The organism is Allobosea sp. GW823-FHT01F03, assembly GCF_058798075.1.
Genome location: NZ_CM179505.1, coordinates 3096113 through 3150619 on the forward strand (window position 1 = coordinate 3096113; position 54507 = coordinate 3150619).

Below are 54507 nucleotides of genomic sequence, written 5' to 3' on the forward strand. Positions count from 1 at the left end.
TCGCCGCGACTTCCTCGGGGGTGATCAGCCGGCCCTGCGGATTGTCCTTCACCAGCTGCGCCAGGGCATCCTGCGCCGTCGCGCCAGTCTTGCCGGTGATCGCGGCGATGCTGCCGGCGACCATGTCCGTATCGGTATAGCCGGGGCAGACCGCATTGACGGTGATGCCGCTGCGGGCGGTCTCCAAAGCGAGCGAGCGGACCAACCCGATCACGGCATGCTTCGCCGCGACATAGGCGGAGACATAAGGGTAGCCGCGATGGCCGGCGGTCGAGGCGATCGCGATCAGCCGGCCGGAGCCGCGCTCCAGCATCGCGGGCAGGGCCGGGCGGAAGCTGTTGACCGTGCCGACGAGGTTGATCTCGACCATGCGCCGGAACAGGGCGGCGTCGCTCTTACGGAAGGGCGCGGTCTCGACTGCGCCGGCATTGGCCACGACGATGTCGAAAGGCTGCTCGGCCGAGAGCTCCGCCAGGGTCCGGGCCATGGCGGCCTCGTCGGTGACGTCGACGCTCGCGGCTCGGTCGGCCTCGCCAGCGTCCAGAACCTGCTGCAGCATGGTCCCGTTGCGACCGATGATCGAGACCCGGGCGCCGGCAAGGCGAAGGGCCGAGGCGATCGCGCGGCCGATACCGCGTCCACCGCCGCTCACCAGGGCATGCTGTCCAGCCAGAGCTGATGCCATGAAGCTGCCACTCCCGTCTTGCGGATCAATATATTTTAGGTCTGAAGCATTTTGCAAGGGACCGTTCCGATGCCGGTGCGGCTGCGGTCAAAAATGAGAAATTATGCTGTTTGTCAGTATCTTATGTCATTATAGGAGCGGCTTGACGTGCTGGAGGTCTTGACCTTCCGTATCTCTGTTGAAAGAAAATTATTTCAGACCTAAAATATCTGCGTCAGCTTGCGGAGAGACGTCATGCGCATTGCGGTGGTGGGCGGCGGACCGGCGGGGCTCTATTATGCGCTTCTGATGAAGCGCGACTGGCCGGCGCTCGACGTCACCGTGTTCGAACGCAACCACCATGACGACACGTTCGGCTTCGGCGTCGTCTTCTCCGACCAGACGCTCGACCTGTTCAAGGCGGCCGACCTGCCGAGCTATGAGGCGATCGTCTCGCGCTTCGCCTATTGGGACGACATCTCGATCCATTTCAAAGGCACGCAGCAGCGGATCTCCGGCAACGGCTTCTGCGGCTGCTCGCGCCGCACCCTGCTGATGCTGCTGCAGGAGCGGGCCCGTGAGGTCGGCGTCGCGCTGCGCTTCACCGAGGAGATCGTCGACATTGCCGCGCTGAAGCGCGACTATGACCTCGTCGTCGGTGCGGACGGCATCAACAGCCGCATCCGGGAAGGCGACCGGGACCGCTTCGCGCCCGAGGTCGATCTGCGGCCGAACCGCTTCGTCTGGATGGGCTCGACCCGGCCCTTCGACGCCTTCACCTTCTTCTTCAAGGAGACGCAGCACGGCGTCTTCATCGCCCATTGCTATCAGTACGAGGCGGGGCAATCGACCTGGGTGCTGGAGACCGATCCGGAGACTTTTGCCCGGGCCGGGCTCGAGGGCATGGACGAGGCGCAATCGGCCGCCTTCCTCGAGACGGTTTTCGCCGAGGAGCTCCAGGGGCATCGGCTGATCACCAATCGCTCGCTCTGGCGCCAGTTCCCGATGATCCGCTGCCGGAACTGGGTGGTCGACAATGTCGTCCTGCTCGGCGATGCCAAGGCGACCGCGCATTTCTCGATCGGCTCCGGCACCAAGCTCGCCATGGAGGATGCGATCGCGCTGCATGGCGCCTTCCTTCGGACCGGGCTCGATGTCCGGGCCGCGCTCGCTTCCTTCGAGTCGGTTCGGCGCGAGGAGGTCGAGAAGACGCAGCACGCGGCCGATGTCTCGCTGGTCTGGTTCGAGCAGCTCGAGCGCTTCTGGGATTTCGAGCCGCTGCGCTTCGCCTTCGGGCTGATGACCCGCTCCAAGGCGATCACCTATGACAATCTCGCCTTGCGGGCGCCGGAGTTCGTCGCGGCCGTCGACAGGCTCGTCGCAGAGGATCTCGGCGCGGACCAGGCGGTGCGGCGGGACGGTTCGCCGGTGCCGCCGGCCTTCCAGCCTTTCCGGATGCGCGAGATGCGGGTCGCGAACCGCTTCACCGTCTCGCCGATGTGCCAGTATTCGGCGCAGGAGGGCATGCCGGGCGACTGGCACCTGATGCATTACGGCGCCCGCGCCATCGGTGGGGCGGGGCTGGTCTTCACCGAGATGACCTGCGTCTCGGCCGATGCCCGGATCACCCCCGGCTGCGCGGGGCTCTACAGCGACGAGCAGGAAGCGGCCTGGAAGCGGATCGTCGACTTCGTGCACGCCAATTCGGCGGCGAAGCTCTGCCTCCAGCTCGGCCATGCCGGACGCAAGGGCGCGAGCAAGCTGATGTGGGACGGCATGGACCGCCCGCTCGATGAGGGGGGCTGGCCGATCATCTCGGCGTCGCCGCTGCCCTATTATCCCGAGAGCCAGGTCCCGCGTGAGATGACGCGCGTCGACATGGACCGGGTGCTGGCCGACTTCGTGCTGGCGGCAGAGCGCGGTCTGCGCGCCGGCTTCGACATGCTGGAGCTGCATTGCGCCCATGGCTACCTGCTCGCCAGCTTCCTCTCGCCGCTGACCAACCGGCGCAACGACGCCTATGGCGGCTCGCTCGAAAACCGGATGCGCTATCCGCTCGAAGTCTTTGCGGCACTTCGCAAAACCTGGCCGTCCGGAAAGCCGATGTCGGTCCGCATCTCTGCGACGGACTGGCAGGAGGGCGGCATCAGCGCCGAGGATGCGGTAGCGATCTCGGAGGCGTTCGCAGCTGCCGGCTGCGATCTCGTCGACGTCTCGACCGGGCAGACCACGCCCAAGGCAAGGCCGCATTACGGGCGGATGTTCCAGACGCCGTTCTCCGATCGGATCCGCAACGAGGCCGGCGTCGCGACGATGTGCGTCGGGGCGATCACCTCGGCCGATCAGGCCAACACCATCGTCGCGGCCGGGCGGGCCGATCTCGTGGCGCTCGGGCGGCCGCATCTGGCCGACCCGTCCTTCGTGCTGCGCGCCGCGGCCTGGTACGGGGCGGATGTCGCTCAGCCCGTGCAGTACCAGCCCGGCAAGGACCAGCTGATGCGCAACACGCCGCGCGAGCGCGAGGAACTGCGCGAACTCAAGCTCAAGGCCAAGCCGAGCCGCCATGGCGAGGGGGCGGTTGCGACGCAGCAGGCCAGGGCCGCGGAATAGCGCGGGAACCTCGCGGCCTGCCGATGGGTTGTCGTCCAAACCTCTTTTTGGACGATGCGAGGCAACGCCATGACACGAAGCCGCACAGGAGCGCCCCTATTTGCACTGCTGATTGGCGTGGCGCTCGGCGCAGGCCAGGGTCTCGCCCAGACCGCGCCGCCGCCCCAGCCTTCGCCGGAGCCTAGCCCGCCTACGCAGCCGGGCGTCGGGCCGCAGACGACGCATCCGGCGCAGGTCGACAAGGGCCAGAACATGATTCTGCCCTCTGCCGGACAGGCGGGGCAGTCGGCAGCGCCGACCATGGTGTATGATTGCGAGAAGAAGCCGCAGGACTGCACGACACCGGCGACGCCCGCCGATCAGGCCGGCAAGCCTGCCCTGTCGCCGCCTCCGGCCGGCACCTCGCCTGCGAAGCCTTAAGGTTCATTGCATTATTGCAATGTATGATTGTCGTGGGTTTGGCTTTGTGGCGTGACGGCAATGCCTATCTTGGTGGCGACCGATGCAACAGCGTGCGTCGCCGAAAGGTGGCGGCGCCAGGAAAGGGGCTCACGCCATGCAACTCACAGGCATCCACCACGTCACCGCGATCACCGCGCAGGCTGCGCAGAACCACCGCTTCTATGTCGAGACGCTCGGCCTGCGGCTGGTGAAGAAGACCGTGAACCAGGACGACACCTCGGCCTATCACCTGTTCTATGCCGATGGCGCCGGCTCGCCCGGCACTGATCTGACCTTCTTCGACTGGCCGACGGCGCCGGCACGGCGCGGCACGCATTCGATCGTCCGCACCGCCCTGCGCGTCGCGAACGAAGCCTCGCTCGAATGGTGGCGGCAGCGGCTGTCGGCGGCTGGCGTCGCCGTCTCGGACATCGTCGGGATCAATGGCCGTGCGGCACTCGATTTCGAGGATCCGGAGGGCCAGCGCCTGACACTCGTCGTCGACGGCGGCGCGATTCCGTTCGCGGTCTGGGAGAAGAGTCCGGTTCCGGCCGAGCACCAGATCCGCGGGCTGGGGCCGGTGACGATCTCGGTGCCGCAGATCGAGCGCACTGAGCTCGTCCTGACCAAGCTGCTCGGGCTGGAGCGGACCTCGAATTACCAGCATGCGGCGCATGCCTCGGGGGACATCCACGTCTTCAGGATCGGCGAGGGCGGTCCGGCGGCCGAGCTGCACGTCGCGGTCGAACCCGGACTGCCGCAGGCCCGCGAAGGGGCGGGCGGCGTGCATCATCTCGCGCTGCGGACGCCGAGCTTCGGCGAATACGATGCCTGGGCCGAGCGGCTGCGCGAATCCGGCTATCCCAATAGCGGGCCGGTCGATCGCTTCTACTTCCGTTCGCTCTATCTGCGCGAGCCGAACGGGATCCTGATCGAGATCGCCAGCGACGGGCCGGGCTTCGCCACCGACGAGCCGGCCGAGACCATGGGCGAAGCCCTGTCGCTGCCGCCTTTCCTGGAGGCGAAGCGAGCGGCGATCGAGGCCGGGCTGAAGCCGCTCTAGCACTGTCCTGAACCGGCCGGGGCATCTGCCGCGAGGCAGGTGCCCCGGCGCATTTTTGCAGGGGGGTGTCGCGTCAAATTTCTTCGCCGCGATTCATCCGGGATTAACCAAGCGCGCGCTCAATGGACCCACGAGGTTGGGCGCTCCCACAACCAGGCACCGGCCGGGAAAACCTGTTCGCTTAGCGCGGGCGGGCGATGGTCGGCGTCGGTTCAGTACGGCGTCCAGGTGTCCCGAGGCGTTGCGTATGCGTATTTCGAACAGGTCGTCCGGCTATGCCTATAGCCTCGGGCGCAAGCGCGGCCACGGGCCCATCATGCGTCTCGCCATCCTGGTCGGGCTCGGCGGCGCGGCCGCAGCCGGCTTCTCGGCCTGGTCGGGCAAGTCGGTCGAGGGCGCCGCCGGCGGCCCGTCCGCCCAGATGGCGCGAGCGGTGCCGGCCAAGCTCGCCACCCCCGCGAGCGCCACCTCCACGCCATTGCTCAGGCCCGGCTATGTCGCCGGCTATGTCGCGCGGCCGTTCGCCGAGACCAGGCCGCTCGCCGGAGGCTTCCAGTCGACCAAGGCGGCGGCAAAGCTCGTAGTGCTTGACCCGGAGACCACCGGGGCGATCGCGCCGTCTGCGCCGTCCAGCCCCGCGGTCGCGTCGGTTCTCCAGCCTGCACCGTCAGCAATCGAGCCGCAGCAGCAGATCGCGCTGATCAGCCCCTTGCCGGTGCCCCGCCCGTCTGATCTCAGGCTGCCTTCCGTGCCCGAACCGCGCGCCACGACTCGCGCTGCCTCGCGCCGGAGCAAGGACGTCGCCGTCGCGGCCGAGCCGCCGGTCGACAACCGCTCCTTCCTCGAGAAGATCTTCGGCGCACGCACGCCGAGCACGGGTACGCAGCTCGCCTATGCGGCGCCGCAGGACGACATCACCGGGCGTCGCGGCAGTGGCTTGACGGTGGCGCCCGAGCCGGCGCCTGCGCCGTCTCCGATGGCCTCGCCGATGAGTGTCGGCCCCAAGACCGCGGTCTATGACATCAGCGCCCGCACGCTCTATCTGCCGAATGGCGAGCGCCTCGTGGCGAATTCCGGCCTCGGCGAGAAGATGAACGATCTGCGCTATGTCCATGTCCGGATGCACGGGCCGACGCCGCCGCATGTCTACACGCTGACCGAGCGCGAGGCTCTGTTCCACGGCGTGCGGGCGATCCGGATGCATCCGGTCGGCGGCGCCGGCAAGATCTTCGGCCGCACCGGCCTTCTGGTGCACAGCTACCTGCTCGGTCCGCGCGGCGATTCCAATGGCTGCGTCTCGGTCAAGGACTATGACCGCTTTCTGCAGGCCTTCCTGCGCGGCGAGATCACGCGGCTCGTCGTGGTCGCCGGTCGGGGCTGATCCGGCCGCTGATCGGATCGTGATTTGCGGTCGCGCGGGGCGCCATGGGCTTGGCGATGCCGGGGGCTATAGTCCCGGCATCTGCCAGAGCGCACAGGGAGCCGATCCATGACCCATCGCAGCTTTCGCTTTTCGCTTTTCCGCCGGAACCTTGTTTCATGGTCGCTCGCGGCGGGCGTTCTCGCTGCCGCACCGGTGCTCGCTCATCACGGCTGGTCCTGGGCCGCGGGCGAGCAGATGGAGCTGAAGGGCACGATCCGCAGCATCTCCATGGCTCCGCCGCATCCGATGCTGATGGTCACCGCGGCCGACGGCAAGGTCTGGCAGGTCGATCTCGGCAATCCCAGCCAGACCGAGCGCTCGGGCTTCACCGGTACGACCGCCAAGGTGGGCGATGCGGTGACCGCGATCGGCAACCGGCATCTCGACAAGAGCAAGGCCCATATGAAAGCGGTACGGATCGTGCTGGCCGGCAAGAACTACGACATGTATCCGGAGAGGATCCGCACGAACTGACGCCGCCCATGGACCTCGTCGCCGGCCTCGAAGCCTGGCCGGGTGCCGTGCTGATCCGGCAGTCCGGCACCGCCTATCTCTTCGTCAACGCCGCCCACATCCTCGGGGTCGGACTGCTGGTCGGTGCGATCCTGCCGCTCGACCTGCGGGTTCTCGGTTTCTTTCGCGCCGTGCCGCTGGCGGTGATCGCGGCCTTTCTGACGCGCGCCGCCGCCTTCGGGCTGGCGCTGGCGCTGGCGACGGGGTTCTGGCTGTTCACCGTCAAGCCGGACGAGTATCTCGCCAATGAAGCCTTCCTCTGGAAGCTCGGCTTGCTGGCGTTCGCCATCGCCAATATCGGGCTGCAGCATGCTGGTGGCTACCGCAGGGCGCTCGCGAGCGGGATGGTGACGGCTGCGATGCGCTTTCGGGCGGCGGTCTCGGCGACGCTCTGGCTCGCGACGCTGCTTGCGGGGCGCTGGATCGGATTTCTGTAGGAGGCGGGATGGCGAGGTTGCAGGCCGGGGCAGGAGGGCTCCTGATTGCGGGGATGTTCGCTCTGCTGCCTGTCTCGGCGACGCCGGCGAGTGCCGAGGTGCGCTTCGGCGACAATGTCCGCATCGGCGGGCACGACGCTTCGAACCAGCGCTTCGACCGCCGGAATCGCGGCGTCTACCATCTCTACCGGGGCAAGCCGCGCAACCCGGGCTGCAGCTGGCGCTCGGACGGCCGGGGCGGGCGGGTCAAGATCTGCCATCTGCAACGCATCGAGCGGCGCTGACCGGGCAGCGTTGCGCAAGACTCATCGCCGAACTGGCGGGCTTTGGTGTTGGCCGGGCCGCAGTTTTTTGCGGTCCGGCCGGCGCTTCAGTTTCAGAACTCTTCCCAGCCGGCGTCGCCGCCGCGTGCATTGGCGACCTTGCGGGCCGGGGCGGCTGCGGGCCCCTGGGCCACGGCAAGGCGTTCGCGGCGTGGGGCCGGCTGGTGCTGCTGGAAGGCGGTTTCCGCCAGCTGCCGCAGCCGTTCCGGCTCGGAATCATTGGCCGGGCTGGAGGCGGCCGGCTGGTAAGATCCGGAGGCGGCGCTCTCACTGGTCCGGAAGCCCGAAACCAGGGCGTTGAGTTCGCCGATCTTGCTCGACAGCGCGCTGGCGGAAGCGGCGCTCTGTTCGGCAAGCGCTGCGTTGGCCTGCGTCATCTCGTCCATATGGGCGACCGTCTGGCTCATCTCCTCGATGCCGTTGGCTTGTTCTGCCGAAGCCGCGGCGACGTCCGAGACCGTGCTCTGAACGTTCTGCGAAGCCGCGACGATGCGGGTCAGCGCGTCGCCGGCCTGCCGGACCAGCTTGACGCCGGCCTCGACCTCGATGTTCGAGGAAGAGATCAGGCCCGAAATATCCTTGGCCGCCTCGCCGGAGCGCTGCGCCAGGCTGCGGACCTCGGAGGCGACCACGGCGAAGCCCTTGCCGGCATCGCCCGCACGCGCTGCTTCCACGGCCGCGTTGAGGGCGAGCAGATTGGTCTGGAAGGCGATGTCGTCGATGACGCGGGTGATGTCGGAGATCTTCTTCGAGGCCTGCTCTATGCGCGCCATGGCCGAGACGGCGTCGGTGACGATGTTGCCGCCGGCCTGGGCGACCTGCATGGCCTCGCCGGCCTGGCGCACGGCCTGCTGGGCGGCCTGGGCCGCGGCCTTCACCGAGGCTGCGAGCTCTTCGGTCGTCGCAGCACTTTCTTCCAGCGACGAGGCCTGTTCCTCCGTGCGCTTCGAGAGGTCGTCGGAGCCCGAGGTGATCTCGCGGGCCGAGAGGCCAACCTCGGTCGACATGTTCTGGATCGTGCCGACCGTCGCGGACAGGCCCGCCATGGTCTCGTTGATGGCGTCCTTGAGCTCGGCGAAGCGGCCGCGATAGGCGGTCGGCACCTGCCGGGTCAGGTCGCCAGCGGCCAGCGCCCGCAGCGCCGCGACGAATTCGGTCGTGGCGTTGTCGACCACGGTGTTGATCTCGTTGATGCCGTCGACAAGTTGCTGCACCTGCTCGTCGCCATGGTCGATCTGCAGTCGTGCCGAGAAATCGCCGGCGGCCGCCGCGCCGACGACCTCGCCGACATCCGATACCACCGCCGCCATGGCGTCGGCCGAGCGAATGCGCGCCGCGGAAGCCTGGCGCTCCTGCTCCTGCAGAAGCGCGACCTGCTCGGTGCTCTCGCGCAGCACCGAGACCGCCCGCGCCATCTCGCCGATCTCGTCGCGGCGGCCGATATGCGGCACCTCGATCCGCGTCTCGCCGGCGGTGAGGCGGCTCATCGTGCCGCCGAGGTCGATGAGCGGGGCGATGATCGAGCGGCGGGAGAACGCCAGCGCACCGGCAATGGCGCCGCCGAGCACCAGGATGAGGGCGACCGGCAGCCAGATGCGCACCTGACCCGAAAAGGCGCTGGCTTCGGCGTCCAACTGGTTGGCGTGGCTTTCGTTGAAGCCGCTGAGCGAAGCGAGCTCCTCTTGCAGCGCCGCGCGATTCTTCCGGCTGGCGTCGCTGTTGCCCCAGGCTTCGGCGGCCCGGGCCGAGATTTCGCGAACCATGCGCGTCGTTTCGAGCCGGATGCCGACGAACTGGGCGATAAGTGCGCTGATCTTCTCCATGCGCTCGCGCTCGCCGGCGGGAACGAGCGTGGCGAGTTCCTTGCGGCGCTCTTCGACCTTGGCAAGGCCGGTCTCGACCGTGGTCGCGGCGATGCCGGCGAAATGCGGGTTGCGCGCGGTATAGACGAGATAGGAATCGGCGACGACGAGATTGACCGCGGCGTTGAGCCGTTCGGCGGCGAGGGCGACATGGTTCTGCTGCGAGGAGCGTTCGTTCATCGCCTCGATGCGCAACATCGCCAGAAGCGCGCAACCAACGGCAATCAAGGCACCGGCCGCGACGATCGCGATCAGCCCCAGAATCTGGGTCCTGATGGATTTCATGCTGTTCCCCTGCGCCGTCGTTTCGATCGCGGCGACGCAGGGTAACTCAGGGCTTTGAATGCAGTGTTAACTGCGCTCGGCCCCGTCGATGCTAGTCCTCGGTCGTGGCGGCCTTCTTGGTTGCTCCGGCCTTCTTGGCCGACGCCGCCTTCTTGGCCGTGGTGCTCTTTGCCTTTGCCGGCGTCTTTGCGGCCGCAGGTTTCGCACTTGCCTTGGTCTTCGACTTGGCGCCGCCACCTGCCGCCGCCTTGGCGTTGACCAGCTCGATGGCCTGCTCGGGCGTGATCTCCTCCTGCGTCATCGACTTCGGCAGGGTGGCGTTGACCTTGCCCCAGTTGACGTAAGGCCCGTATTTGCCGGCGCGCACCACCATCTTGCCGCCGGACGGATGGTCGCCGAGCTCGCGGCCGGGCGTCGCCGCGGCGCCGAAGCGCCGGCCGCCCGCGCCGCTCTCCTTGGCGACGATCAGATCGATGGCGCGGTTGGCGCCGATATCGAGAATGTCGTCATCCTTGTCGATGTTGGCATAGGTCTTGCCGTGCTGGACGTAAGGGCCGTAACGGCCGATGCCGGCAAGGATCGGCTCGCCGCTTTCCGGGTGTCGGGCGACCTCCTTGGGCAGCGAGAGCAGCGCGAGCGCCTTCTCAAGCGAGAGCGTCGCGGCGTTGGTGCCCTTGGGCAGGCTCGAACGCTTCGGTTTCTCGCCTTCGCCGAGCTGGATATAGGTACCGAAGCGGCCTTCGCGGACGCTGACTTCGAGGCCGGTCTCCGGATCCGTGCCGAGCACGCGCACGCCGTTGACCATCTGGCCGCCTTCGCCGGAGGCTTCGCCATCCGAGGCCGGCACGGTCAGCGGCCGGGTGAAGCGGCATTCCGGATAGTTCGAGCAGCCGACGAAGGCGCCAAACTTGCCGAGCTTGAGCGAGAGCGTGCCGGTGCCGCAGACCTGGCAGCGGCGCGGATCGCCGCCATCGGCGCGGGCAGGGAAGACGTAGTCGCCGAGGATGCCATTCAGCGAGTCGAGCACCTCGGTGACGCGCAGCTCCTTGGTCTCGCCGATCGTCGCGGTGAACTCTTCCCAGAACTCGCGCAGCAGCGCCTTCCAGTCGATCTCGGCATTGGAGACGCGGTCGAGCTTCTCTTCGAGGCTCGCCGTGAAGTCGAACTCGACATAGCGCTTGAAGAAGCTCTCCAGGAACGCCGTGACGAGCATGCCCTTGTCCTCGGGCACGAGGCGCTTCTTCTCGATGCGGACATATTCGCGGTCGCGCAGCGTTCCGAGCGTCGCGGCATAGGTCGAGGGACGGCCGATGCCAAGCTCTTCCATGCGCTTGACCAGGCTCGCTTCCGAGAAGCGCGGCGGCGGCTCGGTGAAGTGCTGGTCGGCGGCGATGGCGCGCTTCTCCAGCGGGTCGCCGGCCTTCATCGGCGGCAGCTTTCTGGAGTCCTCGTCCTCCTCGTCGTCGCGGCTCTCCTGATAGAGCGTCAGGAAGCCATCGAAGAGCACGACCTGTCCGGTGGCGCGCAGCTCGAGGTGGCGCGCGGCGACCTTGGCGGCGATGTCGACGGTAGTGCGCTCGATCGAAGCCGATTCCATCTGGCTGGCGATGGTGCGCTTCCAGATCAGCTCATAGAGCTTGGCCTGTTCGGGCTCGAGATGGCGCGCGACCATCGCCGGCAGACGGGCAAGATCGGTCGGGCGGATAGCTTCGTGAGCCTCCTGCGCGTTCTTGGCCTTGACCGTGTATTTGCGCGGCGCCTGCGGGACGTAATTGTCGCCGAACTCCTTGCCGATCACGCGGCGCGCCGCGGCGATCGCCGAGCCGTCCATGTCGACGCCGTCGGTACGCATATAGGTGATCAGGCCGACCGTCTCGCCGCCGATGTCGGCGCCTTCATAGAGGCGCTGGGCCAGCTGCATGGTCCGGGCCGGGGCGAGGCCGAGCTTGCGCGAGGCTTCCTGCTGCAGCGTCGAAGTCTGGAAGGGCGGCTGGGGATGGCGCTTGACCGGCTTGGCCTCGACCTCTGCGACGCTGAAGGCTGCTGTTTCGAGCGCGGCCTTGAAGGCTGCGGCTTCCTCGCCGGTGCCGATGTCGAGCCGGGTGATCTTCTTGCCGTCGGCGCCGCTGAGACGGGCGTCGAAGGTCGCGCCGGCCGCGGTCGCCAGCGTCGCGGTGAGTGACCAGTATTCGCGGGCCCGGAAGGCCTCGATCTCGCGCTCGCGGTCGCAGACCAGGCGCAGGGCTACCGACTGGACGCGCCCGGCCGAGCGGGCGCCGGGCAGCTTGCGCCAGAGCACCGGCGAGAGCGTGAAGCCGACGAGATAGTCGAGGGCGCGGCGGGCGAGATAGGCGTCGACCAGCGCCTGGTCGATCTGGCGCGGATTGGCCAGCGCGGTCTGCACCGCCTCCTTGGTGACGGCGTTGAAGGTGACGCGCTCGACCGGGATGCCCTTGATGGCGCGCTTCTGGTTCAGCGCCTCCAGCACATGCCAGGAAATCGCTTCCCCCTCGCGATCCGGGTCGGTCGCCAGAATGATCTTCTCGGCGTTCTTCGCGGCCTTGGCGATCTCCGACACCTGCTTGGCGCCACGGCCCTCGGTCTCCCAGAGCATCGCGAAATCGTTCTCGGGATCGACCGAGCCATCCTTGGCCGGCAGATCGCGGATATGCCCGAACGAGGCGATCACCTCGTAGTCGGAGCCCAGATATTTGTTGATCGTCTTGGCCTTGGCCGGCGACTCGACGACGAGAAGCTTCATGATCCAGATACTCGATGAGACAGCCTCCGCCACCGCGCACCCGGCCGAAAGGGCGGCAGGCGCGGCAGGCGTAAGCTCCGAAGGTTCGGAAATTTGCGCGCGAAAGTGGTTCAGCCCGCCGCCTCTGTCAAACGACGATTGTGCTTTGCGTCAAGCGCGGAGCAGCGTCGGGCGCTCCGGCATCCGCTAAGAGGGCGGTGCCGCGGAAATGGGGCGGGGAGGCTGCCCGTTCAAGCGCGGATCAGCCATGCGCTGGGCGATGCGGGGCTGTCCTGCCTGCCAGCCGATGGGAGGGGCAGCGCCAATGCCTGTGCAGGGCCGCGCGGACCATCTTGCGCAGGCTGTGGGGCGCGCCTAAACAGCCTGCTTTAATGACCTCGCAAGCACCCCTCTATCCGCACCGCCATCTCCTCGGAATCGAGGGGCTTTCGCATCTGGATATCGAGGCGCTCCTCGACCGGGCCGAGGCCTATGTCGCATTGTCGCGACAGGTCGAGAAAAAGACCGCGACCCTGCGTGGTCGTACCCAGATCAACCTGTTCTTCGAACCCTCCACCCGGACGCAGGCCTCCTTCGAGCTGGCGGGCAAGCGCCTCGGCGCCGATGTGATGAACATGTCGGTCGGCTCCTCCTCGGTGAAGAAGGGCGAGACGCTGATCGATACGGCGGCGACGCTGAACGCGATGCGTCCCGATATCCTGGTCGTGCGCCATCATGCGGCCGGCGCGGTGAATCTGCTCGCCCGCAAGGTCGGCTGCTCCGTGGTCAACGCCGGCGACGGCGCCCATGAGCATCCGACGCAGGCGCTGCTCGACGCTTTGACCATCCGCCGCAACAAGGGGCGGATCATGGGGCTGACCGTCGCGATCTGCGGCGACATCCTGCATTCGCGCGTCGCCCGCTCCAACATCATCCTGCTCAACGCGCTCGGCGCCAAGGTCAGGCTGATCGCGCCGTCGACCTTGCTGCCGGCCGGGGTCGAACGCATGGGCGTCGAGGTCTTCCGCGACATGCGCAAGGGGCTCGACGGTGCCGATATCGTGATGATGCTGCGCCTGCAACTCGAGCGCATGAACGGTGCCTTCGTGCCGTCTCCCAAGGAGTATTTCCGCTATTTCGGGCTCGATCGGGACAAGCTCGCACTGGCGGCGCCCGACGCGCTGGTGATGCATCCTGGACCGATGAATCGCGGCGTCGAGATCTCCTCGGAGGTCGCTGACGGCGCGCAATCGCTGATCCGCGAGCAGGTCGAGATGGGCGTCGCCGTCCGGATGGCGGTACTCGATGCGCTCTCCCAACATCTTCCCAATGTCTGAGGCGGCGCAAGGCCCGGCTTTGCCCAGGCCGGCATGGGCGTGGCGAAGCCGGGCCGCCGGCCTGTCGGTCGCTCTGAAAGGAAACTCCGATGTCTGAGGCCCGCGACATCGCCATTCTCGGGGCGACGCTGGTCGACCCCGCCAGCGGGCGCGAGGAGCGCGGCTCCGTCCTCGTGCGCGACGGCGCCATCGCCTCGGTCGCCTGGGGCGAGGCGGCGCCGGCCTTGCCCGAGGGCGTCGAGCGGATCGAGGGGCGCGGTCTCGTGCTGGCGCCCGGCCTCGTCGATATGCGCGCCTTCCTCGGAGAGCCCGGCGCGGAGTTTCGCGAGACGCTCGGCACCGGCTCGCAGGCTGCGGCTGCCGGCGGCGTCACCACCGTGCTCTGCCGGCCAGACACCGATCCGCCGATCGACGATCCCTCGGTAATCGATTTCATCAAGCGCCGGGCCCGGGACAAGGCGATCGTCAACGTGCTGCCGTCGGCGGCGCTGACCAAGGGGCTCGCCGGCAAGGAGATCACCGAGTTCGGCCTGCTGCTCGAAGCCGGTGCGGTCGCCTTCAGCGATGGTGCCAAGGCCGTGCGCAACCCGCAGGTAATGCGCCGGGCGATGATCTATGGCCGGGATTTCGACGCGCTGCTGATCAATCATGTCGAAGATCCCGAGCTGCGCGGCGACGGGGTGATGAATCTCGGCGAGTTCGCCAGCCGCAAAGGCCTGCCGGGCATTCCGGTCGAGGCCGAGACGGTGATGCTGGAGCGCGATATCCGCCTCGCTCGCGCGACCGGGGCCCGCTACCACGCGGCGATGATCTCCTGCTCCGACTCGCTGGCGCTGATCCGCCGCGCCAAGGCGGACGGGCTCGGCGTGACCTGCGGCGTCTCGATCAACAATCTCTGCCTGAACGAGAACGATGTCGGCGAGTACCGGACCTTCTGCAAGGTCTCGCCGCCGCTGCGCCACGAGGACGAGCGCCTCGCCATGGTCGAGGGCGTTGCGGAGGGGCTGATCGACGTGATCGTCTCCGACCATGACCCGCAGGACGTCGAGACCAAGCGGCAGCCCTTCGCCGAGGCGGCGAATGGCGCGCTCGGCATCGAGACCCTGCTTTCCGCCAGCCTGCGGCTGTTCCATGCCGGCCAGATCGGCTTGTCGGCGCTCTTCGCCGCACTGTCGGGCCGGCCAGCCGGGCTGCTCGGCCTCGATTGCGGCCGGCTCGTCGCCGGCGCGCCGGCCGACCTCGTCCTGCTCGATCCCGATGCGCCCTTCGTCGTCGACAAGCGCAAGCTGAAGTCGCGTGCCAAGAACTCGCCCTTCGACGAGGCGAGGCTGCAGGGCATGGTGCAGTTGACCCTGGTCGGCGGTGCTGCGGTCTATCGCGGCGACCAGGCTTGAGCGATCGGCGCGCCTGCGCCGGCAAGCATCGCGGTGGCGACCATGCGAAAACCGGTTCCTTCTTTACGGAAACCTGCTCTAATCGCGCCCGAAGGGCAGGGGAGGCTCTATGGCTGAGACGTTGAGCTGGGCACTGTCGGGCCCGCAGGGCGCGATCGCGCTCGCTTTGGGCTATCTGCTCGGCTCCATCCCGTTCGGCATCATCCTGACCCGTCTCTCGGGCGGCCCCGATCTGCGCAGCATCGGCTCGGGCAATATCGGCGCCACCAATGTGCTGCGCACCGGCAACAAGAAGCTGGCGGCGCTGACTTTGGTCGGCGACATGCTGAAGGGCACGGCCGCCGTCATGCTCGCGGCCTATCTGCTCGGCGGCAGGAACGCGGCGCTGGTCGCCGGGCTCGGCGCCTTTGTCGGGCACCTGTTTCCGGTCTGGCTCGGCTTCAAGGGCGGCAAGGGCGTCGCGACCTATCTCGGCATCCTGATCGGGCTGAAATGGCCGCTTGCTGTGACCTTCGCCGCGATCTGGCTCAGCCTCGCCTATCTCAGCCGCTATTCCTCGCTGTCGGCGCTGGTCGCGACGCTGCTGACGCCGCTGCTGTTCTGGTTCTGGGTGCGCGACCCGCAGGCGGCCGGCCTGATGGCGATCCTGACCGTGCTGCTCTGGTTCATGCACCGCGAGAACATTGCGCGCCTGCTGGCCGGCAACGAAGGCAAGATCGGCCAGAAGGGATAGGATCTCATGCCGGCTCCGGCTCTCGATGATCGACAGCGCCTCGAATGGCTGCGTCTGATCCGTAGCGAGAGCATCGGCCCGCGCACCTTCCGCGCGCTGCTCAATCGGTTCGGCGGAGCCGCCGCAGCGCTCGACGCCTTGCCCGAGCTAGCGCGCCAGGCCGGCAAAACCCTGAAGATCTGCCCGCTGGTCGAGGCCGAGCGCGAATTTGACATGCTGCTGCGGCGAGGCGCGCGGCTGATCGCGCTGGGAGAGGCGAGCTATCCGCTCCCTTTGCAGGCGATCGACTCGGCGCCGCCTTTGCTCGCAGTCGAGGGCGATCCGGCTGTCCTCAACCGTCCTTGCATCGCCATGGTCGGCTCGCGCAACGCCTCGGCCGCCGGGCTGAAGCTCACGGCGGTGCTGGCGCGGGAGTTCGGTGAGGCGGGGTTCGTCATTGTCTCCGGCCTGGCTCGCGGCATCGATACCGCGGCGCACGAGGCCAGTCTTGAAAACGGCACGGTCGCGGTGCTGGCCGGCGGGCTAGACGAGATCTATCCGCCGCAGAACCTGCCGCTGCTGCGCCGCCTGTGCGAGCGCGGCGCGGCGATCAGCGAGATGCCGATCGGCTGGGCTCCAAGGGGGCGCGACTTTCCGCGCCGCAACCGTTTGGTCTCAGGGCTGGCGCTCGGCACCGTCGTGGTCGAGGCCGCGCGCAAATCCGGCTCCCTGATCACGGCACGATTCGCCAATGAGCAGGGACGGCAGGTCTTCGCCGTTCCCGGCTCCCCGCTCGATCCGCGGGCCGAGGGTGGCAATCATCTGATCCGGGAGGGGGCGATCCTGTGCGCCGAGGCGGCGCATGTGATCGAGGTGCTCGCACCGATGTTGCAGCGCAGGGATTCGTTCGCGACGCCGCCAATGCTGGCGCGCGAAGAGGGGGAGGGCCCGGCAGCCTCGCAGGTGCTCTGGGACGAGCTCGATCTGCCGGACATCGCGGCGGCGCCCGAGCTTGCGCTCGCCATGATCCCGGCGGCTTCGACCCTCCCGGCTGCGGAGGCCTGCGACCGCAAGGCCCGGCTGCTCACCCTGATCGGGGCGGCGCCCATCGGGCTCGACGATCTCGTCCGGGCCAGCGGCGCACCGGCTCGCGAAGTCAGTCAGGCGGTGTTCGAGCTGGAACTGGACGGCGTCGTGCAGCGTCATGCGGGAGGCGCGCTCTCGCGCCGGTTCTGATCATTCCAGGGGACGTGCCGGCCTTCTCATCTGCGCTTCGCAACGGCGTCGCGTGCTCTCCGCTTCGACATGGGCCATGTCGATGAAATAGGCGAGGCTCTCGAGCCGTGCCGAACGTGCCAGAGCGCGGAGCTCCAGGCTGATTTCCTCGATGTAAGATGCAACCTGTAGTTGGTTTTCTGCAAAGGATCCGGGTTCGGTTGGAGCTGGCGTCGGAGAGGGTGTTTCTCTGCCGGAATCTCGGTTTCTCTCATCGGATTCGGTCATGTTTGGCCTGTTCAGAGAGATTCACGAAGCAGTGAATCTGCTTTTCTCATCGATGGCCACCCCATTCCGGTCACCGTAAGGTTGGTTGCCAAGACGGATCATTGCCCAACAGTGAACAGAAATGCAATCTTTGCGTGTATATCAAGGCGCTGGCACCTTGAGCCGGGAACCTGCCGCCGCCGGGCGCGTTTCTTCCCAGCCGCATTTCGGCCGCGATTGGTTCAGCAGCCATTCAACCGCCGTTCTCCAGATTCCGCGGCATGGCGGCAATGCCGCCGAGAGGAGGGTGCCATGCTTGATTTCGGAAAGAGCCGCCTCACCATAGCCGCTGCACTGGCCGGTGGCTTACTGGCCGTCACCATGACGCCGGCATCGGCCGATCCGGGCCGTTCGGTGTCCTTCGACAAGGGCAGGCTCGACAAGGCTCAGGCGGACTATTCGCAGTATTATTACCGGCGCGGCTGGCGTGCCAACCGCGGTGCGGCCGTGGCTGCTGGCGTCGGCCTCGGTGTCCTGGGCGCGGCGGCCATTGCGGCCAGCCGGCCGGCCTATGCCGAACCGGTCTACGGATACGAGTACGGCTACGAGCCGCGCTATGTCTATGAGGAGCCGGTCTATGTCGCGCCGCGCCGCTACTATGCGCCGCGTTACTATGGCTATGTGCCGGAGAATATCCGCGACCCGGCCGGCGGCAGCTATCGCTGAGCCAGGTGCTGCGATCCGGTAGCCTTAAGCAATTCTGAACCGGCCGGACCTAGTGATTCACGATCGCCATCGCCTGGCGGCGGTGGCGTTCCTTTGCGGCCGACATGCCGTTTCGGCAGGGGAAGGCCCTGCAGACTTGGAGAACGACGATGAAATCCCCGCTGAAGACCCTGCTGGCCGGCTGCGGCGCGCTTGCCGTCGCAGCTTTCTGGTCCGCGGCCGCATCGGCGCAATACTACAATGAGGGCTATCAGCGCCCCGGCTATGAGCGGCGTGGCTATGAGCGGGGCTATGACCGCCGCAACGAGCGCGGCTACGATCAGCGTAATCAGCGCGGCTACGATCGAGGCTATGACCGCGGCTATGATCGGGCGCAGCGCGAGCAGGGCTATGGTCGCGGTCGCGACAATCCGGCGAACCGGATGACGATCGAGGAACAGAAGCGGGCCCTGAAGAACCATCGCGAGGCGCAGAAGAAGGCGCTCAAGCGCGGCTATGTGCTGCCCTGATCGGTGCGGTCATTCCTCCTCAGGTGTCAGTCGGGCCAGCCGGTCCAGCGCGCCCTGGAGGATATAGGCCGCCGCCATCTTGTCGACGACGGCGGCGCGCCTGGCGCGAGAGGCGTCGGCGTCGAGCAGGGTGCGCGTAACGGCGAGCGTCGAGAGGCGCTCGTCCCAGAAGACGATCGGCAGCGCCGTGAGAGGCGCAAGGTTGCGGATGAAGGCGCGCGTTGACTGAGCGCGCGGGCCTTCGCTGCCGTCCATGTTGAGCGGCAGGCCGATGACGAGCCCGGCGACGGCGTGCTTTTCGGCGATCTTCAGCAGGGCCGCTGCGTCGAGCCCGAATTTGACGCGCTGGATCGTTTCCAGCGGGCTGGCGATCCGCCGCTCGACATCGGAGAGCGCAAGACCGATCGTCTTGGTTCCGAGGTCGAGTCCGAGCAGCCGGGCATGTGCCGGCAGGTCGAGATAGGTTTCGAGCGGAACGAGATTGCTGGACATGTTCCGCCGGTACCATGCGCCGCCCGCAGTTGCGAGCGGCGCGTTGGTTTCGTCAGTTGACGGTCTGCTGGGTGACGCCGGCCGCCTTGAGCGAGGCCGCCCATTTGGCGATCTCGGCCGCGAAGCGCTTTGCATGCGCCTCGCGGCTCCATTCGGCCTGTGGGAAGGCGCTGGTACCGACCGCCTTGAAGCGTTCGAGCACGGTCGGCTGCTTCAGCGCACCGGCGAGAGCCGTGTTGAGCTTGTCGAGCGCCGCCGTAGGCGTGCCTTTCGGGGCGTAGAGCCCGTGCCAGATCGTCATGTCGATCCTGGTGCCGGCCTGCTCCGCGGTCGGGACATTGGGCAGGACGTCGAGGCGCTCGGCCGAGGTCACCGCATAGGCGCGGATCTTGTCGCCCTGGATCTGCGGGACGGCGGTGGTCGACTGATCGCAGAGCACGTCGACCTGGCCGGCGACGAGATCGTTCATCGCCGGGCCTGTGCCGCGATAGGCGACCTGGGCGAATTTCACCCCGAGAGCCTGGGAGAGCAGAACGGCGCAAAGATGCGCGTTCGAGCCGACGCCGGCATGGGCGATGGTCAGCTTGTCGGCCTGCTGCTTGGCGAAGGGGAAGAAGGCCTTGCCGTCGACCGGTGGCAAAGCGAGCTTGCCGGCTATGACCATCGGGCCGGTATTGACCAAGCCGACCGGGGCGAAGGCGGTCTGCGTGTCATAGCCGAGATTGCTGTAGAGCGATGGCGCGGCGGCCAGGGCCAGGTGGTGGATCAGCAGCGTGTGTCCATCGGCGTCGGCGCTGGCGAGGCGCTTGGCTCCGGCGGTGCCGCCGGCTCCGGCGACATTCTCGACCACGACCTGCTGGCCGAGCGTCCGGCCCATATGCTCGCCGAGAAGTCGCGCGATCACGTCGCTGGGGCCGCCGGCTGCGAAGGGTACGATCAGGGTGATGGGCTTGGTCGGAAAGTTCTGGGCTGCGGCGGGCGCGCAAAGCGCGAATGCCATCAAGCCGGCGAGGGCGCTACGGCGCGTCGCCAGCAAGCGTCTGAGACCTGCAATCATTCACTTCCTCCGGTTGGGCTGACCGCTCTGCGGCGGCTTGCTTGGAAAAGTGCGGTCTCTGCCGACCTTGCGCCCCTCAGCGCAGGTCGGAGAGGTAGTGGACCTCCTGTGTCAGGCAAAGGCTGAGCCGGCGCTCGACGGGCATGCCGTCGAGCGAAAGGGCGAGCCTGTCGATCTGTAATGCGGGATCGCCGGCTGTGACGCCGAGCGCGGTTGCGTCCTCGCTGCCGAGCGCCACAGCCTTGAGGCGTTCCCGGGCATGGGCGATGGTGATGCCGTAATGGCCGGCATAGAGGCTGTAGAGATTGTTCGGAACGGGCCCGGTCTCGAGCCCCGGAAAGAGCCGCTGCGGCAGGCTCAGGGTCTCGACGATCAGCGGCCGCTCGCCGAGTGAGCGCAGTCGCCGGATGCGGATGACGGTCTCGCTGTCTGCGAGGTCGAGCGCCTCGCGTTCGCCAGCATCGGCGAAGGCCGTCGTGGTGCTGAGGACGGCGCTGTCGGGAAAGCGTGGCGCGCCCTGATCGGGCGCGAGCTTGAAGAACTGGAAGAGGATTCGCCGCTCGTCATGCTCGGCGACGAAGGTGCCGCGCCCCTGGCGCCGCACGACCAGATTCTCCGCTGCGAGTTCGTCCAGCGCCTTGCGCACCGTGCCCTGGCTGACGCCGATCTCGGCGGCGAGCTGGCCTTCGCTCGGCAGGACGGCGCCGGGCGCCCAGACACCATCGACGAGCCGGCGCACGAAGATGGCCTTCACCTGCCGATAGAGCGGACGGAAGCCCAGCGCTTCCGGCATTCCGGCCTCGCCGGGCCGCGCTGCATTTTCGAGCTTGTGCACACTCATGTGTCTTATATAAGACTTGAGATGAACAAGGTCGAGCCCCGATTTCGGAGAGCGACGACCGATCCGAGGAAGCTGCAAGGAGGCCGCAATGAGCAAGCCGCATCTCTTGGTGCACGAGAAGAAGGACACCGTCGGCGTCGTCGTCGTCGAGGGCCTCAAGGCCGGGACCGACATGCTCGGCGTCGTAACTCACGACAATTCCGACTTCCGCCTGACCGCCAAGATGGATATCCTGATCGGCCACAAGGTCGCGTTGAAGGATATCAAGAAGGGCGACACGATCTGGAAATACGGCCAGGACATCGGCAAGGCCATCGGCGACATCCGCCAGGGCGAGCATCTCCACATCCACAATGTGAAGACCAAGCGCTGGTGAATTTCGCCCGCCGCGATTCCTGAAATCGGGCTCCCCGAGCGGGTCGAGCCCTCAGCCGAGGGATTTTTCCATGTCTTCCATCGTCGCCAATTTCGATCTCGTGAAGGGCAAGCTGGGCCGCGTCAAAGGCCGCAAGATCGAGGCGCCCGAGTTCAAGGTTCCGCAGATCAAGCGCCCGAGCGGCCGCTCGCTCGATTCCTTCATGGGCTGGCGCCGCGAGAACGGCCGCGTCGGCGTGCGCAATCATGTCCTGTTGCTGCCGCTCGACGATCTCTCCAATGCCGCCTGCGAGGCCGTCGCCAACAACGTCAAGGGCACGCTGGCGATCCCGCATGCCTATGGCCGGCTGCAGTTCGGCGAGGACCTCGAAATCCATTTCCGCACACTGATCGGCACCGGCGCGAACCCGAACGTCGCGGCCGTGGTCGTGATCGGCATCGAGGATGGCTGGACCAAGCGCGTCGTCGACGGCATCGCCAAGACCGGCAAGCCGGTGGTCGGCTTCGGCATCGAGGGTCATGGCGACATCTCGACCATCGCCCGCGCCTCCTATGTCGCGAAGGAGTTCGTGCAGTGGGCGACCGAGCTGCAGCGCGTGAAATGCGGCATCGAGGAGCTCTGGGTCTCGACCAAGTGCGGCGAGTCGGACACGACGACCGGCCTGTCCTCCTGCCCGACGGTCGGCAACATGTACGACAAATGGATTCCGCGCGGGGTCCATGGCGTCTTCGGCGAGACCTCCGAGATCACCGGAGCCGAGCATCTCTGCAAGGCGCGCGCCGCGACGCCGGAGGTCGGCGAGCGCTGGTACAAGATGTGGAAGGCCTATCAGGACGATGTGATCGAGGCCCACAAGACCGACGACCTCTCGGATTCGCAGCCGACCAAGGGCAATATCGCCGGCGGCCTGACGACGATCGAGGAAAAGGCACTCGGCAATCTCGAGAAGATCGGCCGCGAGTGCAAGTTCATCGACATCCTGGAGCCGGCGCAGACGCCAGCGAACGGGCCGGGGCTCTACTACATGGACACCTCCTCGGCGGCGGCCGAGTGCGTGACCCTGATGGCGGCTGGCGGTTTTGTCGTGCACACCTTCCCGACCGGGCAGGGCAACGTCATCGGCAACCCGATCGTCCCGGTGATCAAGATCACCGGCAACCCGAAGACGATGCGGACCATGCCGGAGCATATCGACGTCGATGTCTCCGGTATCCTGCGCCGCGATATGACGATCCCGCAGGCCGGCGACGCGCTGATCGAGAACATCGTGCGTACAGCGAATGGCCGCCTCACGGCAGCCGAGGCGCTGGGCCATCGCGAGTTCTCGATGACCAAGCTATACCGCAGCGCCTAGATCGCCGCGCGTCCGTTCGGACGCGGTCACGGTGATCTATCTTATTGTTATCGCATCGGAGTTTTCCGAAAAGTGGAGTCCACTTTTCGGTCCGATGCTATAGAGCATGCGGATGTTCTCCGGAGCCACGCCGTCATCCCGGATAGGCGGCGCAGCCGTGCAGATCCGGAATCCATTGTAAGGCCTCGCGCACTACGATGGATCCCGGGCCGAGCCTGGCTCGCCCGGGATGACGATGGTGGTTTCCGGCGAGATCTGCGGGCTCTAAGGAGCAAGGTCTCCAGGGGCGACGAGGCAAGAGTGTCGGACAGGGTCGTTTCACTGCATGCGCCAGGGCGGGACGTGTTGCCCGCCTATGTCCATGCCTTGGAAGCGGGCTGGTCCCCGAACACGATGCGCGACGTCGCGCCCGAGCAACTCGCGGCGATCGCGGCCGATCCCGACATCTTCCTGGCCGGGCTGAACGGACGGGGTGGCAAGATTCGTCTGCATGACGGCAGCGAGGTCGAGCGGCTGCCGGGTGTCACCCGCTGGATCATCGCCATCGATCAGCCTGAGCGCCCCTTCGTCGGCTCGATCAACCTGCGCTGGCAGGAGGATGCCGCCGGCCGGCCGGTCACGGCGCTGCCGCCGCATGTCCTCGGCCATGTCGGCTATACGATCCTGCCGGGCCATGCCGGGCGAGGCTATGCCAGCGCCGCCGTGGCGGCGGTGCTCGCCGAGGCCCGCGCAATCGGCCTGCCCTTCGTCAAGATCACCTGCGACGCCGAGAATGCGGCCTCGCGGCGAATCATCGAGAAGAATGGCGGGCTTTTCGTCGAGAATTTCGTCGCTCCATTCTACGGCCCCGAGGAGCGCCTGATGTACCGGATCGATTTGCAATCATGACCGAAGCTGCCATCCCGCGTCTGGCGAAAGGGCTCGGCCCGCTCCTGCCGGGCATCGCGCTTTCGACGGTCGTGGCCATCGTCTCGGTGCTGGCCGAGCCGGTGCTGAAGCAGATGGCCGGCGGCAGGATCGGCGTCCCCGCCGTCGTCATCGCGCTGCTGATCGGCATGTCGCTGCATCTCGTCGCGAACAATCAGCGCTTCGTTCCGGGGATGACCTTCTGCGTCAAGAAGCTGCTGCGCTGGGCGATCGCGCTGCTCGGACTGCGCATCGCGCTCGGCGACATCGTCGCGCTCGGCCTCGGCACGGCCGTGCTGGTCGTGGTCTCGATGGCCGCCACCATCGTCTCCGGCTTCGTGCTGGCGCGCCTGCTCGGCCGTGAAACCGGCATGGGCGCGCTCGGCGGCGTCGCCACCGCTGTCTGCGGTGCCTCGGCGGCGCTCGCCACGGCGACGGTCGTGCCCGATTACCGCAACAAGGCCGCCGACATCGCCTTCACCGTGATCGCGATGAACGCGCTTTCGACGGTCGCGATGCTGGCCTATCCGCTGATCTGCGTCTGGCTCGGCCTGAGCGAGCAGCAGACCGGCGTCATGCTGGGCTCGACCATCCATGACGTTGCGCAGGTCGTCGGTGCCGGCCAGTCGGTCTCGGACGAGGCGGCCAACGCCGCCGTCATCGTCAAACTCTTCCGCGTCTTCATGCTGCTTCCGGCGGTTCTGATCGTCGGCTGGTGGCTGACGCGTCAGGGCGGCGAGCATGGCGAGGCCAAGGTGCCGGTACCGGTCTTCGCCATCGTCTTCCTGCTTCTGTGCCTGGTGAACAGCATCCTCGCCACCCAGCCTGCCTTTGCCGGTGTCTACGGCCCGATCCGCGACGTGCTGCTGGAGGCGTCGCGCTGGGGGCTGCTGATCGCCATCGCGGCGCTCGGCCTCGGCACCTCGATCGCGGCGATGGCGCGGCTCGGCTGGCGCCATATCGCCCTGGTCACGGGCACCAGCCTCGTCATCCTCCTGGTCGCCACGAGCGGCCTGATCCTCATGGGCTGAACACGGCCAACCGAGCAGGAAGCCATGACCGATATCGTCATCACCGAATTCATGGACGAGGCGGCGGTCGAGTCGCTGCGCGAGCGCTACGTCGTGCATCACGATCCCGAGCTGTTCGGCAAACCGGAAGAGTTGGCGCGGCTGGTCGCCACGGTTCCGGCCCTGATCGTGCGCAACCAGACGCAGGTGCGGGGCGATCTGCTCGCCGTTGCGAAGAACCTCAAGGTCGTCGGCCGGCTCGGCGTCGGCCTCGACAATATCGACATGGCAGCCTGCGCGGCGCGCGAGATCAAGGTCTTCCCGGCGACCGGCGCCAATTCTCTCTCCGTGGTCGAGTATGTGATCGGCACCGCGATGACACTGCTGCGCGGGGCCTATTTCGCCAATGCGGCGATGCTCGCCGGCGAATTTCCGAAGACGAAGCTGATCGGCCGGGAGATCGCCGGCAAGCGCATGGGGCTGGTCGGCTTCGGCGCGATCGCGCGCGACGTCGCCCGGCATGCCCAGGCGCTCGGCATGAGCGTCGCCGCCTATGATCCCTATGTGCCGGCCGACGCGCCGGCCTGGCGGGGCGTCGAGAAACTCGAGCTCGATGCCCTGCTTTCGACCTCGGACGTGATCTCGATCCATCTGCCGCTGACGCCCGAGACGCGCGGCGTGATCGGCGCGGCCGCTTTTGCCCGGATGAAGCCGGATGCGATCCTGATCAATGCGGCGCGCGGCGGCGTGATGGACGAGGCCGAGCTGGTCGCGGCGCTGAAGGGCGGCAGGCTCGCAGGAGCGGCGCTCGACGTCTTCGAGCAGGAGCCGCTTAAGGCGGACGGCGCCAAGCTGTTCGCCGGCACGCCGAACCTGATCCTGACCCCGCATATCGCCGGCAATACGATCGAATCGAACGGCCGGGTTTCCGGGCTCGTCGCCGAGCGGGTGATCGTTGCCCTGGAGGGCCGGGCATGACGCGGCTGTCGCTCGCAGAAGCGGAGGAGAAGGTCGCGGCGCTGTTCGTCGCGGCCGGTGCGTCGGCCGCCAATGCCGCCTCGGTGGCGCAGGCCCTGGTCGCGGCGGAGGCTGACGGGCTCAAAGGCCACGGCCTGTCGCGCGTGCCGACCTATCTCGCCATGCTGAAATCCGGCAAGATCGATGGACAGGCCGTGCCGACGGCGCGCCAGCCGAGACCCGGCGTGCTGGCCATCGACGCAGCCCATGGCTTCGCCTATCCGGCGATCGACCTCGCCATCGTCGAGTTGCCGGAGATGGCGCGCCGGCAGGGCATCGTCGCGGCACCGATCCGCCGCTCCAATCATTGCGGGGCCGCGGGGCACCATGTCGAGCGACTGGCGGAGCAGGGTCTGGTCGCCTTGCTCTTTGCCAACACGCCCGGCGCGATCGCGCCCTGGGGCGGCTCGAAGCCTGTCTTCGGCACCAACCCGATCGCCTTCGCTGCGCCGCTCGCCGGCCGTGAGCCTGTCGTCATCGACATGGCGCTGTCCAGGGTCGCCCGCGGGCCGATCGTCGCCGCCAGGCAGAAGGGGCAGGCCATTCCCGAGGGCTGGGCGCTCGATGCCGACGGCAAGCCGACGACCGACCCCGCCGCCGCGCTCGCCGGCACGATGGTGCCGCTCGGCGAGGCCAAGGGCGCGACGCTCGCCATGATGGTCGAGATCCTCGCCGCCGCTCTGGTCGGCACCCATTTCGCCTTCCAGGCCTCCTCCTTCCTCGACGACAAGGGCGGCCCGCCCGATACGGGCCAGCTCATCCTCGCCATCGATCCGACGAGCATGGGCGGCCACTGGTTCGATGAGCGCATGAAGCTGCTGGCGCATATGATCGAGGAGCAGCCGGGAACGCGCTTGCCGGGCATGAGGCGCTATGGATTGCGGGCCAAGGCGCGAGCCGAAGGGATCGAGGTCGAGCTCTGACATTGCCGCGTCTTGCCCGGGCCTGAGCCGAGCCTCTCTGGCCGAGGCAGGCGCAGGCGTTCAGACGAAATCGAAACGATCAACATCGACAAGGCCTTTGTCGGTGATCTTCAGATGCGGAATCACCGGCAAGGTCAGGAAGGCGACCTGCAGGAAGGGCTCGGCGAGAACGACGCCGAGCGCCTTGGCTGCGGCGCGCAGGGCCTCGAGCCCATGGCGGACCTCCTCGAAGGGACGATCGCTCATCAGCCCGGCGACGGGGAGTGCGAGCTCGGCCGTGATCTCGCCGGCTTCCGCCACGGCGAAGCCGCCGCCGAGCGCGATCAGCCGGTTCGCCGCTGCCGCCATAGACGGCTCGTCGACGCCGACGACGCAGAGATTATGGCTGTCATGGCCGACGGAGGAGGCGATGGCGCCGTGCCTCATGCCGAAGCCGTGGACGAAGCCGGTGGCGACACCGCCATTGCGGCCATGGCGTTCGATCACGGTGACCTTGATCGCATCCTGGGCGAGGTCGGGCAGGGCGGCCTCGTCCTGCTCCGGCAGGCGCATGGATAGTCGCTCGGTGATGATCCGGCCGGGCACGACGCCGATCACCGGCGTCTCGCCGGAGCGGGCGCGGACCGTGAAATCGTCCGGCGTCAAATGCCGGCTCTTCACGCTGGCGAGGCCGACCGGCGCGACCGCCCGGCGGTCGCTGAAGAGCGCCTCCTCGACCAGCCTGCCCCCGGCGAAGACCCGGGCGACGCGGCAGGCGGCGAGGTCCTCGACCAGCACGATGTCGGCGCGCTTGCCGGCGCCGATGAAGCCGCGGTCGAACAGGCCGAAATTGCGCGCGGCCGACAGGCTGGCGGTGCGGTAGGTCGCAAGAATGTCGGCGCCGTGGGCGATCGCGGTGCGGATCATGAAATCGAGATGACCCTCCTCGGCGATGTCGAGCGGATTACGGTCGTCGGTGCAGAAGGCGAGGAAGGGCGAGGCGTCGCGGGTGATCAGCGGGATCAGCGCGTGCAGGTCCTTGGAGACCGAGCCCTCGCGGATCAGGATCGCCATGCCCTTGGCGAGCTTCTCTCGGGCTTCGTCGAGCGTCGTCGTCTCATGGTCGGTGCGGATAGCGGCGGAAAGATAGCCGTTGAGATCCATGCCCCGGACCAGCGGCGCATGTCCGTCGATATGGCGCTCCGCGAAGGCCGCCAGCTTGGCGAGGCAGCCGGGGTCGCGATGCAGCACGCCGGGAAAGTTCATGAACTCGGCGAGGCCGATCACCTTCGGGTGGTTCATGAAGGGCGTCAGGTCACCGGCTTCGAGCACCGCGCCAGCCGTTTCCAGATGTGTCGCCGGCACGCAGCTCGAGAGCTGGACGCGCAGATCCATCCGCATCGCCTGGGCGCAGGCGAGGAAATAGCGGATGCCCTCGGCGCCGAGCACATTGGCGATCTCGTGCGGGTCGCAGATCGCGGTGGTGACGCCGTGCGGCAGCACGCAGCGCTCGAATTCGAGCGGCGTCACCAGCGAGGATTCGACATGCAGATGCGTGTCGATGAAGCCGGGGACGGCGATCAGCCCCTTGGCATCGAAGACCACCTTGCCTTCATAGTGGCCATAGGTGCCGACGATCGAGTCCCCGCAGAGCGCGATGTCGGTCTCGACGAGGTCACCGGAGACGAGGTCGAGCAGTTTCGCGCCGCGGATGACGAGATCGGCGGGTTCGTCGCCGCGGCCTTGCGCGATCCGGCGGGCGAGGGTGGCTGCGTCGGTCATGGCTGAGCCCTCCATGGCGTCGATCGAAGGAAATTGCACGCGCCTTGCCGGGATGTCGACTTGGCGATGCATGAGTTTCGCGGTGCCCTTGCGGGCAAGCTGCGCCGCCGCGCCGATGCGGGACCCATTCCGGAACGGCCCAGGGCTGCGGCAGGTTTCCGTGTCTTTCCTGGGAACGCTCCAGAATGGGTCCCGGGTCTACACTGTGCTTCGCCGGGACGACGGCGCGCTATGGTCCTGAGATGTGGATGTATCTTCTCGCGAGCAAGAAGGGCGCGCTCTATGTCGGCGTTGCCAACTCGTTGTCTCGCCGCATCCATGAGCATCACCAAGGATGTGGTTCGGAATTTGCCAGCCGCCACGGTGCCTTGCGTCTGGTTCATGCAGACCGGTTCGACGATGGGCTGGACGCCGTCGCCCGGGAAAAAGCGCGTCAAGCACTGGCGTCGATCCTGGAAAATCGCGCCGATCGAGCGTTCAAATCCCGACTGGAACGATCTGTATCCCACCGTCCATCTCGATTGAGCGGGCGGCAGCCGCTATACCCGCCCGTTCCAGACATTTGCGGAGATCGTCATGCAGCTCACCTGGTTCGGTCACTCGGCCTTTCGTCTCGATCTGCCTCAGACCTCGATCCTGATCGACCCGTTCTTCACCGGCAATCCGTCCTTCGAGGGCGATGCGGCAGCTGCGGCCAAAGGCGTCAGCCACATCGTGATCACCCATGGCCATGGCGACCATGTCGGCGACGCGCTCAGCATCGCCGAGGCGAACGATGCCACGGTGATCAGCAATTACGATCTGTGCATGCACCTGGCGTCCAAGGGGCTGAAGAAGTTCGAGCCGATGAACACCGGCGGCACGATCGATCTCGGCGCCTTCTCGGTCAGCCTCGTCCGCGCCGACCACTCGGCCGGCATGGGCGATGCCGGCGTCGCCGTGCCGCTCGGTAGCCCCAACGGCGCGATCATCAAGGCGGCCGGCGAGAAGACGCTCTGGCATATGGGCGACACCGACATCTTCTCGGACATGGCGCTGATCTCCGAGATGCACGGCGTCGAAATCTGCATCTGCCCGGTCGGCGACCGCTTCACCATGGGCGGCAAGGCCGCCGCGCTGGCGATGACCCGCTTCGTCAAGCCGAAGCTGGCGATTCCCTGCCATTACGGCACGTTCCCGATCATCGATCAGAACGCCTCGGCCTTCGTTTCGGCGATGGCTGGCAGCGGCATCGAGGTGCTGGTGCCGCAGAAGGGCAAGGCGGTCGCGGTCTGAAAGCCACGCCGCATCCTCGATGAGCGCGGGGAACCCTCTCCTGTAAGGAGAGGGCAGGGTGAGGTGTAGGCGCTGTGACCAGTTCCGTGAGCGCTGACCGCGCGGTCGGGTTCAAGCCAACGTGTCCAGTTCGAACACCTCACCCCTACCCCTCTCCTTCCAGGAGAGGGGATCCCCCGCATGACCTGTCCCCCGGCGTGTTGCGGGCCGGCCTCGCGGGCCGTATAGCCCGTGACCACGCATCATGTTCGCCAGCGCTGCGAAGTTTCAGGAGCCCGCCCATGTCGGTCGATGCCGCCACCGTCAAACGCGTCGCGCATCTCTCGCGCATCGCCGTCGAGGACGCTGATGTCGCGAAGCTGCAAGGTGAGCTCAACGCCATCCTCGGCTTCGTCGAGCAGCTCAACGAGGTCGATGTCGCCGGCGTCGAGCCGATGACCTCGGTGATGCCGATGGCGATGAAGAAGCGCCAGGACGTCGTCAATGATGGCGAGATCGCCAAGGCGATCGTCGCCAACGCCCCGGCCTCGGAGGACGATTACTTCATGGTGCCGAAGGTCATCGAGTAAGGCGCGCGCTCGCCGTCGCGGCGAGCCCTGCGAGGCGGACCAGCCCTCGCGCGCGTACTGACGAAACGCCCGACAGCCCAGTTTTTCGGATTTGCCATCGTGACCGATCTCACCCGCCTGACCCTCACCGAAGCCCGCGACGGGCTGAAGGCCAAGAGCTTCTCCGCCACCGAGCTCACCAAGGCGCATGTCGCCGCCGTCGAGCAGGCGCGGGCGCTCAACGCCTATGTGCTGGAGACGCCCGAGCACGCGCTGAAGCAGGCAGAAGCCTCCGATGCGCGGCTGGCCAAGGGCGAGGCCGGGCCGCTCGAAGGCCTGCCGCTCGGCATCAAGGACCTGTTCGCGACTGAAGGCGTGCGCACCACCGCCTGCTCGAAGATCCTCGGCAATTTCGTGCCGGCCTATGAATCGACCGTCTCGAGCCAGCTCTGGCGCGATGGCGCGGTGATGCTCGGCAAGCTCAATAATGACGAGTTCGCCATGGGCTCGTCGAACGAGACCTCGGCTTTCGGCCCGGTGGTCAATCCCTGGCGCCGTGAGGGCTCGAATGTCGGCGCGGCCGCAGCCGGCAACGTCGAGGGCAATCACCTCGTTCCCGGCGGCTCGTCGGGTGGCTCGGCGGCGGCCGTCGCCGCGCATCTCTGCCTTGCCGCGACCGCGACCGACACCGGCGGTTCGATCCGCCAGCCGGCTGCCTTCACCGGCACGGTCGGCATCAAGCCGACCTATGGCCGCTGCTCGCGCTGGGGCGTCGTCGCCTTCGCGTCCTCGCTCGACCAGGCCGGGCCGATCGGCAAGACGGTGCGCGACTGCGCCGTGATGCTGCGCTCGATGGCCGGACATGATCCGAAGGACACCACCTCGGTCGACCAGCCGGTGCCGGATTACGAGGCCTCCGTCGGCCGCTCGGTCAAGGGCATGAAGATCGGCATTCCCAGGGAGTACCGCATCGACGGCATCTCGCCTGAGATCGAGGCGCTCTGGCAGCAGGGCATCGCCTGGCTGAAGGCCGCCGGCGCCGAGATCGTCGAGATCTCGCTGCCGCACACCAAATACGCACTGCCGGCCTACTACATCGTCGCGCCGGCCGAGGCCTCGTCCAACCTCGCCCGCTATGACGGCGTGCGCTACGGCCTGCGCGAGCCCGGCCGCGACATCGTCGAGATGTATGAGAAGACCCGGGCCGCCGGCTTCGGCGCCGAAGTCAAGCGCCGCATCATGATCGGCACCTATGTGCTCTCCTCCGGCTATTACGACGCGTATTATCTGCGCGCCCAGAAGGTGCGCACTCTGATCAAGCGCGACTTCGAGGAGGCCTATGCCGCGGGCATCGATGCGGTGCTGACGCCGGCGACGCCGTCGGCCGCCTTCGGCATCGGCGAGAAGGGCTCGGCCGACCCGGTCGAGATGTATCTCAACGACATCTTCACGGTGACGGTGAACATGGCCGGCCTGCCGGGCATCGCGGTCCCGGCCGGTCTCGACAGCCAGGGCCTGCCGCTCGGGCTGCAGCTGATCGGCCGGCCCTTCGACGAGGAGACGCTGTTCTCGCTCGGCGAGGTGATCGAGCAGGCGGCCGGCCGCTTTGCCATAGGCGAGCGTTGGTGGGCCTGATTGGCTTCTGACATCCGGCGAGCGCGGGCTGATCGGTCGCATTCCGAATCCTGATTTCCCGCCCAGGGCCGCCAATGGCACTCTCCCGGCAGCCTGATCGCGCTGCCGGAGAACCGCCATGCCGACCTATCCCTACGAGACCGTCGACGTCTTCACCGACCGCCGCTTCGGCGGCAACCAGCTCGCGGTCTTCACCGATGCGCGCGGCATGTCGGATGCCGAGATGCAGGCGCTCGCGGCCGAGATGAACTATAGCGAGACGACCTTCGTCCTGCCGCCGAGCGACCCCGCGAACACCGCCCGTGTCCGCATCTTCCACCGCACTGCCGAGATGCCCTTTGCGGGCCATCCCAATGTCGGAACGGCCTGCGTGCTCGCCGCCCATGGCCGCGATCGCGACGGCATCCTGTTGTTCGAGGAGAGCGCAGGGCTGGTCGAGGTCAGGGTCTCGCGCGACGCCGGCGGGCGGGTGACAAGTGCCACAATCGCCGCGCCTCAGGCGCTCTCGCTCGGCATCCAGCTGCCCGTCGATGCGATCGCCGCCTGCGCCGGGCTCGCGCCGCAGGATGTCCTCACCACCAGCCACCCGCCGCAGCAGGCCTCGCTCGGCGTCAAATTCTTCTTCGCCGAAGTCAGGCCTGAGACACTCGCACGAGCGACCCCTGACATCGCCGCCTATCGTAGGTTGTCCGCCGCCAATCCGGTGCTGGAAGGGCGTCTGTCGGTTTTCTTCTACGCCTGGGATGGCGCCAATGTCCGGGCCCGGATGTTCTCGCCGCTCTCGGGAACCTGGGAAGATCCGGCGACCGGCAGCGCCAGCGCAACGCTCGCGGCATTGACGCTGTCGCTCTCCGACAAGGACAATATCGCCTTCGATATCACCCAAGGTGTCGAGATGGGCCGGCCCAGCCTCCTGCATGTCGCGGCGCGGCGCGTCGGCGGGGAGATCCGGGCGACCGTCGGCGGCGGCTGCGTGCCGGTGCTGCGCGGCGAGGCGACGCTCTAGGACTGGCACGATGTTCAGCCATGTCACTGTCGGCAGCAGCGACCTCGATCGTGCGGGGCGGTTCTACGATGCCGTGCTGCTGCCGCTCGGCCTGCGTAGGCGCCAGGTCACTCCCGATGGCGGGCCTGCGGCGCTGTGCTGGGTTTCGCCGAGCCAGAACCTGCCGCGCTTTTATGTCTACGAACCGTTCGATCGCCGGCCCGCAGGCGTCGGCAATGGCAGCATGACCGCGTTCCTGGCACCGTCCGCGGCCGCGGTCGATATCGCTTACGCCGCCGGCCTTAATTCGGGCGGGCGTGACGAGGGCGCGGCCGGACCGCGCACTCGTTATGGCCAGGGCTATTACGGCGCCTATCTGCGCGACCCCGATGGCAACAAAATCCATATCGCCTATCGTGGTGATGTGGCCGTTGCGGCCGCGGGGTCGTAGGTGCTCAGCCGTCGAGCCCGAGTTCCTTGCGGAGCTTGCGCGTGAGCCCGGACGCGACCAGCCGGTGGCTCTCACGCAGATAGTCGCGAAAGGCGTCGTCCGGCAGGCTCTCCTCGGAGAAGCGCTGGATCCACTTCATGCCGCGTGAGGCGAGATAGGGCGCCGGGCGGCAGCCTGGCGCATCGCGCAGCATCTCATAGGCGATCGGCGAGCACTTGAACGAGACGAAGAGCGTCCCGTCGACCTCGTCACGGCCGAGGGCGAAGACCTTGCCGCCGACCTTCCAGACATCGGCGCCGCCCCATTGCACGACATGGGTGGTCGCTGGCAGGGCGGCGCAGAAGGCGTTGTATTCGGCGAGGGTCATGCGGCCTCAAAAGCTTTCGGCGTCGATGCCGTGGCGCTTGGCTGCGGCGACGATCTGCGACCAGGTTTCGTCGTCGAGCGGGATGCCGTCGCGCTGGCGCTCGATCCGGGTCGTACGCTCCTTGTCACCCGGCGCCAGCACCGGCTCGGCGGGATCCTGCGGCGCGGCGGCGCGCACGAAGGCAAGATAGCTCTCGATGCGCTTGCGGCGCAGATTGGCGTCTGGCTCCAGACGGGCGGGATCGATCAGCACGCCGAAGAGCGAGTTGATGATCCAGCTGCGATGCGGCTTCTCGTCGATGCGGGCGGCGCCCATCAGCCCGGCCGAGAGCAATTCGGCGATCAGCGAGAGTCCGGCGCCCTTATGGTCGCCGAAGGGCAGCAGGGCGCCGAGCGGCAGATCAGGAATGGCGTGCTGGAAGACATGCTTGGGGTCGGTGGTCGGGCGGCCCTCGCCGTCGATGATGTAGCCCTCCGGCACCGGCACGCCCTTGTTGAGCGCGACGCGGGCCTTGCCATGCGCCATGCGGCTGGTGGCGAAGTCGAGGATGATCGGATCGTTCTCGGGTACCGGGATGCCGATCGCATGCGGATTGGTGCCGAAGCGCGCTTCCTTCGCAGCATAGGGCGCGACGATCGGCGGGCGGCCGGCGACATTGACCCAGAACAGCGAGATCAGCCCCGCGGCCGCCGCAACCTCGGCGTAATGGCCGATACGGCCGATATGATGGGCGTCGAGCAGGTTGAGGATGGCGACGCCGCCGGCCTGGGCGATGATGATGCCGCGGTCCACGGCGTCGCGGGCGGTGGGCTGGCCGAGCGCGACATTGCCGTCGGCGATCAGGAACGGCCCGGCCTCGATGCGGATCGACAGTTTCGAAGCGGGTTTCAGATTGCCGTCGGCGAGCGAGTTGAAATAGAGCGGCAGCATGCCGACACCATGACTGTCATGGCCGCTGAGATTGGCGAGCACGAGATGTTCGGCGGTCTCCCGGGCCTCGGCCTCGCTCCAGCCGGCGGCGGTGATCATGGCGATGGTGAGCGCCTGGAGCGCTTCGGGCCGGTGCAGGCGGTAGGTCATGGCGGCTTCTTGATCGGGGAATTCGAAAGGTGCGGAGCGCCACAGTGCACGGTGCGGCGCGCGGCGCAATGTGCCCGGTGAAATGGCTGTGCTGCGCCGTCGCATCTCGACGCTGCGCTCACCAATCCTTATGTTGCAGAATGCAATCCTGTTTTCACCGGACCTTGAATCCGGTCGAGGAGGGACGAGGGATGTTCTCGATACCGGGCCTGAAAGTCGTCTCGCTATCCGATGCCGCCGCGGCGCGCATTCGCGAGATCATGGCGCAGTCGGCCAATGACGATACGGGCACTCCGGTGCTCGGGCTGCGCGTCGGCGTCAAGAAGGGCGGCTGCGCCGGCATGGAATACACCTTCGAGGTGGCGCGCGAGGCCAGGAAGGGTGACGAGGTCGTGACCGAGAAGGGGGCGACCGTCATCGTCGACGGCAAGGCCGTGCTGTTCCTGCTCGGAACCGAACTCGATTTCCGGACGGACCGCTTTTCCTCGACCTTCGTCTTCAACAACCCGAACCAGGTTTCGGCCTGCGGTTGTGGCGAGTCGGTCGAGATCAAGCCGCGGGCCGAGAGCGCGATCGCCGCGCAATAGCTCCGCCGGAGTCCGCCGTTCAGGCGACCTTGCTCGCGTCCAGAACGGCCTCTTCGGTGACGGTGCGGTTGCGGCCGTCGCGCTTGGCCTGCATCAAAGCGCTGTCGGCGCGCTCGACGATCGAGTTGATGGTATCGCCGCGATGGTAGACGGCGACCCCGAGCGAGATCGTGATGCGGCCGAGATTCTCATTGGTCGAGCGCTTGACGAGCTCGCGGGTCAGCAGAGCCTGACGCACGGTCTCGGCGCCGAACTTGCCGGCGGTGACGTCGGCATCGGGCAGGATGATCGCGAACTCCTCGCCGCCGAAGCGCGTGATCACCGCCTTGTCCTTGAACTTGTCCTTCATCGTCCGTGCCACGAGGCGCAGCACCTGGTCGCCGGTGAGGTGACCGTGCGCATCGTTGAAATGCTTGAAGAAGTCGATATCGGCCATGACCAGCGCGAAGGGCTCGCGCCGCAGCGTGGCCTGGTCGATCGCCTTCTGCAGCATCTCCTCGAAATGGCGGCGGTTGGCGAGCCCGGTCAGCGGATCGGTCAGCGCCTCGGCGCGGGTCGACTCCAGCGCCTCGCGCAGATTGCGGATCTCATGGGCGCTCTCGCGAAGCTGCGTTTCGAGCTGGGTCTTGCGCGCGACTTCCTCGCGGGTCGAGAGCACGAGCGCCTCGACCCATTCGCGCAGCCGCTGCCTGTCGGCGGAGGGCGGGACCTCGTCGGACATCTGACAGAGCCGGCCGTGATAGGTCTGGCTGGAGACCAGGGCCTGGTCGACCAGGGCCATCATCGCGTCGATCTCGCCCAGGACCTGCAGGCTGGTGCGCTCAGCCTGGCGCGACAGGCGCTCGGTGCCGATGAAACGGTCGTAGAGGGTATCGATGTCGGCGACGCCGACCTCGCCATTGCTGCCGGCGATGATCGCGTTCATCGCCATGCTGAGAGCGGGCAGCTCGCCACTGAGATGAGCGTACCAGACCTCGAAGGCGCGGGGATAGCCCGGCGAATAATGCTGGCGCATCGCTGCGACGACGCGTTCCGCGAGGTCGTGTGGTTGCGGCGAAGCTGGCTGGTCGAGACTCATCACGCTTGTTCCCTCGCCGGGCGACCCTTCGTCGCACGACGAAGGTCGGCCCTGCATCAACCGAAACGGGACATCCTGTCCTGGTCTGGCTGGAACAAGCTTCCCGCCGAATGCCGGCCTGCTCGCCGACACTCAACCCCGAGGACGGACCTTAGGCGGATGATGTTAAGGTAAAGTTTCTTCGCTGATTTCCCGGAGGCGGCGAGGGCGCCCCCGGCTCAGATCTCAGTCGGCACGGACCGAGCGCAACAGGAAGGCGGGGACGTGATCGCCCAGGCCCTTGACCTTCGGGCCGTCGTCGAGTTCATCCCGCCGCGGCGTGCGTGGCCGCTCATTGCCCCGGCGCGGGGCCGGCTCGGCGGTGTGTTCGCGCCGCGGTTGGCGCTCGCGGGGCGGGGGCGCCTCGCGATCATGCGACGCCTCGGACTCGACCTTCGGCTCGCTGCGTGGCGGTCGGCCATCGCGCCCGCCACGTCCCGACGACCTGCCGCCCCGGCGCTCCTCGCCCCGGCGGCCACGGCGTTCCTCGCGCGGCTCGGCGGGGGGCAGGGCGTCGAGACCGGGCCCTTCCCATTCGATGGTCTTGCCGGTCAGCTTCTCGATCGCCGCGACCAGCTTGTCGTCATGGCGCGTCACGATCGTGAAGGAGGCGCCTTCGCGCCCGGCCCGGCCGGTGCGGCCGATGCGATGGACATAGTCTTCGGCATGGGTCGGCACGTCGAAATTGAAGACGTGGCTGACAGCCGGGATGTCGAGGCCGCGGGCCGCGACATCGCTCGCCACCAGGATCGGGTTCTCGCCGGTCCGGAAGGATTCGAGCGCCGCCATGCGGGCGTACTGGTCCATGTCGCCATGCAATGCGACGGCGGGGAAGCCATGCTTTTGCAACGACTTGTGAAGCGTTGCTACATCGCGCTTGCGGTTGCAGAAGACGATCGCGTTCTGCAGGTCCTTGGCATCGCGGATGAGCTTGCGCAGGATTTCGCGCTTCTCGTAATCTTGGCTGTTCGAGGCGATCAGGCGCTGGGTGATGGTGGCTGCGGCGGTCGCCGGCCGCGAGACCTCGACACGCACCGGATTGTGCAGGAACTGCTCGCTGATCCTGGTGATCTCCGGCGGCATGGTCGCCGTGAAGAACAGGGTCTGCCGCGTGAAGGGGACGAGCTTGCAGATCCGCTCGATGTCGGGAATGAAGCCCATGTCGAGCATGCGGTCGGCCTCGTCGATGACGAGCAGCTCGACGCCCGTGAGCAGGAGCTTGCCGCGCTCGACATGGTCGAGCAGGCGACCGGGCGTGGCGATCAGCACGTCGACGCCGCGGGTGATCTTGGCATCCTGGTCGCCGAAGGAGACGCCGCCGATCAGCAGTGCGACCGAGAGCTTCTGGTTGACGCCGTAGCGGGTGAAATTCTCCTCGACCTGGGCGGCCAGCTCGCGCGTCGGCTCGAGGATCAAGGTGCGGGGCATCCTGGCGCGGGCGCGGCCGTTCTCGAGGATGGTCAGCATCGGCAGGGTGAAGGCCGCGGTCTTGCCCGTTCCGGTCTGGGCGATGCCCAGAACATCCTTGCGGGCGAGGACGTGCGGAATGGCCTGAGCCTGGATCGGCGTCGGCGACGTGTAACCTGCGTTGGTGACGGCCGTCAGAACTTTATCGCTCAGGCCGAGTTCGGCGAAGGACATCGAGGGTTGCGCTTCTTCTGGGTCGGTGACACGTGGCGGGATGACCGATCGACCACCACGGTGGCGCGACTTTGCTTGCCTGCGCGCCTTCGGACGTCCGTGGAATGCAGAAAAAGCAGGGCAAAGTCAACATTCTAGCGAGGTTAGGCGATGATGAGCGCGAGAAGCATGGCGGTTCCCGAGCCGCTGGTGCTGGTTCCAGGCCTGAATTGCACCGCGGCGCTCTATGCGCCGCAATGGCGGATTCTGGCGGCCGGACGCCAGATTCTCGTCGCCGAAACCACCTTTGACGAGGATATCGGGGCGATCGCCGAGCGTTTGCTGGCGGCTGCTCCCGCGCGTTTCGCGCTCTGCGGGCTGTCCATGGGGGGATACGTGGCATTCGAGGTGATGCGCCGGGCGCCGGAGCGCGTGACGCGGCTGGCCCTCCTCGACACCACCGCGCAGCCCGCGACGCCGGAAACCAACCAGCCCCGCGAGCAGATGATAGCGCTCGCCGAGAAAGGGGCCTTCGACAACGTCACGACCCTGCTGTGGCAGAAGCTCGTGGCTCCCGAGAGGCTCGCCGATGAAGGCCTCAGGCTCACCGTGCGCCAAATGGCGGAGGAGGTCGGCGCCGCCGGATTCGTGCGCCAGCAGCGAGCGATCATGGGGCGAGTCGATGCCCGGCCGTGGCTACCTGCGATCAGCGTGCCGAGTCTGGTCCTGGTCGGTGCCCAGGACGTGATCACGCCACCTGCCGAAGCGAGGGCGATCGCCGCCGGGATCGGCGCTGCGGCGCGCTATCTGGAGGTTCCGGGCTGCGGCCATCTTTCGACGCTCGAGGCGCCCGAGGTCGTGAACAGGGCGCTGATCGACTGGCTCGGTTGAGGCCTCAGCGCTGGACGACGCAGGGGTCGAGCCTGACCTCGCCGGCGCGTTTTGCGAGCGAGCCGGTGACGAGCGGGTCGATCGGCTGCCCCTTGGCCGCGGCGGAGGCGGCCTGGTGCAAGCCGTCCCGGTCGAGCTGCGCGGCCTTGTAGGAAATCAGATTGGCGGCGACCACAGAGATGAAGGCGATCGCCGCGCCGGCCTTGGCGACATCGGCGACCATGCTGCCGCGCTGATTGCGCAGGAATGCCATGATGAGGCGCATCGCGCTCTCCTGAAAGAAGGCGTGGCGTAGGACGCCGGTTCGCGAAGAATGCAATCCGTCCTGTAAAAACTTGGTTAGCGAAACGTCTTCGGCTGCGATAGCCGGGCCTGCCGGCGCACAAGGCGGCGCGGATCAGCCATGCCCCTCAAGCTTTGCCCGGTTCTCCCGGAACATGCGGCGCAGTTCCGCCAGCACCGCCAATACGGCCGGGCGCTGGCGGGCGATCTCGTGCGAAACGAGAAAGATGGCGTCGGCCGTCGCCTCGGGCGGTTCCTCGAGCCGCAGCAGGTTGGCGTCGGCGTCGGCCATGAAGCAGGGCGCCATCGAGACCGCCCCCGAGGAGCGGATGCTCTCATAGCGCGCGGCGGAATCGGCGACCCGGGCCGCGATCGGGCGCCCGGCGGCCCAGGCGACGATATGCTCGTCGATTCGCGAGGAGACCTCGCGGCTGACCGAGATGATCGGGGCGGTGGCGGGGTCGGTGTCGCGCCTCGCATAGAGCGCCTGTACGAGGCGGCCGACCTTCTGGCCGTAATAGCCGGTGCCCTCCGGCGGCTTGCGCATGCGGATCGCGATCTCCGCCTCGCCACGTGCGAGGTCGAGCCGCTCGCGCGTGCTGAGGATGACGATCTCGACGCCGCCAGCGGCCGCCGAGAGCCGGGTTGCGTTCATGGTGAGGAGCAGGCTGATCGAGGTGGTGGCGGTAATCCGTACCGGGGCGTCGTCAGCCGGCAGCGCTGCCCGCGCCCGATTGGCGAAGCGCGCAGCGGCTGTCGCGACCGCCAAGGCTTCCTGCGCCAGTGCCGAGCCGATCTCGGTCGGGATCAGGCGGTTGGCGCCGCGGCGGAACAAAGGGAATCCGAGCCTGGTCTCGAAGCTCCGCAGCCGTCTTGCGACCGTGGTTTCGCTCAGTCCGAGCGCCACGGCCGCCAAGGCGAGCGCGCCTTCGGTGGCGACGGCATGGAAGATCTCGATATCTTCCCAGGGCAGGGCCGCAGGCTGGCCATCGCGTCGAGATGGAGGGGAAGCAGGCTGCCCCATGCGATCAGCTGCCAGCGGCAGGGCGTGGGGGTGGAGCGATCCGGATGAGCATGACAGGGGCAGGGCGAGGAGGGCTGCATGCGGACAGGATGTCCATCACGCGGCCTTCCCGCAGCCCGGCAGGAATGCCGGGGAGCCCGGCGCGGCTGCAGCGGCCGGGCCCGGTTCTCACAGGTCGATCAACTCGCCGGCGAAGGCGGCGCGCTCCTGGATGAAGACGAAGCGGGCTTCGGGCTTGTTGCCCATCAGCCGCTCGACCGTGTCCGAGGTCTCCTGCTTGGTCTCGTGATCGACCATGACCTTGAGCAGCATGCGCTTGGCCGGATCCATGGTCGTTTCCTTGAGCTCGGCCGGCATCATCTCGCCGAGGCCCTTGAAGCGGCCGATCTCGGGCTTTTTGCCCTTGAACACCGTCTCTAGCAGCTCGTTCTTGTGGGCGTCGTCGCGGGCATAGACCGATTTGCTGCCGTGGCGCAGCCGGTAGAGCGGCGGTACCGAGAGGTAGAGATGTCCTTTTTCGATCAGCCGCGGCATCTGGCGCCAGAAGAAGGTGACGAGCAGCGAGGCGATATGGGCGCCGTCGACATCGGCGTCGGTCATCACGATGACCTTCTCGTAGCGCAGGTCGTCCTCGCGGAACTGCGTGCCGATGCCGCAGCCCAACGCCAGGATCAGGTCGGCGAGCTGCTGATTGGCGTTGAGCTTGTCGCGGGTCGCATTGGCGACGTTGAGGATCTTGCCGCGCAGCGGCAGGATCGCCTGGGTCTTGCGGTTGCGGGCTTGCTTGGCCGAACCGCCGGCCGAGTCGCCCTCGACGATGAAGAGTTCGGAGCCGACGGCGCCAGCATTGCTGCAATCGGCGAGCTTGCCGGGCAGGCGCAGCTTGCGCGTCGCGGTCTTGCGCGACACTTCCTTTTCGAGCCGGCGGCGCAGGCGCTCGTCGGCACGGTCGACCGACCAGTCGAGCAGCCTCAGCGCCTGCTGCGGCGAGGCGGCGAGCCAGTGGTCGAAAGCGTCGCGCACCGCATTCTCGACGATGCGCGCCGCCTCGAGCGTCGCTAGCTTGTCCTTGGTCTGCCCCTGGAACTCCGGCTCGCGGATGAAGACCGAGAGCATGGCGGTGCAGGTCGCCATCACGTCGTCGGAGGTGACCTGGGCCATGCGCTTGCTCTGGCCGATGCGCTCGGCATGGTCGCGCAGGCCACGCAGCAAGGCGATGCGCAGGCCCTGCTCATGCGTGCCCCCTTCCGGCGTCGGGATGGTGTTGCAGTAGGAGGAGCTGAAGCCATCCTCGCCGGTGGCGAGCCAGGCGATGGCCCATTCGAGCGAGCCGTGGCCACCCTCCTTGGTGACCTTGCCGCTGAAGATCGGCTCGGCGACCAGGTCCTTGCCCTCGATCTCGCCGGCGAGATAGTCGCGCAGGCCGCCGGGAAACTTGAACACCGCCTCGGCAGCGACGTCGCCCTCGGGCTTGAGCAGGCTCGGTGCGCAGCGCCAGCGGATCTCGACGCCGCCGAAGAGATAGGCTTTTGAGCGCGCCATCCGGAACAGACGGGCCGGCACGAAATGGGCGGCCTCGCCGAAGATCTGGGCGTCGGGGTGGAAGCGGACGCGGGTGCCGCGCCGGTTGGCGACGCGGCCGACCGTCTCCAGCGGGCCCTGCGGAATGCCGCGCGAGAAAATCTGCCGGTACAGCACCTGGCCGCGCGCGACCTCGACCTCGAGCCGGTCGGATAGTGCGTTGACGACGGAGACGCCGACGCCGTGCAGGCCGCCGGAGGTCTCATAGGCGCGGGAGTCGAATTTCCCGCCGGCGTGCAGGATCGTCATGATCACTTCCAGCGCCGATTTGTCCGGGAATTTCGGGTGCGGATCGATCGGGATGCCGCGGCCATTGTCGGTTACGGCGAGCGAGCCGTCCTCGAAGAGTTCGACGTCGATGAAGGTGGCGTGGCCGGCCACCGCCTCGTCCATGGCGTTGTCGATCACCTCGGCGAAGAGATGGTGCAGCGCCCGCTCGTCGGTGCCGCCGATATACATGCCGGGGCGCCGACGCACCGGCTCGAGCCCTTCCAGGACCTCGATCGCCGAGGCGTCGTAGCCGGTTTCCGACAGCGTGCCGGAGCGGGCAGGGGCGCGCGCCGGCTTCGGCGGCGCGGCGGCAGGGGCGCGCGTTTCGGCGCCTTCCAGCCTGCCTTCGTCATCGCCGAAAAGATCGTCAGCCATCGCTTTTGCGCCCAGGTGATTCGTAACGAGAAAATATAGCGCATTCGCTGCCCGGGAGTGGCAGGCAGGGCGCTACCCGCCCGCAATAGACCGATATCGCCTCGGCCGGAAGGCCGGATGGCGAGCGGGGGGAGTGAATGTCACGGCGCCGTCACGCTCCGTTGTCAAGAGCTAAGGGAACTTCGACCGCTCCCGCGCGGTTCAGGCATCGTTAACCATGCCGACCCGATCATCGTTCTCGTCCAGCTCGGGCTTGGCCTGACCGGTGGTTGGGATATGCTAGTACTCAAGGGGAGGAATGCCGTGGCGTCGCGTGCCGTTGTGCCGAAGATCAGGCTTGCCGGACTCGAGCGTGCGGCTCGCCATGCCGGTGAGGCTTTCGCCTATGAGGAGCTCTCCGGTCATCCCGACGCCCGCGAGGTCGAGGCAGCTCAACTGCGCCGTCTCTGGTGGGTGGCCGCGGCGATCGCCCTGGTCGGGCTGGTGATGCTCGCGCTGCGCTGAGGCCTCGTCAGCCTTCCTCAATCTTTCGCCGCTAGAAGGCCTCTGCGGAGGTCGGTATGCGCGTAGTCATCGTCAGTGATTTCGGCTCGGTAAATGGCGGCGCCGCCAAGGTTGCGATCGAGAGCGCGCGCGGCCTGGCCGAAGCGGGCGTCGAGGTTGTCTATGCCTGTGCCATCGGCCCGGTCTCCGACCGGCTGGATCATCCCAGGATCGAGGTCGCGCGCTTCGAGGGCGAGGAGATCTGGCAGGTCGGCAACAGGATCGCCGCGGCCCGCCAGGGGGTCTGGAATGCCGAGGCTCATGAGTTCCTGAGGGTCCTGCTGGCCCGCCAGCCACGCCATGCGACGCTCGTGCATCTGCATCAATGGACCAAGGCCTTCAGTCCGGCTGCGATCGCGGCGGCCGGCGCCAGCGGCCTGCCGGTCGCGATCACCATGCACGACTACTTCTCCTTCTGCCCGACCGGCGGCTATTTCGACTTCCGAGCCGGCGCCGCCTGCAGCAGGACACCGATGTCGGCCGGCTGCGTCACCGCCAATTGCGACCGCGCCTCCTATGTCCACAAGCTGGTTCGCGTCGCCAGGCAGTGGCGCTCTGACGAGGCGATACGCAGCCTGAAGGCGCCGCTCTTCATCCATGTCAGCGACTTCGCCCGCGGCTTCGCCGAGCCGTTCCTGCCGAGGCAGGCCCGGCATCTTGTCGTCGAGAACATGATGGAGGCGGCGCGGCGCGAGCCGGCCGCTGTGGCGAGCAACCGGCATGCGCTTTTTCTCGGCCGCTTCACGCAGGAAAAGGCCGGCGACGTCTTGGCGCGCGCGGCGCTCGCCGCCGGAATGCCGGTGCGCTTCGTCGGCGAGGGGCCGCTCGCCGACGAGATCGGCCGGATCAACCCGTCGGCGGAGGTTCGCGGCTGGGTCCCTGCCGAACGGGTCTTCGACGAGATCAAGCAGGCGCGTTGCCTGGTTCTGCCCTCGCTATGGTACGAGCCCGGGCCGCTCGTGATCGCAGAGGCGCGATCGCTGGGCGTGCCCGTCGTGCTGGCGCGCACCACCGGCCCGGCCAGCTGGATCGAGGATGGAACCGATGGGATCCTGGTCGAGGGCGGCGACGTCGAGGGCCTGAGCGCCGCGCTGGCGCGGCTGCAGGACGATGGCGTTGCGGCTCGCATGGGTGCTGCAGCTTATCGCCGCTACTGGGCCGACCCGCTGACGACACAGCGCCATGTCAGCCGGACCATCGCGGCCTATCACAGCCTGCTGCCGACAGTCTCAGGTCAGGCTGCAAGTGCCTGATTTGCAATGATTTCGGGCCATTGCGAGGTTTTTTTCATCGCAATCAGATTGTAGCCCTTGGTGCGGTCGCGCTTGTGCGCGTCGAGCTCGCCCGCTTCCGAGATCGCGACGATGCGATCGTCGAGCAGCAATTGCACCGCAAGGCTGCGTTCCTCGATGATATGCCGGGTCAGGCCGTGTGACGCGTCCGAGCCGTGATCCTCGTAGATCACCAAGGCGTCGTCGCGCAGGGCGCGCTCCATGCCGGCGAGCGCTTCGCGCTCGACACCTTCGACATCGAGCTTGACCACCAGGCGTCTTGCCGCCCAGCCCTGCTCTTCGAGCAGGTCGTCGATCGCAATCGAGATCACGCTCTCGCCATCCGAGGCTTCGTCGTCGGCGGCAATGCCACGGGCCTCGTGCGCCGCGGCGTTCAGCCGGACCTCTACGCCGGAGCGGTCGAGGATGGCGCGATGGAAAGCGTTGACCTTGCCGGCATGCGGCGCGACGTTCTGAGCCAGCAGGGCAAAGGTCGGAGCCGAGGCCTCGACGGCGAGAACCGGCTTGCCGCCTCCGGCGCGTGACGCGACGAAGACCGACCAGTAGCCGATATTGGCGCCGCAATCGACGAAGCCGTAGTCGACGCTGGCAAGCAGCCGCAGGAAGCGGGCCATTTCCGGCTCGTGGTCATAGGAGCGCAGCAGCATCCGGTTCCAGTAGGGATCGCTGGCGGGAAAGCTGACCTGCGCATCGGGGCCGAGTGCGATCTGCGCCGTCTGCCCTGTCCACGCTACGCTGCCGACCAGCCGGCAGGCCTTGTAAAGGCCGCGCTGCATCAGGGGGCGCGAGAGTGCGCCATAGGTATCGAGCGCCCCGATGAGCGCGCGTTGACGCCAGCCCCCGACGATGAGGCGCCCAGTGCTGCGATCGATGGCGATGTCGGCATTGCTCGCGGCGGCCATGGCGTCGTTCCATTGAAGAAGGAGCTCATCGCTAGCCGAAAGACTTTGCCGCGCGGTAAAGGCGCCTGGCGAAAGTCGCACGGTTTCCAGCCGCCGCCCGGGTATTTCGTGTTGGGCCTGTCGGTTCATCCGGGCGAATGCAGGGAGGCCTCTGGGCCGGGCAGAGCGGCTTCCCTGTTGGTCCATGGCTGCCCTCTCGCATGTGGGCCATTCTCCCAGGCAAAGAAAAAACCGGGGCGGTGACGCCCCGGTTTGCAAGTTGGGCCGCGAACTGGCCGCAGCCGACGGAAAGCTACCGAGCAAAGGCTCAGTAGGAGTAGTACATCGCGAACTCGACCGGGTGCGGCGTCATCTCGTAGCGCGCCACATCCTGCATCTTGAGCTCGATATAGCTCTCGATGAAGTCGTCGGTGAAGACGCCGCCGGCCTTGAGGAAGGCGTTGTCCTTCTTCAGGGCGTCGAGCGCCTCGCGCAGCGAACCGCAGACGGTCGGGATCTTCTTCAGCTCGCGCGGCGGCAGGTCGTAGAGATCCTTGTCCATCGCCGGGCCGGGGTCGATCTTGTTCATGATGCCGTCGAGACCGGCCATGGTGAGCGCGGCGAAGGCGAGATAGGGGTTGGCCATCGGGTCCGGGAAGCGGACCTCGACGCGCTTGGCCTTCGGCGAGGTCGTCCACGGAATACGGCAGGAAGCCGAGCGGTTGCGGGCCGAATAGGCGAGCAGCACCGGCGCCTCATAGCCGGGGACCAGACGCTTGTAGGAGTTGGTCGACGGGTTGGTGAAGGCGTTCAGGGCCTTGGCGTGCTTGATGATGCCGCCGATATACCAGAGGCACTCCTGCGACAGGTCGGCATATTTGTTGCCGGCGAAGAGCGGCTTGCCATTCTTCCAGATCGACTGGTGCACATGCATGCCCGAGCCGTTGTCGCCATAGACGGGCTTCGGCATGAAGGTCGCGGTCTTGCCGTAGCTCTGGGCGACGTTGTGGATCGCGTACTTATAGACCTGCATGGTGTCGGCCATGTGGGTCAGCGTGTCGAACTTCAGGCCGAGCTCATGCTGGGCCGAGGCGACCTCGTGGTGGTGCTTCTCGACCTTGGCGCCCATCGCCGCCATGGCGGCGAGCATCTCGCCGCGCATGTCCTGCGCCGAGTCCTGCGGCGGAACCGGGAAGTAGCCGCCCTTGGTGGCGATGCGGTGGCCGAGATTGCCGCCCTCGTAGTCGGTCATGCCGTTGATCGGCAGCTCGACATTGTCCAGCTTGAAACCGGTGTTGTAGGGGTCGGCAGCGATCTTGACGTCGTCGAAGACGAAGAATTCGGCCTCGGGACCGACATAGATGGTGTCGCCGATCCCGGTCGACTTGAGGTACGCCTCGGCCTTCTTGGCCATGCCGCGCGGGTCGCGGCCATAGGGCTCGCCGGTCGCCGGCTCGAGCACATCGCAGGTAATGACCATGGTCGAGGCCGAGAAGAACGGGTCGATGCAAGCCGTGGTCGGATCGGGCATCAGCAGCATGTCGGACTCGTTGATCGCCTTCCAGCCGGCGATCGAGGAGCCGTCGAACATCGTGCCCTCGGCGAAGATCTCCTCGTCGATCATGGAGATGTCGAAGGTGACGTGCTGCCACTTGCCGCGCGGGTCGGTAAAGCGGAAGTCGACGTATTTGACGTCATTGTCCTTGATGGCCTTCAGCACATCCTTGGCGTTCTTCATTTTCGACATTCCTCTCGACTGCAGTTCTCACGACCGGCGTCGTCCGCGGCTTTCCTGCCGCCGGTGCACGCCTGCCGGGTTCCGGAAAAATTCCTTCAGATCGCGTCCGCGCCGGACTCGCCGGTGCGGATGCGGATCGCCCCCTCGATGGACGATACAAATATCTTGCCATCGCCGATGCGGCCGGTCTGGGCCGCCTTCTTGATGGCCTCGATGGCGCGCTCGACCATGTCGTCGGCGAGCACGATCTCGATTTTCACCTTGGGCAGGAAGTCGACGACGTATTCGGCGCCCCGATAGAGCTCGGTATGCCCCTTCTGGCGGCCGAAGCCCTTGGCTTCGAGGACGGTGATGCCCTGCAGGCCGACTTCCTGGAGCGCTTCCTTCACCTCGTCGAGCTTGAAGGGTTTGATGATCGCCTCGATCTTCTTCATGCGCCGACCAGCCTCCGTGGCGTAAGATTACCGAATTCGCAGTCCCAGGCCCGGTTCTCGCCCCGGCGACGGCCCAGTATCGACCGTGCCGGGGCAGCTTGGCCCCGCCTGTCTTGCTCATAGCATCGGCGCGGCCCGCTCGCCATGTCGGCATCCCCGCAAAAGCGCTCGTTCCCGCGGCAGAAAACCGGCTAAAATTTGTGCATATGCCAAATGATTGGACAATGACCGCCGGCGGCTCCTTGTTGCCGGGCGGGCGCCCTTCCTGGATGATCGACACATGATCCTAGCCGCGCCGGATTCACTCGCCTTGCTCGACGTTGCCGAGATGACGGCCGCCGACGAGGCTGCGATCGCCAGCGGCATTGCCGGCTCCGCCCTGATGGAGCGCGCCGGGCGGGCCGTGGCCGATGCGGTCTCGCGGCGCGGCCGGCCGGGGGAGCGCGTGCTGGTGCTGTGCGGCCCCGGCAAGAACGGCGGAGACGGCTTCGTCGCGGCGAGGTTGCTCGAAGCGCGCGGCTTTGCCGTCACGCTTGCGCTGGCGGGCGAGCGCGAACTGCTCACGGGGGATGCCGGCGAGGCGGCCTCGGGCTGGCGGGCGCCGGTCCTGGCCATTGCGCAGGCTCGGCCGGAAGATCACGACATCATCGTCGACGCCCTGTTCGGGGCAGGGCTCAACCGGCCGCTCGAAGGCTCCATCGCCGCGCTGGTCGAGCGGGTGAACGCCAGCGGCCGCCCGGTCGTCGCCGTCGATGTGCCGAGCGGCGTCTCCGGCGACAGCGGCATGGTGGGTGGCCCGGCGATCAGGGCCGGTGAAACCGTCACCTTCTTCCGGCTCAAGCCGGGACATCTGCTCTATCCGGGCAAGGCGCTCTGCGGCGTCGTCACCCTCGCCGATATCGGGATCGCCGCCGAGATGGTGTTCGGTCCCGGCAAATCGGAGCCCAAGACCTTCAGCAACGAGCCGCTGCTCTGGCAGGCCTGGCTTCCCCGGCACGAGGCCGGGACCCACAAATTCCGCCGCGGCGCGGTCGCGGTCGCCGCCGGCGGGCTCGCCGGGGTCGGGGCGCCGCGCCTGGGGGCCCGGGCGGCGCTGCGCATCGGCGCCGGGCTGGCGACGATCATCTGCCGGCCGGAGGCACTCGCGGCGCATGCCGGGCGCGGTCCCGACGCGCTGATGCAGGTTGCTGCCACGGACAGCGCCGCCTTCGAGGTGTTGCTCGCGAAACGGAAGGTGGCGGCGCTGCTCGCCGGCCCGGCGCTCGGCCTGGACCCTATGGCGGAGAGCATCGTGATGGCGGCCCTTGGCTCCGCCGCGCCTCTGGTGCTCGATGCCGACGCACTGACGCTTCTGGCCGGCAGCCCAGCCCTGCTGGCGGAGCGCCTCGGCCGGCGCAGCGCCTCGACGGTGCTGACGCCGCATGAGGGCGAGTTCGCGCGTGTGTTCGGTGAGGCAGGCGCCTTTTCTCCCGAGCGCTCCCGGCTCGTCCGCGCGCGGGCCGCGGCGGCCGCGACCGGAGCGGTGGTCGTGCTGAAGGGGCCGGACAGCGTCATCGCGGCGCCGGACGGGCGCGCCGCCATCAATGCCACGGGCTCGCCAGCGCTGGCGACGGCCGGCTCGGGCGATGTGCTGGGCGGGGTTGTCGCGGGATTGCTGGCGCAGGGCATGCCCGGCTTCGAAGCAGCCTGCGCCGCCGTCTGGCTGCATGGCAAGGCCGGCGAGGCGCTGGGCTTCGGCCTGATCGCCGACGACCTGCCCGAGGCACTGCCCGGCGCGCTGCGGCTGGTCGCCGGCTGAACCGGCGTTCGGGCGCGGGCCGCTGGCAAGGTAGAGCCCGCCCCTTGTGGGGGGCGGGCTCGTTGTCCGGCTATCCGGCCTTCAGTGAAGACCTCAGCGGGCGGCGTAGGTCACAGCCGGAGCGCTGGTGAGCTGCTCCTTGCTCATGTTGATCTTGCCGTGGTCCGGATACATTTCCGGAGCGCGGGGTGTGGGCGCCGGCTGGCTCATGGCACCACCGGCACTGCCGGACGGAGCCGGGGCCGAGGCGGCCATGGGCTGGTCGCTCCAGGTGACCTGATCGAAGGGAATCGCGACATCCTTGGAGCCGATGCCCAGGAAGCCGCCGACGCCGACGGTGACGAGCTCGATCTTGCCGGTCTTGTCGAAGACGACCTCGGTGACGTCGCCGACCTTCTTGTTGTCGGGGCCGTAGATGTCGACGCCCATCAGTTTCGAAGCCCGCCATTTGCCCTGGCCGGCGAGGTTGTTCTCGGGGGCCTTGGCCGTTGCAGGGGCCGCGGCCGGAGCTGCCGGCGCGGTCGTGGCAGGCTGCGGGCTTGGTGGGGTGTTCGGCGAGGTCGTCTGGGCGACGGCTGCCGCGGCAAGCATGACGCCGCCAATCGCCGTCAGTGCAACGTGACGCTTGTACATCGTGTTCCTCCTATCGGCTTCCGCATCAAGCGGGATGCCCGAACAACCGCCGAAGCAGGGTTTTGTTCACGCCTTCTTGAACGGAAGCCTTCGCAGACGGCCAGGATCGAGCTGAGTTCAGGCTTCGCTAGGGATTGCTGCTGTCTGCTGGGAGGGGCAGGGACGGGCCCTGACAGTGTTGCGAAAGGCTGCCGGAATGCAGAGGAGCTTTGCCGTCGTCGCGCTCGCAATCGTCGCGAGCGCCGTGGCCGCGCCGGCTGGGGCCTTCTGGCCGCGCTCACAACTCATGGCCTGCTCCGAGGCCGCCAGCGAGGCGGATTTTCAGCGCTTGCGTTGCTGGGAACTCGAAGGGCGGGTGCAGGTGCCGATGTCCTTCGGCCCGGCCACCGCGCCCTATGCCGGTGCGCCGGCGAGAGGGCGGCCATGGACGGAGCCGCGACAAGGCGTAGTCGTCAGGCGTCTGGGCTGAAGCGGCTCCCGCCTTGGCCGACCCATCCGAGCCGGCCTTCGCCCGCTACCAGTTTGCCAGCACGATTCCGCGCTCTTCGAGATATTTCTGAACGTCGAATTTCCAGGCCGGGCCGTTATGGTCGAGCAGACGGATCGTGTAGACGAGGAATTCGTCGCGGTCCGAGAAGAACAGCGGCATGTAGGAAGCCTCATGGGCCGAGCCCTGTTGCCAGGGCTTCAGCCCGATCGCGCGGTCGATGGCGGCCTTGTACTTCTTCAGGCTGTTGATCGACCCCGATTTCGGGTCTCCGCAGGCGTAGATCGCCACCCGGTGCCGGCGCTGCGCCGAGGCGTGGCAGGCTTGCTCGAGCAGTGCGAAGCTCTGCTGCAGATTGGAATCGCTGCTGCAGAGCTCGAAATAGCGATACTGCGCTTCGGGGGCGGCCGGGCCTTGGAACAGGGCCTCGAGCATGCGGCAGGCGGCGGCGCTGTCATGGAGGAAGAGACTGCCATTGCCGCCGGCGAGCGTCGTGGCGACTGCGAGGGCTGCGAAGGGATCGCCGGCTTCGGCGGCGGACCGCAGCAGCCGGCCGCCTTGCATCGGATCACGCGGCGTTCCGACGCCCAGCAGATAGCCGAGGCCGAGATTGGCGCGGGCCCGCAGATCCCCCGCCTTCTCCGCCTCCTCGAGCATGGCAAAGGCCTGCCGATGCCGGGCCACGTCGGAGGTGCTTCGCAGCATGGCGATCGCCTTGTCATTCAAGGCAGGATCCGGCTGTGATGGGGTCTGCGCGAATGAGGGGTGGAGGAGCGACGCGGCGATCAAAAGCGATGCGGCGAGGAGGCCGCCAAGCCGAGTTGCGTGCATGATTGGAGCTTTCTCTTTCCGCGGTTTCGACGGGCCTGACCTGCGCGGATATCAAACCCCGCAATCATCCTTGAAATCCGCCCTGATGGCGAGGCATGCGCCGATCAGTTGCTGGCTGGCTTTCGCTGCTCCCGTCAAGGGCGAGTGCGGTGGAGGGTCTCGGCATAGTCTCTCGCTGAAGCTCGCAGTCGTCATGTGCGCAGCTTCAGCGGCTGCCGGTACTCGGTCATGAACGAAGCAGATTCTGGCCAGAGCCTATAGTCGACAGACGAAAAGTAGGGTCGCAGCGCCGGCGATGTTCACCAGCGCCGTCAGCCAATGCGGCATTGCGGCGACGATCTGCGCCTGAAAGCACCGCTCGCACTCGTACTCGCACTCCAGCACGCCAGCCTCCCATTTTTCCGGGAGTTTGCCGATTTTTCTGCGAGAGAACGCCCCCCAAATGGGGGGTGAAACAGTGTCTGTCCGCAAGCGCAACGATGCTGAGGGGCGACCAGGCGAGGGCAGGCGGTGCCGCTGCCGAGATGGCGAGCGATCTTCACTCTCCGACGGGCTCGCAACCGCCGATCGCGGACGATTGCGTTGAATCAAGTCCGGCGCTGTCTCGAGGCCGTAGCATCGACTGCGGAAGATTCCTCCACTCAGGATGCAGCTATGTCCAATACACCGCATACTCTCGCCGATGAATTCCCAGGAGCGGGAGAGGCGATCAGCAAGCTGAAGGTCGCGGATCCCGATTTCGCGCGTCTGCTGGCCCGCTATGACGAGGTCAACGATCAGGTCCATCTGGCCGAGACGAACATCGCTCCCGTGGATCAGCTCACCGAAACCGAGTTGCGCAAGGAGCGTCTGCGGATCAAGGACGCCATCAGCCAGGCATTGTCCGGTAGCTGAGCCGACGGCCATTCCTCGAGCGGCGAACTCGGAGCACGATCTCGCCGTCTTCGAGGATGGATGTGGCGGACACCGGCGGATGGCCAGCGCGCTCGCGCGCGCTGGCATAATGACCCGTCGCGATGCCTTCGCGGGCCGGGGCCGAGTTCGAAATGGTGATCGTCGGCCGTTGGCGGGAACAGCTCTGGCGATGCCGGGTTAGGTTCGGTGTGCGCCGCGATTGGATCGCGCGCCTAGGCCGATCAGAACCTGGAGGCACGACATGTCAGATGACGGCGTGAGCACCGATGGAACCGACATGGAGCAGATCGAGATCGTTCTGAATACGCTCTATCTGTGCATTGATTTTGCGATGAAGCACATCGCCACACATGAGGGCGCCGACGCGGCCGCCGGCTTCAAGGGAGAGCTGCTATCGGCGCTGAAGAGCGGCGACCTCAACATGGCGCTGATGGAGGAAACCAAGACCTTCGATTTCGTCATCGAGAAGATCGAAGCGCTTGCCGAACCGGGCGCGGCATAGAAATCGCGAAAGCTCTGTTTTTCCGCTCGGACCAGCCTCCCGGCTTCGTCCTTGCGGAGGTCGACGGACAGACGAGCCTTGGCAGCGCATTGATCGTGGCCGGTTGCCTTGCTGATCGCCGGGCCGCGCCGGATCGATGCGCGGTAGTTTGAGCAATGCTGGCTTTCGTGCGAGCATGCGAATTGGCCGAGCGCCAGCCTCCCTCATCAGATCAGAGAAAAGCCGTCCCGAGGCGGCGAAGAAAAACCCGCCGGCCGGGGCGGGAGCGACTCATTGAGAAATGGCTTGGGCCGTCGTCAGTGCGAGATGCGCCAGACGATGAAGGCGCCGATGATGGCGAGCGTGAAGTAACCGGCAATTCGGACCCGGCGCTGGATCGCCTCGATGATCTCTGGAAGGCGATATGAAATGTCGTCGTCATCCATAGCCTTCAAGGTGTCTGCCATGCGGCAGTTCCGCAACGGCGCAAACGGGTTAGTCCGTCAAATGGAGGTTGCTCTTCAGAGCCACACCGCGGTGCTACGAGGCGTTGGCCCTCGACGAACGCCGGCTGCGCCTACTGCTTAGTTGTTGGCGTACCAATCGCCAGGGTCGACTTTGGCCCGACGCTCGCCGGGAGATACGGTGACAGGGATCGGCCTATGGGACGGGCAGCTATTATCGTACCCGCAGGTGACGAACTCGGAGTAATAGGCAGGAGAACCCTGCGGCTGGCTTCGGCTCTCGGCAAATACGAGATAGGTTCCAGCGGGCACCTTCAGCTCATAGCGGATGGATTTACCGCGCTTTTGCTGGCGGTTGGTGCAGCTTCTCTTCTTCGAAACGACCTCGTCCGCGCAGACTTTGAGGTCCTTCGGCAGCCATTCACCAGGGTAGGTGAGTTCGCCGGTAATGGTCGCCGGTGCGGCTTGAGGACCTGAGGAGGCCGCCGCAGCTACCGCCTGCCCGTCCTGTGCCCGCAGCACGCTGTCGTCGCCGTCCTGCGACCTGACGCCTGTGTCGGAGAGTGGGGCTGCGGCCACCATCGGCGGGCGGGCGAGGCTGTTCGCCGCGGCGGCGCCAGAGCCTGAGCGCACTGGCGGGCCGACCAGTTCCACGGAGGCGAGTTTCTCGATCCGGCCGGCGGCGCCGCAACCCAGTGTCACGACCTTCAGGTCCTGTCCTTTGACCAGCAGCGTTGCGAAGCCTTCGGCGACACGTGCCCGTGCCGATGCGGGGCTGATCATGGCGAGCAAGGGCAGGTTGAGATAGCTCTCGCCATACTTCGCGTCCTTGAAGGTCACGCCCTTCATCTGGCCGTTTTCGAAATGATGGTCGACCACCCGGCCGCGGCCGCTGGCTCTGGAACAGCCGCTGGCCGTGGAGAGGTTCGCCATCGCGACGATCCGGCCGGTCTGGTCCTTGTCAATTCGGATCTGGGCGTTTGCCGTTTTTGCCGTCGAGACGAGGAGTAGAAATCCCAGGGCGATGGTGGAGATATGTTGGCCTTTAAGATCAGTCATCGACAGACATCCGATGCAGCAGGATAAGTCGATCGACGATTTCAGGCATCGATCTTCGCGGCGATCATGAGGGTGGCTCGCGGTTTGGCGCAAGCGTCGTCTAAATCTATCGCGAATGGCTCGGCGATGAACGCTGGTTGGAACTGGGTGGATCACATTGCGATGGTCAGGGTGCGGACCGGGCCGAAGCGCTATTGAGGCCGTCCGGCGATCGGCGCCTCATCGCCCCTTCTGCATGCAACTGCGCACGTATTCGCGACGCAGTTCCCTGATCTGTTCTATACCCTGTCGAGACGTTCGGGACTTCTGTACGGCTCGCCGGGCTTCTTCACGACAAATCTCGCGGGCACTCTCGTCGCCACCTCTGCCGCCCTGCCTGGCCGCAGCCGGCCCGTCCGAGAACGTCAAGGGTATAAGAACAAGTACGGCTAGAGAGCGCATGACCAACTCCTTTCCGCGGGAGAAAGCCGTCGGCGGCAATGCCTCGGTCGGGCGCAGAAGTGCACATTGCAAGGCATGACGCCTTCCCCAAATGGGTAGCGCGCACTTGGCGAAAAGGAATTGCTACTGGATTCGCCTAAGGCTCGCCTTGGCAAGAAGGGGGT

At 67.0% G+C, this 54507-nt stretch carries 54 protein-coding genes and 1 pseudogene (1 of these 55 running past the window's edge); 33 read left to right on the plus strand and 22 right to left on the minus strand.

All coding sequences use genetic code 11. From position 1 onward, the window contains the following. Nucleotides 1-685: the 5' portion of an SDR family NAD(P)-dependent oxidoreductase gene (locus AC3RCC_RS14850; protein ID WP_492255752.1), read on the minus strand. It extends 77 nt beyond the left edge of the window; the window shows 685 of its 762 coding nt (coding positions 1-685); its start codon is at nt 683-685; its stop codon lies off the left edge, out of view. Nucleotides 686-919: 234 nt separating this feature from the next. Here AC3RCC_RS14850 and AC3RCC_RS14855 point away from each other — a divergent pair, with 234 nt between their 5' ends. The 7 genes from AC3RCC_RS14855 (at nt 920) to AC3RCC_RS14885 (ending at nt 7435) form a co-directional block, all read left to right on the plus strand. Then, on the plus strand, nt 920-3274 hold the full coding sequence (locus AC3RCC_RS14855) for a bifunctional salicylyl-CoA 5-hydroxylase/oxidoreductase (protein WP_492255753.1): 2355 nt from the start codon (nt 920-922) through the stop codon (nt 3272-3274). 69 nt (nt 3275-3343) lie between these two features. Next, nucleotides 3344-3694, plus strand: a complete 351-nt coding sequence (locus tag AC3RCC_RS14860) for a hypothetical protein (RefSeq protein ID WP_291634705.1) — start codon at nt 3344-3346, stop codon at nt 3692-3694. A 136-nt stretch (nt 3695-3830) separates the two neighbouring features. Continuing rightward, the gene (locus tag AC3RCC_RS14865) at nt 3831-4778 is read left to right on the plus strand and encodes a ring-cleaving dioxygenase (protein ID WP_291634703.1); all 948 of its coding nucleotides are present in this window, start codon (nt 3831-3833) and stop codon (nt 4776-4778) included. A gap of 247 nt (nt 4779-5025) precedes the next feature. After that, the gene (locus AC3RCC_RS14870) at nt 5026-6159 is read left to right on the plus strand and encodes a DUF2778 domain-containing protein (RefSeq protein WP_492255754.1); all 1134 of its coding nucleotides are present in this window, start codon (nt 5026-5028) and stop codon (nt 6157-6159) included. Nucleotides 6160-6267: 108 nt separating this feature from the next. Then, nucleotides 6268-6675: a DUF6152 family protein gene (locus AC3RCC_RS14875; RefSeq protein WP_291634699.1), complete on the plus strand. Its 408-nt coding sequence runs from the start codon at nt 6268-6270 to the stop codon at nt 6673-6675. A gap of 8 nt (nt 6676-6683) precedes the next feature. Beyond that, on the plus strand, nt 6684-7151 hold the full coding sequence (locus tag AC3RCC_RS14880) for a DUF2214 domain-containing protein (RefSeq protein WP_492255755.1): 468 nt from the start codon (nt 6684-6686) through the stop codon (nt 7149-7151). Nucleotides 7152-7159: 8 nt separating this feature from the next. Further along, entirely contained in the window at nt 7160-7435 is a 276-nt protein-coding gene (locus AC3RCC_RS14885; RefSeq protein ID WP_492255756.1) for a hypothetical protein, read from the plus strand. A 92-nt stretch (nt 7436-7527) separates the two neighbouring features. Here the strand turns inward: AC3RCC_RS14885 and AC3RCC_RS14890 are convergent, their stop codons facing one another. Continuing rightward, nucleotides 7528-9621, minus strand: coding sequence for a methyl-accepting chemotaxis protein (locus AC3RCC_RS14890; protein ID WP_492255757.1), 2094 nt, complete (start codon nt 9619-9621; stop codon nt 7528-7530). A gap of 91 nt (nt 9622-9712) precedes the next feature. Beyond that, nucleotides 9713-12382, minus strand: a complete 2670-nt coding sequence (gene topA, locus AC3RCC_RS14895; protein WP_492255758.1) for a type I DNA topoisomerase — start codon at nt 12380-12382, stop codon at nt 9713-9715. Between the two features lie 371 nt (nt 12383-12753). Between topA and AC3RCC_RS14900 the strand changes: the two genes are divergently transcribed. The 4 genes from AC3RCC_RS14900 to dprA all read left to right on the plus strand — a co-directional run bounded on the left by AC3RCC_RS14900 (nt 12754) and on the right by dprA (nt 17040). Further along, complete coding sequence (locus AC3RCC_RS14900) at nt 12754-13698, plus strand: aspartate carbamoyltransferase catalytic subunit (protein ID WP_452116145.1); 945 nt, start codon at nt 12754-12756, stop codon at nt 13696-13698. Nucleotides 13699-13787: 89 nt separating this feature from the next. Then, a complete protein-coding gene (pyrC, locus tag AC3RCC_RS14905) occupies nt 13788-15092 on the plus strand; it encodes a dihydroorotase (protein WP_492255759.1) in 1305 nt (434 codons plus the stop codon). A gap of 109 nt (nt 15093-15201) precedes the next feature. Continuing rightward, nucleotides 15202-15825 (plus strand): glycerol-3-phosphate 1-O-acyltransferase PlsY, encoded by a 624-nt coding sequence (gene plsY, locus AC3RCC_RS14910; RefSeq protein WP_291634685.1) that lies wholly within the window; start codon nt 15202-15204, stop codon nt 15823-15825. A 6-nt stretch (nt 15826-15831) separates the two neighbouring features. After that, nucleotides 15832-17040: a DNA-processing protein DprA gene (gene dprA / locus AC3RCC_RS14915; protein WP_492255760.1), complete on the plus strand. Its 1209-nt coding sequence runs from the start codon at nt 15832-15834 to the stop codon at nt 17038-17040. On the opposite strand, the gene AC3RCC_RS14920 is transcribed toward dprA, so the two are convergent. After that, nucleotides 17041-17307 carry a hypothetical protein gene (locus tag AC3RCC_RS14920; RefSeq protein WP_492255761.1) on the minus strand — a complete coding sequence of 89 codons (267 nt, stop codon included), beginning with the start codon at nt 17305-17307 and terminating at the stop codon, nt 17041-17043. Between the two features lie 291 nt (nt 17308-17598). Between AC3RCC_RS14920 and AC3RCC_RS14925 the strand changes: the two genes are divergently transcribed. Both AC3RCC_RS14925 and AC3RCC_RS14930 read left to right on the plus strand, forming a co-directional pair. Continuing rightward, nucleotides 17599-18012, plus strand: coding sequence for a hypothetical protein (locus tag AC3RCC_RS14925; protein WP_291645495.1), 414 nt, complete (start codon nt 17599-17601; stop codon nt 18010-18012). Nucleotides 18013-18161: 149 nt separating this feature from the next. Continuing rightward, nucleotides 18162-18521, plus strand: coding sequence for a hypothetical protein (locus tag AC3RCC_RS14930; RefSeq protein ID WP_492255762.1), 360 nt, complete (start codon nt 18162-18164; stop codon nt 18519-18521). A 9-nt stretch (nt 18522-18530) separates the two neighbouring features. On the opposite strand, the gene ruvX is transcribed toward AC3RCC_RS14930, so the two are convergent. The 3 genes from ruvX to AC3RCC_RS14945 form a co-directional block, all read right to left on the minus strand. After that, nucleotides 18531-19013: a Holliday junction resolvase RuvX gene (gene ruvX, locus AC3RCC_RS14935; protein WP_291634675.1), complete on the minus strand. Its 483-nt coding sequence runs from the start codon at nt 19011-19013 to the stop codon at nt 18531-18533. 52 nt (nt 19014-19065) lie between these two features. Then, nucleotides 19066-20070 (minus strand): tripartite tricarboxylate transporter substrate-binding protein, encoded by a 1005-nt coding sequence (locus AC3RCC_RS14940; RefSeq protein ID WP_291645492.1) that lies wholly within the window; start codon nt 20068-20070, stop codon nt 19066-19068. Nucleotides 20071-20146: 76 nt separating this feature from the next. Continuing rightward, entirely contained in the window at nt 20147-20863 is a 717-nt protein-coding gene (locus AC3RCC_RS14945; RefSeq protein ID WP_452116154.1) for a GntR family transcriptional regulator, read from the minus strand. Nucleotides 20864-20999: 136 nt separating this feature from the next. On the opposite strand from AC3RCC_RS14945, the gene AC3RCC_RS14950 reads away from it, so the two are divergent. The 6 genes from AC3RCC_RS14950 (at nt 21000) to AC3RCC_RS14975 (ending at nt 26497) form a co-directional block, all read left to right on the plus strand. Next, nucleotides 21000-21287, plus strand: a complete 288-nt coding sequence (locus tag AC3RCC_RS14950) for a UxaA family hydrolase (protein WP_492255763.1) — start codon at nt 21000-21002, stop codon at nt 21285-21287. Between the two features lie 202 nt (nt 21288-21489). Then, the gene (locus AC3RCC_RS14955) at nt 21490-22641 is read left to right on the plus strand and encodes a UxaA family hydrolase (RefSeq protein WP_291634828.1); all 1152 of its coding nucleotides are present in this window, start codon (nt 21490-21492) and stop codon (nt 22639-22641) included. 300 nt (nt 22642-22941) lie between these two features. Further along, the gene (locus AC3RCC_RS14960; RefSeq protein WP_291634668.1) at nt 22942-23529 is read left to right on the plus strand and encodes a GNAT family N-acetyltransferase; all 588 of its coding nucleotides are present in this window, start codon (nt 22942-22944) and stop codon (nt 23527-23529) included. Then, nucleotides 23526-24578, plus strand: coding sequence for a YeiH family protein (locus tag AC3RCC_RS14965; protein WP_492255764.1), 1053 nt, complete (start codon nt 23526-23528; stop codon nt 24576-24578). The genes AC3RCC_RS14960 and AC3RCC_RS14965 overlap by 4 nt, the downstream gene beginning before the upstream one ends. Nucleotides 24579-24602: 24 nt before the next feature. Further along, nucleotides 24603-25535 carry a hydroxyacid dehydrogenase gene (locus tag AC3RCC_RS14970; RefSeq protein WP_492255765.1) on the plus strand — a complete coding sequence of 311 codons (933 nt, stop codon included), beginning with the start codon at nt 24603-24605 and terminating at the stop codon, nt 25533-25535. Beyond that, the gene (locus tag AC3RCC_RS14975; RefSeq protein ID WP_492255766.1) at nt 25532-26497 is read left to right on the plus strand and encodes an Ldh family oxidoreductase; all 966 of its coding nucleotides are present in this window, start codon (nt 25532-25534) and stop codon (nt 26495-26497) included. The genes AC3RCC_RS14970 and AC3RCC_RS14975 overlap by 4 nt, the downstream gene beginning before the upstream one ends. Before the next feature lie 60 nt (nt 26498-26557). Here the strand turns inward: AC3RCC_RS14975 and ade are convergent, their stop codons facing one another. Beyond that, on the minus strand, nt 26558-28258 hold the full coding sequence (ade, locus tag AC3RCC_RS14980; RefSeq protein WP_492255767.1) for an adenine deaminase: 1701 nt from the start codon (nt 28256-28258) through the stop codon (nt 26558-26560). Nucleotides 28259-28506: 248 nt separating this feature from the next. On the opposite strand from ade, the pseudogene AC3RCC_RS14985 reads away from it, so the two are divergent. The 7 genes and pseudogenes from AC3RCC_RS14985 to AC3RCC_RS15015 all read left to right on the plus strand — a co-directional run. After that, a pseudogene (locus AC3RCC_RS14985) lies at nt 28507-28629 on the plus strand (GIY-YIG nuclease family protein); the annotation flags it as partial. Beyond that, nucleotides 28577-28783 (plus strand): hypothetical protein, encoded by a 207-nt coding sequence (locus AC3RCC_RS14990; protein WP_492255768.1) that lies wholly within the window; start codon nt 28577-28579, stop codon nt 28781-28783. The pseudogene AC3RCC_RS14985 and the gene AC3RCC_RS14990, both read left to right, overlap by 53 nt. Before the next feature lie 51 nt (nt 28784-28834). Next, nucleotides 28835-29533 (plus strand): metal-dependent hydrolase, encoded by a 699-nt coding sequence (locus tag AC3RCC_RS14995; RefSeq protein WP_492255769.1) that lies wholly within the window; start codon nt 28835-28837, stop codon nt 29531-29533. Nucleotides 29534-29814: 281 nt separating this feature from the next. Beyond that, a complete protein-coding gene (gatC, locus tag AC3RCC_RS15000; RefSeq protein WP_492255770.1) occupies nt 29815-30102 on the plus strand; it encodes an Asp-tRNA(Asn)/Glu-tRNA(Gln) amidotransferase subunit GatC in 288 nt (95 codons plus the stop codon). A 99-nt stretch (nt 30103-30201) separates the two neighbouring features. After that, nucleotides 30202-31716, plus strand: coding sequence for an Asp-tRNA(Asn)/Glu-tRNA(Gln) amidotransferase subunit GatA (gatA, locus tag AC3RCC_RS15005; protein ID WP_291634654.1), 1515 nt, complete (start codon nt 30202-30204; stop codon nt 31714-31716). Between the two features lie 118 nt (nt 31717-31834). Then, nucleotides 31835-32722 carry a PhzF family phenazine biosynthesis protein gene (locus AC3RCC_RS15010; RefSeq protein ID WP_492255771.1) on the plus strand — a complete coding sequence of 296 codons (888 nt, stop codon included), beginning with the start codon at nt 31835-31837 and terminating at the stop codon, nt 32720-32722. A 10-nt stretch (nt 32723-32732) separates the two neighbouring features. Further along, nucleotides 32733-33152 (plus strand): VOC family protein, encoded by a 420-nt coding sequence (locus tag AC3RCC_RS15015; RefSeq protein WP_492255772.1) that lies wholly within the window; start codon nt 32733-32735, stop codon nt 33150-33152. A 4-nt stretch (nt 33153-33156) separates the two neighbouring features. On the opposite strand, the gene AC3RCC_RS15020 is transcribed toward AC3RCC_RS15015, so the two are convergent. Then, nucleotides 33157-33519 carry an MmcQ/YjbR family DNA-binding protein gene (locus AC3RCC_RS15020; RefSeq protein ID WP_492255773.1) on the minus strand — a complete coding sequence of 121 codons (363 nt, stop codon included), beginning with the start codon at nt 33517-33519 and terminating at the stop codon, nt 33157-33159. Between the two features lie 6 nt (nt 33520-33525). Further along, nucleotides 33526-34599 (minus strand): malate/lactate/ureidoglycolate dehydrogenase, encoded by a 1074-nt coding sequence (locus tag AC3RCC_RS15025; protein WP_291634650.1) that lies wholly within the window; start codon nt 34597-34599, stop codon nt 33526-33528. A 191-nt stretch (nt 34600-34790) separates the two neighbouring features. Here AC3RCC_RS15025 and AC3RCC_RS15030 point away from each other — a divergent pair, with 191 nt between their 5' ends. After that, complete coding sequence (locus AC3RCC_RS15030; RefSeq protein ID WP_291634649.1) at nt 34791-35186, plus strand: HesB/IscA family protein; 396 nt, start codon at nt 34791-34793, stop codon at nt 35184-35186. Between the two features lie 19 nt (nt 35187-35205). Here AC3RCC_RS15030 and AC3RCC_RS15035 read toward each other — a convergent pair whose 3' ends face one another. Then, nucleotides 35206-36264, minus strand: coding sequence for a GGDEF domain-containing protein (locus AC3RCC_RS15035; protein WP_291634647.1), 1059 nt, complete (start codon nt 36262-36264; stop codon nt 35206-35208). A 225-nt stretch (nt 36265-36489) separates the two neighbouring features. Next, entirely contained in the window at nt 36490-37944 is a 1455-nt protein-coding gene (locus AC3RCC_RS15040) for a DEAD/DEAH box helicase (protein ID WP_452116168.1), read from the minus strand. 168 nt (nt 37945-38112) lie between these two features. Here AC3RCC_RS15040 and AC3RCC_RS15045 point away from each other — a divergent pair, with 168 nt between their 5' ends. Then, nucleotides 38113-38814, plus strand: coding sequence for an alpha/beta fold hydrolase (locus tag AC3RCC_RS15045; protein ID WP_291634643.1), 702 nt, complete (start codon nt 38113-38115; stop codon nt 38812-38814). Nucleotides 38815-38818: 4 nt separating this feature from the next. Here the strand turns inward: AC3RCC_RS15045 and AC3RCC_RS15050 are convergent, their stop codons facing one another. The 3 genes from AC3RCC_RS15050 to parE all read right to left on the minus strand — a co-directional run bounded on the left by AC3RCC_RS15050 (nt 38819) and on the right by parE (nt 42346). Then, the gene (locus tag AC3RCC_RS15050) at nt 38819-39079 is read right to left on the minus strand and encodes a hypothetical protein (RefSeq protein ID WP_291634641.1); all 261 of its coding nucleotides are present in this window, start codon (nt 39077-39079) and stop codon (nt 38819-38821) included. A gap of 132 nt (nt 39080-39211) precedes the next feature. Continuing rightward, nucleotides 39212-40120, minus strand: a complete 909-nt coding sequence (locus AC3RCC_RS15055; protein ID WP_492255774.1) for a LysR family transcriptional regulator — start codon at nt 40118-40120, stop codon at nt 39212-39214. A gap of 168 nt (nt 40121-40288) precedes the next feature. Beyond that, complete coding sequence (gene parE / locus AC3RCC_RS15060; protein WP_492255775.1) at nt 40289-42346, minus strand: DNA topoisomerase IV subunit B; 2058 nt, start codon at nt 42344-42346, stop codon at nt 40289-40291. A 303-nt stretch (nt 42347-42649) separates the two neighbouring features. Here parE and AC3RCC_RS15065 point away from each other — a divergent pair, with 303 nt between their 5' ends. Beyond that, complete coding sequence (locus AC3RCC_RS15065; RefSeq protein WP_291638351.1) at nt 42650-42850, plus strand: hypothetical protein; 201 nt, start codon at nt 42650-42652, stop codon at nt 42848-42850. Between the two features lie 56 nt (nt 42851-42906). Continuing rightward, nucleotides 42907-44142 (plus strand): glycosyltransferase family 4 protein, encoded by a 1236-nt coding sequence (locus AC3RCC_RS15070; protein WP_492255776.1) that lies wholly within the window; start codon nt 42907-42909, stop codon nt 44140-44142. Here the strand turns inward: AC3RCC_RS15070 and AC3RCC_RS15075 are convergent. The 3 genes from AC3RCC_RS15075 to AC3RCC_RS15085 all read right to left on the minus strand — a co-directional run bounded on the left by AC3RCC_RS15075 (nt 44124) and on the right by AC3RCC_RS15085 (nt 47234). After that, nucleotides 44124-45083 (minus strand): FkbM family methyltransferase, encoded by a 960-nt coding sequence (locus tag AC3RCC_RS15075; RefSeq protein ID WP_492255777.1) that lies wholly within the window; start codon nt 45081-45083, stop codon nt 44124-44126. The two genes, AC3RCC_RS15070 and AC3RCC_RS15075, sit on opposite strands and share 19 nt — an antisense overlap. A gap of 307 nt (nt 45084-45390) precedes the next feature. Then, nucleotides 45391-46800: a type I glutamate--ammonia ligase gene (gene glnA / locus AC3RCC_RS15080; RefSeq protein WP_291638355.1), complete on the minus strand. Its 1410-nt coding sequence runs from the start codon at nt 46798-46800 to the stop codon at nt 45391-45393. 95 nt (nt 46801-46895) lie between these two features. Continuing rightward, entirely contained in the window at nt 46896-47234 is a 339-nt protein-coding gene (locus tag AC3RCC_RS15085; RefSeq protein WP_066469077.1) for a P-II family nitrogen regulator, read from the minus strand. Between the two features lie 280 nt (nt 47235-47514). Between AC3RCC_RS15085 and AC3RCC_RS15090 the strand changes: the two genes are divergently transcribed. Then, on the plus strand, nt 47515-49032 hold the full coding sequence (locus AC3RCC_RS15090) for an NAD(P)H-hydrate dehydratase (RefSeq protein ID WP_492255778.1): 1518 nt from the start codon (nt 47515-47517) through the stop codon (nt 49030-49032). Between the two features lie 93 nt (nt 49033-49125). On the opposite strand, the gene AC3RCC_RS15095 is transcribed toward AC3RCC_RS15090, so the two are convergent. Both AC3RCC_RS15095 and AC3RCC_RS15100 read right to left on the minus strand, forming a co-directional pair. Then, nucleotides 49126-49665, minus strand: coding sequence for a PRC-barrel domain-containing protein (locus tag AC3RCC_RS15095; RefSeq protein WP_291638357.1), 540 nt, complete (start codon nt 49663-49665; stop codon nt 49126-49128). Nucleotides 49666-50179: 514 nt separating this feature from the next. Then, the gene (locus AC3RCC_RS15100) at nt 50180-50878 is read right to left on the minus strand and encodes a hypothetical protein (protein ID WP_492255779.1); all 699 of its coding nucleotides are present in this window, start codon (nt 50876-50878) and stop codon (nt 50180-50182) included. A 759-nt stretch (nt 50879-51637) separates the two neighbouring features. On the opposite strand from AC3RCC_RS15100, the gene AC3RCC_RS15105 reads away from it, so the two are divergent. Together AC3RCC_RS15105 and AC3RCC_RS15110 are read left to right on the plus strand one after the other, a co-directional pair. Next, nucleotides 51638-51877 (plus strand): HP1242/YdcH family protein, encoded by a 240-nt coding sequence (locus AC3RCC_RS15105; protein WP_492255780.1) that lies wholly within the window; start codon nt 51638-51640, stop codon nt 51875-51877. A gap of 298 nt (nt 51878-52175) precedes the next feature. Continuing rightward, on the plus strand, nt 52176-52400 hold the full coding sequence (locus AC3RCC_RS15110) for a hypothetical protein (protein WP_291638360.1): 225 nt from the start codon (nt 52176-52178) through the stop codon (nt 52398-52400). 296 nt (nt 52401-52696) lie between these two features. On the opposite strand, the gene AC3RCC_RS15115 is transcribed toward AC3RCC_RS15110, so the two are convergent. Then, nucleotides 52697-52846, minus strand: coding sequence for a hypothetical protein (locus AC3RCC_RS15115; protein WP_291638361.1), 150 nt, complete (start codon nt 52844-52846; stop codon nt 52697-52699). Between the two features lie 117 nt (nt 52847-52963). After that, a complete protein-coding gene (locus tag AC3RCC_RS15120; RefSeq protein ID WP_492255781.1) occupies nt 52964-53902 on the minus strand; it encodes a hypothetical protein in 939 nt (312 codons plus the stop codon). Nucleotides 53903-54507: the final 605 nt, after the last annotated feature.

Coding starts and splice junctions, on each gene's coding strand:
- AC3RCC_RS14855 (WP_492255753.1), top strand. CDS start 920: ATGCGCATTGCGGTGGTGGGCGGCGGACCGGCGGGGCTCTATTATGCG.
- AC3RCC_RS14860 (WP_291634705.1), top strand. CDS start 3,344: ATGACACGAAGCCGCACAGGAGCGCCCCTATTTGCACTGCTGATTGGC.
- AC3RCC_RS14865 (WP_291634703.1), top strand. CDS start 3,831: ATGCAACTCACAGGCATCCACCACGTCACCGCGATCACCGCGCAGGCT.
- AC3RCC_RS14870 (WP_492255754.1), top strand. CDS start 5,026: ATGCGTATTTCGAACAGGTCGTCCGGCTATGCCTATAGCCTCGGGCGC.
- AC3RCC_RS14875 (WP_291634699.1), top strand. CDS start 6,268: ATGACCCATCGCAGCTTTCGCTTTTCGCTTTTCCGCCGGAACCTTGTT.
- AC3RCC_RS14880 (WP_492255755.1), top strand. CDS start 6,684: ATGGACCTCGTCGCCGGCCTCGAAGCCTGGCCGGGTGCCGTGCTGATC.
- AC3RCC_RS14885 (WP_492255756.1), top strand. CDS start 7,160: ATGGCGAGGTTGCAGGCCGGGGCAGGAGGGCTCCTGATTGCGGGGATG.
- AC3RCC_RS14890 (WP_492255757.1), bottom strand. CDS start 9,621: ATGAAATCCATCAGGACCCAGATTCTGGGGCTGATCGCGATCGTCGCG.
- topA (WP_492255758.1), bottom strand. CDS start 12,382: ATGAAGCTTCTCGTCGTCGAGTCGCCGGCCAAGGCCAAGACGATCAAC.
- AC3RCC_RS14900 (WP_452116145.1), top strand. CDS start 12,754: ATGACCTCGCAAGCACCCCTCTATCCGCACCGCCATCTCCTCGGAATC.
- pyrC (WP_492255759.1), top strand. CDS start 13,788: ATGTCTGAGGCCCGCGACATCGCCATTCTCGGGGCGACGCTGGTCGAC.
- plsY (WP_291634685.1), top strand. CDS start 15,202: ATGGCTGAGACGTTGAGCTGGGCACTGTCGGGCCCGCAGGGCGCGATC.
- dprA (WP_492255760.1), top strand. CDS start 15,832: ATGCCGGCTCCGGCTCTCGATGATCGACAGCGCCTCGAATGGCTGCGT.
- AC3RCC_RS14920 (WP_492255761.1), bottom strand. CDS start 17,307: ATGACCGAATCCGATGAGAGAAACCGAGATTCCGGCAGAGAAACACCC.
- AC3RCC_RS14925 (WP_291645495.1), top strand. CDS start 17,599: ATGCTTGATTTCGGAAAGAGCCGCCTCACCATAGCCGCTGCACTGGCC.
- AC3RCC_RS14930 (WP_492255762.1), top strand. CDS start 18,162: ATGAAATCCCCGCTGAAGACCCTGCTGGCCGGCTGCGGCGCGCTTGCC.
- ruvX (WP_291634675.1), bottom strand. CDS start 19,013: ATGTCCAGCAATCTCGTTCCGCTCGAAACCTATCTCGACCTGCCGGCA.
- AC3RCC_RS14940 (WP_291645492.1), bottom strand. CDS start 20,070: ATGATTGCAGGTCTCAGACGCTTGCTGGCGACGCGCCGTAGCGCCCTC.
- AC3RCC_RS14945 (WP_452116154.1), bottom strand. CDS start 20,863: ATGCCGGAAGCGCTGGGCTTCCGTCCGCTCTATCGGCAGGTGAAGGCC.
- AC3RCC_RS14950 (WP_492255763.1), top strand. CDS start 21,000: ATGAGCAAGCCGCATCTCTTGGTGCACGAGAAGAAGGACACCGTCGGC.
- AC3RCC_RS14955 (WP_291634828.1), top strand. CDS start 21,490: ATGGGCTGGCGCCGCGAGAACGGCCGCGTCGGCGTGCGCAATCATGTC.
- AC3RCC_RS14965 (WP_492255764.1), top strand. CDS start 23,526: ATGACCGAAGCTGCCATCCCGCGTCTGGCGAAAGGGCTCGGCCCGCTC.
- AC3RCC_RS14970 (WP_492255765.1), top strand. CDS start 24,603: ATGACCGATATCGTCATCACCGAATTCATGGACGAGGCGGCGGTCGAG.
- AC3RCC_RS14975 (WP_492255766.1), top strand. CDS start 25,532: ATGACGCGGCTGTCGCTCGCAGAAGCGGAGGAGAAGGTCGCGGCGCTG.
- ade (WP_492255767.1), bottom strand. CDS start 28,258: ATGACCGACGCAGCCACCCTCGCCCGCCGGATCGCGCAAGGCCGCGGC.
- AC3RCC_RS14990 (WP_492255768.1), top strand. CDS start 28,577: ATGAGCATCACCAAGGATGTGGTTCGGAATTTGCCAGCCGCCACGGTG.
- AC3RCC_RS14995 (WP_492255769.1), top strand. CDS start 28,835: ATGCAGCTCACCTGGTTCGGTCACTCGGCCTTTCGTCTCGATCTGCCT.
- gatC (WP_492255770.1), top strand. CDS start 29,815: ATGTCGGTCGATGCCGCCACCGTCAAACGCGTCGCGCATCTCTCGCGC.
- AC3RCC_RS15010 (WP_492255771.1), top strand. CDS start 31,835: ATGCCGACCTATCCCTACGAGACCGTCGACGTCTTCACCGACCGCCGC.
- AC3RCC_RS15015 (WP_492255772.1), top strand. CDS start 32,733: ATGTTCAGCCATGTCACTGTCGGCAGCAGCGACCTCGATCGTGCGGGG.
- AC3RCC_RS15020 (WP_492255773.1), bottom strand. CDS start 33,519: ATGACCCTCGCCGAATACAACGCCTTCTGCGCCGCCCTGCCAGCGACC.
- AC3RCC_RS15025 (WP_291634650.1), bottom strand. CDS start 34,599: ATGACCTACCGCCTGCACCGGCCCGAAGCGCTCCAGGCGCTCACCATC.
- AC3RCC_RS15030 (WP_291634649.1), top strand. CDS start 34,791: ATGTTCTCGATACCGGGCCTGAAAGTCGTCTCGCTATCCGATGCCGCC.
- AC3RCC_RS15035 (WP_291634647.1), bottom strand. CDS start 36,264: ATGAGTCTCGACCAGCCAGCTTCGCCGCAACCACACGACCTCGCGGAA.
- AC3RCC_RS15040 (WP_452116168.1), bottom strand. CDS start 37,944: ATGTCCTTCGCCGAACTCGGCCTGAGCGATAAAGTTCTGACGGCCGTC.
- AC3RCC_RS15045 (WP_291634643.1), top strand. CDS start 38,113: ATGGCGGTTCCCGAGCCGCTGGTGCTGGTTCCAGGCCTGAATTGCACC.
- AC3RCC_RS15050 (WP_291634641.1), bottom strand. CDS start 39,079: ATGCGCCTCATCATGGCATTCCTGCGCAATCAGCGCGGCAGCATGGTC.
- AC3RCC_RS15055 (WP_492255774.1), bottom strand. CDS start 40,120: ATGGGGCAGCCTGCTTCCCCTCCATCTCGACGCGATGGCCAGCCTGCG.
- parE (WP_492255775.1), bottom strand. CDS start 42,346: ATGGCTGACGATCTTTTCGGCGATGACGAAGGCAGGCTGGAAGGCGCC.
- AC3RCC_RS15070 (WP_492255776.1), top strand. CDS start 42,907: ATGCGCGTAGTCATCGTCAGTGATTTCGGCTCGGTAAATGGCGGCGCC.
- AC3RCC_RS15075 (WP_492255777.1), bottom strand. CDS start 45,083: ATGGCCGCCGCGAGCAATGCCGACATCGCCATCGATCGCAGCACTGGG.
- glnA (WP_291638355.1), bottom strand. CDS start 46,800: ATGAAGAACGCCAAGGATGTGCTGAAGGCCATCAAGGACAATGACGTC.
- AC3RCC_RS15085 (WP_066469077.1), bottom strand. CDS start 47,234: ATGAAGAAGATCGAGGCGATCATCAAACCCTTCAAGCTCGACGAGGTG.
- AC3RCC_RS15090 (WP_492255778.1), top strand. CDS start 47,515: ATGATCCTAGCCGCGCCGGATTCACTCGCCTTGCTCGACGTTGCCGAG.
- AC3RCC_RS15095 (WP_291638357.1), bottom strand. CDS start 49,665: ATGTACAAGCGTCACGTTGCACTGACGGCGATTGGCGGCGTCATGCTT.
- AC3RCC_RS15105 (WP_492255780.1), top strand. CDS start 51,638: ATGTCCAATACACCGCATACTCTCGCCGATGAATTCCCAGGAGCGGGA.
- AC3RCC_RS15110 (WP_291638360.1), top strand. CDS start 52,176: ATGGAGCAGATCGAGATCGTTCTGAATACGCTCTATCTGTGCATTGAT.
- AC3RCC_RS15115 (WP_291638361.1), bottom strand. CDS start 52,846: ATGGCAGACACCTTGAAGGCTATGGATGACGACGACATTTCATATCGC.
- AC3RCC_RS15120 (WP_492255781.1), bottom strand. CDS start 53,902: ATGACTGATCTTAAAGGCCAACATATCTCCACCATCGCCCTGGGATTT.